The organism is Nodularia harveyana UHCC-0300, assembly GCF_034931085.1.
In the GTDB taxonomy this organism is placed as follows: Bacteria; Cyanobacteriota; Cyanobacteriia; order Cyanobacteriales; family Nostocaceae; genus Nodularia; species Nodularia harveyana.
Genome location: NZ_JAYGHG010000028.1, coordinates 1 through 57,133, shown reverse-complemented (window position 1 = coordinate 57,133; position 57,133 = coordinate 1). Strand labels below are relative to the sequence as shown.

Sequence of the window (57,133 nt, the reverse complement as noted above, 5' to 3'; positions counted from 1 at the left end):
GCCACTGATGAACATTGGAATGTGCGATATGCAGCCATCCAAGCATTAGCCAGCAATTACAAGGATGACCCCGAAACCAAAACCTTCCTCCAACAATGCGCCACTGATGAACATTGGAATGTGCGATTTACAGCCATCCAAGCATTAGCCAGGAATTACAAGGATGACCCCGAAACCAAAACCTTCCTCCAACAACACGCCACTGATGAACATTGGAATGTGCGATATGCAGCCATCAAAGCATTAGCCATCAATTACAAGGATGACCCCGAAACCAAAACCATCCTCCAACAATGCGCCTCTGATAATAATAATGATATGCGACGTGCAGCCATCCAAGTATTAGCCATGCATTACAAGGATGACCCCGAAACCAAAACCATCCTCCAACAATGCGCCTCTGATAATGATAATGATGTGCGACATATAGCCATCCAAGGATTAGCCATCAATTACAAGGATGACCCCGAAACCAAAACCATCCTCCAACAACGCGCCTCTGATGATAGTGCAGGTGTGCGACGTGCAGCCATCCAAGCATTAGCCAAACATTATAAAAATCAGCCTGAGTTATTTGATATTTATTACAATTGTGCTGTCAATGACCCTTGTGAGAGTGGAGATATATTGAACGAAAACCCTCGGCGCATTGCACTGGAGATAATTATCAAGCAATATCCTCAGTATCCCCAAACTTTACCACTGTTGCGCGACAAAGCAGCAAATGACCCAGATGAGGAAGTGCGGGAATATGCTCAGAATATTTTAAAGTGGTGGGGAGAAGAAAAAGAATGAAATATACAGTTATTATTCAATGGTCAGAAGAAGACCAGTGCTATGTAGTTTTGCTACCTGAATTTACTAATGTAATGCAGCCTTGCACTCACGGAGATACCTATGAAGAAGCTTGTCAAAATACTCAAAAAGTTTTAGAAATGCTGATTTCGACAGCTTTGGAAAATGGTGAATCTCTACCAGAACCAAAAACTCTAGAACAGTCATCACAAGTAGCATAAATTCAGATCCCCTACTTCTTCAATTTGGGGATCTTTGGGTTCATAACTTCTTGAGAATTTCTATAGGACTACTATTTGATTTTTGAACAGACACGTAGCGTAACGCACCAAAGCCTTAATAATGGTGCGTTACGGATTTCATCCTAACGCACCCTACAATACTTAATTTTTTTCATAAATCAAACCGGATTTCTATATATAACTCAGGACTTACGCAAAATTATGAGAAAACGAACCACAAAGGACACAAAGGACACGAAGTCAAGAGAGTTTTTGCATAAGTCCTAATAACTATTTCATTTGAGGAATAACTTTTCTGATACCACTTTTACCAACACTATCACCTTGGTAACGCGGGATAACATGAATACTAGTGTGCATCACATTTTGACCGCCGGCGCGATTAATATTCATCCCCACATTAAAACCATCTGGGGCAAATTCTCTCTGAAGAATTTCTTGGACTTTATTCACCATAAACCAGCAAGCAGACTGTTCTTTCAATGGTAAATCAAAATAATTACTCAGATGACGTTTAGGAATGACTAAAGTATGTCCTTTACTTATAGGGTAGCCGTCGAACATAGCATAGGCTGTGGCTGATTCTGTTAATATTCTGAGATGTTTATGAGGATTACAAAAGATACAATGATTAGATGAGTTACGCTGCTGATTATAATGAATATATTCATATATTTCTCGCATTTCGTCTAAGTATAATGAATGAAATGGCAGTTTTGCTAGACATTGATATGTAGGTTTTTTATGGACGTAATGTTCTCGAAATCCTTCTCTTTTAATATCTCTTCTGACAGCATAATAGGCTTTACCACCTGGCTTTAAAAGATGGGATATTTCCATGAGAATATTAGCTTGTTCTTCTGGGAATAAAACATTTAAAACATAAAAGCAAATTATTGTGTCAAATTTTACTTGAGGATATTCGGGAAAATAATGAGGGTCATAGCCTGTAATATCCAATCCTTTTTGACTGAGGATTTTAACATCATTTCCAAAGCCACAACCAAAATCGAGTATTTTGCCTGAAAGTAGGTTTTGATTTAATAAAAACTGTGCTGGAAATGATAAATAGTTTCTTTCTATGGCGGTGAAATGGCTGAATATATTTTTTTGCTGTTTCATGGAATCTGGAGATGCACGCTATCCTGTCTTAGCACAGTTGATACTGAAATCGCCTTAAGTAAAATCGCGGTTATAAATTTAGTCTAAAAGTAGGTTGGGTTAAGCACAGCGCAACCCAACGAAGCACGCCAAATATTGGGTAAAGTTGGGTTTCCCAAAACCTCAACCCAACCTACATTTACTAAACTCCTCACTACAAAGCTTATATGTGTTTAGAAAGTTCATTGTTTATATTAAGAAACGTATAGGTACGCACAGACAACAAAGGCTAAATTAAAATAAAGAAGTCTGATTTTTTTCTGGCTGAATAATACAATAATAATCGTAACTGGTTATACAGATATATGATTTCTAGTACTGTTTACCTCATCTTTGCGAGCAAGTGAGTACAACTTAATATATTGCAAAATAACTTGCCTATTTCGCTGGAAACTCTGACAGGTAAAGTTTTTTGTAGTGAGTACAAAAATTCTGTCACCTCTACCCTAAAAATACTAGAACCCCCATGATTAAATACTAGTACCCTTACCCCAGGTAATTTTTAAGTTTCCTTGAGGTCAGGGTTTGGGATGTTTGAGTACAAGTGTAATAAATTCAATAAATCCAATCGGCTGTTAATGTATTCTCCTGTTGGGAGTCATCTGATATAAGCAGAAAAATAGCATATGGCTCTTTTAACCAAACACTACCAATGCAACAGTCATTAAACAGAAACAAAAATCATCATGGTGCAATTAAACCCAGTTCTAGAAATACATCTCTGTTGAAAAATATACTTTCTGGTGGTTTTTTAGAACCGTTATTAAGTGATTTTCAAATTATTTTTGAACGTGATCCAGCAGCACGTAATTGGCTAGAGGTGGTGTTTTGCTACCCAGGGTTACACGCGCTCTGTTTATATCGTGTCGCTCACTGGTTACACTGTCGGGGTGTGGGTTTTATCCCGCGTCTGATTTCTCACTGGGGACGGTTTTTCACAGGAATTGAAATTCACCCAGGTGCAGAGATTGGTAAAGGTGTGTTTATTGACCACGGTATGGGTGTGGTGATTGGTGAAACTGCCATTGTGGGAAATTATACACTAATTTATCAGGGTGTGACTCTTGGCGGTACTGGTAAGGAAAGTGGTAAGCGCCATCCAACTCTGGGAAAAAATGTTGTGGTGGGTGCGGGTGCGAAGGTTTTGGGAAATATTCAGATTAGCGATCGCGCCCGGATTGGCGCAGGTTCTATTGTCTTGCGTAATGTTCCCGCAGATGCAACTGTCGTCGGGATTCCTGGTAGAATTATTTCTCCTAAGGAAAAAACCCCACGGGAGCATCCCCTAGATCATGGAAAGCTTCCCGATGACCAAGCAACTGTGATTAGTTCTTTACTCTCCCGCATCGAGAAACTAGAACAACAACTGCAAACCCAGGATCAAGAACTGTTGACCAAGAATCATTCATCATGACGACCTCTGATAGTTCTGACCCCCTTGGCGCGCAAATTTTGCAGATTCCGTTGTGCGATCGCTGGCGCATTTCCCAGCGTTTACAAGAATTAAAGATTTCCTGCTGGTGTCACAACGATGGTTCCCTAAGAGTCAAGGTCAACAACTTACTAGAAGCCATCCTCATCCGCAGTACAGTTATGCAATTTCTCGCCTCTCGTCACGAATTAATAGATTGGCTAGAACGCTGCTGGAATACCCAAAATTCCTAAACCCCCAGATTTACCTCTGGGTCAAACATCCTCTAAAATCCAAAATCTAAAATTGTATGACCACCTGTAAAAGTGAAAGAAAATTTATCAATTTTTTACATCAGGAACTAGAACTAACAAATGCTGATATTGCTGTAGCCCTAAGACATCGTAAATTTGATAACGGTCCTTTACCCATGCTACTTTGGCAATATGGAATAGTGAACTTACAGCAACTAGAGCAGATTTTAGATTGGCTAGATGAGCATCACTAACAGATTTACTGCTGAACTTTTACTACGTTAGCTGGCTGACATTATACTAGTAAATTTAGAGTAATTATACTAGCAAAAGACTATATTGTATAGGTTTATTAGCATATTTGCTATTTTGCTATATTTAGGATTAACTAATAGTTATATATACTAATCGCTATTATAAAATACCTGATTTAGCAATAGTAAAAATAATTCTAAAATTATACCTATATTTGGTTCTCCTGCATACAGATATGATGTTCGTATGTAGCTAAGATTTAATAATCATGAAGATGAACTATTAAAGCTGAGAGTTTATAGCATTTACCATTGATCATCTGGCTACGCCACGGAAGCTATCAGCATTTATCTGAGGCATTTACCATTTGTGGGTAAATTAACTCCCAAAACCGAAAACATATTAAGAATGATTCCTAAAAGTGATGTTTGAGATGAATGAAATCTTAATTAATGACACTACATTACGTGATGGTGAACAAGCGGCGGGTGTTGCGTTTACCTTTGAGGAAAAAATTGCGATCGCTCAATTTCTCGATGCAATTGGCGTACCAGAATTAGAAGTGGGAATCCCCGCAATGGGAGAAGCCGAAACCCACGCCATCTTAGCAATTGCCGATTTAGGTTTGCAAGCCAGACTCCTGGGCTGGAACCGAGCAGTAATTTCAGATATCAAAGCTTCCATCACCTGCGGTTTAAAGCGAGTACATATCGCCATTCCCGTTTCTGGAATCCACATCGCCGCTAAATTTCATGGCCAATGGCGGGTAAGTCTGCAAAGACTCAAAGACTGTATTAACTTTGCCCTAGATCAAGGTCTTTGGGTTGCAGTAGGCGGTGAAGATTCTTCCAGAGCCGACCCCAACTTTCTCTTAGATGTAGCACTTAATGCTCAAGAGTGGGGCGCATCGCGGTTTCGTTTCTGCGATACCGTCGGCGTTCTCGACCCCTTCAGCACCTACGCCAAAGTTAAACCCCTAGTTTCAGCTTTGTCCATTCCCGTAGAAATTCACACTCACAATGACTTTGGTTTAGCCACTGCTAACGCCTTAGCTGGTATCAAAGCAGGAGCCACATCGGTAAATACCACTGTGAATGGTGTCGGGGAAAGAGCCGGAAATGCCGCCTTAGAAGAAGTGGTAATGTCCATCAAGCGCATCTATGGCATCAATTTAGGTATTGATACTCGCCGTTTGCTGGAACTTTCCCAACTGGTCGCTTCAGCCTCCAATTGTCATGTTCCACCTTGGAAAGCAATTGTTGGTGAAAATACCTTTGCTCACGAGTCGGGAATCCATGCTCACGGCGTACTACAAAACCCCCTCACCTACGAACCATTTGCACCGGAAGAAGTGGGTTGGGAGCGGCGTTTAGTTGTAGGTAAACATTCTGGAAGACATTTGGTCACCAGTTTGTTACAGCAAAATAATATTTTTCTCAACTCCGAGGAAACCCAGTCTGTTTTGGATGCAGTCCGTCAGGAATCAATTCAGCAGAAACGCAATCTCACTGTAGAAGAACTTGTGAACTTGGTCAAAGAACAGAGGTACTCCCATGCAACCTGATGAATTAGAGCTACATTTACCGCCAGTTTTTGAAATTGGGCAAAAAGTCAGACTTCGCAAACTGATCAAAAATGATGGGACTTTCCCCGGTAAAGAAATCGGTCAGGTTTTAGCTAACAAAGGAGATATTGGCTACATAGCAAGTATAGGCACTTATTTACAAAGTTCCTATATCTATGCAGTGCATTTTTTAGAGACAGGGTTCGTTGTCGGTTGTCGGAAAAGAGAAATAGAAGTGGTGGAGGAGAACTCATGAAAGTAATGTTGCGGATGAATGATGCGGGAACTTTGGTAGCTTACGTTGCTAAAAAAGACCTGGAAGAAGATGTTGTTAAACAAGCAGATAGTAATGATGGTGTAGTTCTGACTTTAGCAAATGGTTGGGAATTAGAATTTAAAGAATTACCTGATGCTGCAAGTTTACCCCTAACTGTGGAAGCTAAGAGATTGTCTTAAAAATAAATGTAGTCCAGGCGATTAGAAATCGCGGCTACACAGGTCTGTGTAGTCGTAACTGATTGTCGCCTGAATTGCTACATAGGACTCATATTTGATTTATGAAACACACGTAGTGGACTGACACAGCTAAAATAGTGCATTATGTTTCTCTTGTGGAACAGGCAAGATGCCTGTTCTGGGGTGACCAGTAGCCCACCCCACAATTTATGCTTATGCACAAAATTAGGCTTGTCAGTCCACTACTGGCTGAATTACGAATTACGAACTACGAATTACGAATTAATCAACGATCGCCTTTTCTAAAGCTGCGGCAAAACCGATGTCTTCAATTTCATCAGAAGTGGTAACATCAGCTATATCAAACTTTGCGCCGGCGTTGGTTAATTCGTCATCTATTGTGCGGAGAAACTGAGTAGCACTGGCATCATCACCAATTTGAAAGAATAGCACGGCTAATTCTTCGTCACGGTCTATTTGACGACTGGCGAGGATAATCTGTTCATACACAGATTTACGGTCATCTGGCTCACCATCTGTAACCACAATAATTGTCTCACCGTTGGGTGTTAAACCTTGGCTGCGACGACTGAAAAAGTCATCAAAAGCGGCTTTCAGTACACCTGCTAAGTTGGTGCTTCCCGCAGGGTTATTTTCTTGGAATATCTGCTTAACTTTACTAGAAGTTACGCCGCTATACATTTTGTGTCTACCGGAGAAGACATAAACGTTGATACCATCTGGGTCTAACTGCTCACACTTATAAGCTAAGGCTAAGGTATTCTCTTGCATAACTTCCCATCTGGTTTTACCAGGAAGTTCGCTAGGGCTTTCCATGCTGCCAGATTTATCTATGATTAGTGTGTATTGTCTGCCCATAATTTCTGTCATTTGTTTATCTTGTATGGTTATTAGGACTTACGTAAAAACGCTGGGAAACCCTCTTAACTTAGTGTGCTTTTCCATAAGTCCTGCTTAAAACAAGTATTTTAACTAACTTTGTAAAATTCCTCATCTCTCATCTAGATATGAGGTGGTAATTCCAGAGGTATATTGCCTAACAGTCCCTTACGAAAATCCGTGAGCAGATGTCTGGATGTGCGTTCTACGTCGCCTTTGTAACGATGTTCGGCTAAGGCGTGTAAATAGCTTTCGCCGGTGTAAAGTACGGGGTCAAGTTGGTAGCGGGTATATAAGGGTGAAGGTGGTAATAAATTTGGGGCGGTTTCTTGGAGTTCGTTGACTAAATCTATGAAAGCTGATGCTACTAGCTGATTATCATAGGATGCTTGACCAATATCGTCACAAATTGCCAGTTTAATTGCGGCTTCTTGGTTTCCCATTCTTAAGGGGATAACTCCTGGAGCATCTAGTAGTTCTAAGTGTTCGGAAATTCTCACCCAACGCAAGGAGCGTGTGACTCCCGGACGGGCGGCGCTTTCTACGACTCGCTTTCCTAAAAGACGATTAATTAGGGCAGATTTACCGACGTTGGGAAATCCAATGACTACGGCTCGCACTGGACGGGGTAACATTCCCCGATCGCGTCTTCTTTCATTGAGTTTGACTCCTGCTGCTTGGGCGGCTTTGGCGATCGCCGTCACTCCCTGACCTTGTTTGGCGTTGGTAGAATAAGCTACTTCACCCTGTTGCTTAAACCAATCTACCCAGAGCGATCGCACTTGGGGGAAAATCATATCTAATCGGTTTAATACCAACACACGAGATTTTTCACCCACCCATTCATCTATTTGGGGGTGGTGTGTGGCTAAAGGAATCCGCCCGTCTCTGACTTCTAATACCACATCAACCCGGTTTAGCTGTTCTTTCAGCTTCTTTTCCGCTTTAGCAATGTGACCTGGATACCATTGGATCAGGTTTAATTTATAGTTTTGAGTTAAAGACATAGTTAATTATTAATAACCACTAATTATAACATGATTATCCCTGTGATTTCTGATGTAATATTAGCCGATTACCATCGGGGTCATAGGCGTAAATTTCTCTCCCGTGTTTAGCTGTAGAGATTTCGCCGGGGGGTGGATAGCCTAAGTTAGCTATGTGTGCGATCGCATCTTCTAAATTACTCACTTCTAAGCATAAACTGATCTGACTCTGGGCTGAGTTGGCAAATTCTGCTGTATGTTTTTTGTGAGGTTGAAAAATCCCTAATCGTACACCGGGAAGTTGAAATTCTGCATAGACGTTAGGTGTCAGAGAGGATGGTTGATCATTAAGTAGTTGAGTATAGAAGTGGACTAAATTAGCAAAATTCACAGATGCTATAGTCACTAGTGCTTCGGTATATGAGAAAACCATATTTATGCAATTACCATTCTGAAAAAGGATGTTTGACTAAGTAGCTGTTGAAATATCTATGATCGTGGGATACTTCTTCACCAATCCAGGGAGGTAATTCAATTTGTTGCTCAGGATCAGTAAGTTCGACTTCTGCGATAATTAATCCTTCATTTAAACCATGAAATTCGTCTATTTCCCAAATTAAATCCCCCCACTTTATTTTGTATCTAGTTTTGGTAATAAAAGGCCGTTGACACAATGTATTCAGCATTTCCTCAGCATCTTCTACAGGAATGAGATATTCAAATTCTAATCGGGAACATTCAACACTCGGTCCTTTAATGGTTAAATAACCTTGTTTTCCCACTATCCGCACCCGGACAGTAGTTTGATCTTTTGTCGCAATATAGCCTTGACAATATATAGTTCCTGATGCTGATTCGCGCCAACTATCTTCTTTAAGTAAATATTTCCGCTCTATTTCTTGAGGCATTTTATTAAATTATGCTGTCGTTTTGGTAAAGATTAAGAATATTATCTAATAGTCTGGTTTTTTTGAGAAAAAATCAGGACTTACGCAACAATTGCCGAAAATCTTGATTTATCGTTCGCGTAGCGTGCGCGAAGCGCATACCGCCAAGAACGCCAAGAAAATGTAGATTATGCGTAAGTCCTAAAAATATAAAAACTTTTCTATTCTCAATTATCCAATAAAAGTATAATACAAAACAACAGGCCATAAACTGGTAAATGACCTGAAATAAAAGTTTTGTGCGATCGCATGGCAAAATTCTGGTTAGTGGTACAGAATAGAGGATTAGCGATCGCACTGCTTAGTTTCTCTCATGAATATTGCAGTAATTATTACCATGAGAGAATATTCGAGTTAATTAGTCCAGATTTAGTAATCGCAGGCGATACGTCCCGATCCACGGTCGAAGTTAAGTCCACTATCATACATATAGGTAAAAAAAGGTGAGGTTTCAGCAATATTAGTCATCTGAGAAATAGCCAGAGATGACATATCAGCCTTCAAACCTACGAACAGTTTAGGGGTGAAGCGGTTCATAATGTTAGTTTGGTAAGTTGATGGTAATTTCTACAAGCACAGGAAGTTTACGAAGAGAAGATTCCACAAAGCTTTGATTATATTCTAGCAAAATTATGAGTTATGGAACATCATTAAATGCCACATTAACAAAGCATTACAGAAGAGGTTAGGGAGACGGAAGTAACTAAACTGATTAATACTGAAACTGACAATATTAGTTAATTCCTATTTTCAGTCCCCGATATCTACCTAGAGGATCTTATCCCATAACCTATTTTTCATTCTGTGAGGAAAAAACAAAAATTAAACCTAAATAAGTGCTATAAATGCTCAATTTGTGCGATCGCCTGGATGATTTCTTGATAATACTGCATATTTCCATCTTGATAATAGATATCAGCAGACTTTTGGAAATCAGTAATAGCACCTTGATAGTCTTGAAGGCGACGGCGGATATCGGCCCTTAACATATATGCAGAAGCCCAATAGGGCTGGAGTTGTAAAGCGCGGTTCAAGTCAACTAAGGCGGCGCTTAACTGTCCTACGAGAGAAAGGCTGCGTCCCCGGTTATACCAATCTTCAGGCACACTAGAATCTATAGCCAGGGCTTGATTATAATCGGCGATTGCGCCTTGATAATCTTGGAGGGCATAGCGAACAGTGGCGCGATCGCTATAAAATATTGCAGATTGGGGATTGCGTTTTAATGCTTGGGTGTAATTTTCCACTGCGCCATCATAGTCTTTGAGAGAATAGCACAAAGCCGCCCGATTGTAATAAGCTTCGATCAAATCCGGATTGATTTCTAAGGCTTGATTATAATCTGCCATCGCCTGATTTTCATGACCCAAAAAACGATGGGCGTTACCACGATTGCAGTAGGCTGGAGAAAAGCTAGGTAACAGTTGTATTACTTTCGTATTATCTGCTACGGCGGCGGCGAAGTCTTGTAAAATTTCGTAAGCAATACCTCGGCCATAATAAGCTGATGCAAAATCAGGATTAATCTCTAATGCCATAGTATAATCCTGCACAGCGCCTTGATAATCTCCCTGACTACGGCGAGTTGTAGCGCGATCGCAGTAGCCCTCAGCAAAATCAGGATAAAGTTGTAATAATCGACTACTATCTTCAATTGCGCCTTCATAGTCTCCTAACAGGCGACGCACATTTCCCCGCCAGCCGTATACTAGAGCGAAGGTCGGGTTTATTTGTAATGCCTGACTGTAATCTGCAATGGCTTGGTGATAATCACCTAAAGTTGCGTGTACTAAACCCCGTTCTGAGTATGCTTGCACATCATCAGGGTTGAGTGTCAAGGCTTGGCTAAAGTCAGCAATGGCTTGGGTAAAATTTTGTAGGCGAGCATAAACCAAACCCCGATTATAGTAAGCTTCAGGAAAGTTGGGGGAAATTTTCACAGCCTGATTATAGTCTGCGATCGCACTCTGATGATCTCCGAGGGCAGAGTAGACATTGCCACGATTATGGTATGCTGCGGCTAAATTGGGATCTAATTCTAGGGCGCGGTCATGTTCTGCGATCGCTTTTTGATACTCGCCTAAAATATAATAGATATTACCCCGACTGCTGTATGCTGAGGATAAGTAGGGATGCCATTGTAAGGCTTGATTAAAATCGGCGATCGCACCTTGATGATCACCACGATGACAACGGGCTACACCGCGATTATGTAAAGCCCTAGCCAAATCGCAATTAATCTGAGTCGCTAAGTGAGGACTATTTTCGATTGCTTGATGATAATCGGCGATCGCTTGGTCATACTTTTCTAAAGCCAGGTAACTATTACCGCGACTATGGTAAGATTCTGCAAAATTGGGCTTGATATTTATAGCTTGATTAAAATCGGTGATCGCGCCTTCATAATCTCCTAAAAAGTAACGCGCCTTCCCCCGGTTGTAATATGCTTCTGCAAACTGGGGATTGATTTGTATAGCTTGATCAAAATTGGCGATCGCCCCATAATAATCCTTCAGGTCAGCAGTGAGAATAATACCCAGATTATAGTAAGCTTCGGCGTAATCTGGATGTAGCTGAATCACCTCAGTATAATTTGCAATGGCTTCTGGATAGTCCCCCTGCAAATGTTTCTTTAATCCCTCTTGGAACAATTCATCAGCATTCATCTAATTTGTGTAGATTATGATACGCCCCTAAACCATTGTAAGCTGGACTTACTCTCATATCAATTGATTCGTGCTGATTTGCTCTGACTCGCCCCTGGAGGATCACACAACTAATCATTTATGCGATGAACATACCCTTAGTCTGAAAGACTCATGACTAGCAAAGAAGTATTAAGGAATGTTGCGTCAGAAATCCAACTCTTCAATGACATTGATCAGAAGGAAACATTTTTATTTGTTCTGGGTGCGTTATTTTCACGATTAATTAGCTTAAGAAAAGCCGCAGAAATTATGGAAATTGAGCTTGATACATTTGTTGAGTTATTAGATTTGATGGGTTTAGAGTTTTCCTATCTCATATCTCAGGATGTCACAATTGAGAGGAATTGGTAAAATCTGTGCAGGTTGTTTTTAACTCTTCTCCATTAATTTTTCTATCCCGGCTAGGATTTTTGGATATCTTTCTGGATTATCCTGATGAATTCTACTTACCCTCTTTTGTTGCTCAGGAAATTAGCGCTAAACCTGATGAAGCTTTTCAGGAAGTAATAGGGTTGATTAATTCCGGTAATATTGTAGTCAAAGAAATTCAATTAAGTTTCTTATACGACTTTTGCAGTCACTTTACTTCACGACAGTAAGAGATGTCAAATGGGTTCCATATATGTATAACTGGGAAAAAGAGGCGTAAGTAATGAAGAACTATGACTGGATTGTTGTGGGGGCTGGAATTACGGGTGCGGCGATCGCCTACGAACTGGCGAAAACTGGTTTGACTGTACTTTTGTTAGAGCAACAGGAAACACCGGACAATGCAACTCGCTATAGTTATGGTGGGCTGGCTTACTGGTCTGGGACTACTCCACTAACGCGCCAACTATGTGAAGAGGCGATCGCCCTTTACCAGAACTTAGATTTGGAGTTAGACGCTGACACTGAATTTAGGGAACTAGATTTATTACTCACGATTGAATCTGACAGCGACCCACAAGCAACGGCTGAATCGTATTCTCATTTTGCAATTCCACCTCGGTTACTCAATATTAAAGAAGCTTGTGAGTTGGAACCTTTGCTAAATCCAGAGGCGATCGCCGGGGGTTTGACTGTGAAGCATGGTCATATCAACCCAGCAAAGACGACCCAAGGATATATTCAAGCCTTCCTGCGTGCCGGGGGTACAATGCACATAGCCCAAGTGATAGATTTGCCGGCTATCTCATCTGCTAACGCCGGAAAGTTAAGGGGAGTGAGAACAAGTAATGAAACTTACCACAGTGAAAATATATTGATTTGCGCGGGTGGATTTAGCAGACAGCTACTAAAATGCGCGGATATTCCGATCAAACTTTACTTTACTCATGCTGAGGTCATTGAAACCCCACCTGTTGATTTGAATCTACGCACTTTAATCATGCCAGCAAATCTGCAACGGTTTCACTTAGAAGCAGAATCTACTAAAGTTGATGAATTATGGCAACACCATAATGAACCAGTTGCACCAATTTTAGATGTGGGTGCGGTTCAGTTTCAAGATGGTAGTTTACGTTTGGGTCAAATTAGCCGTGTGCTTACAGATCCTTGTGCCAATATCAATGCTGAGGAGAGTGAAAAATGGTTGAGAACCAATATTCAGCAAGTATTACCGAAATTGGGTAATTTACCCGGAAATTGGCATCATTGCTTGGTGGCTTTTAGTGGCGATCGCCTACCTTTGATTGGTAATATTCCAGGATATGATGGTATTCACATTTTCTCTGGATTCAGTAACCCCCTGGTGATAGTACCGCCTTTGGCTAGGCGCTTTGCTAAATTTGTGGCTGGTGGGGAAGATGAGATTATTACTCAGTTATCGCCTGGGCGTTAGGTTTGATGTTTCTCACCCAACGTAACGTAGAGAGGATTAATGGAGGGAATCATCAAACAGATGAAGTCTTAAAATTGATTATTAAAGGTAAATTTCAGGATATACAGGTGATGAATTTCAAGCATTTAATAATTCTAAGTATAGTTACTATTGTTACAGTAGGTTGTACAACAGATATAACGTCAAATCAAACAGATACTCCAACCCCAACTACCGTGACTAGTCCAGTTGCTGAGGCTGGAAGTTTTCAGGATGCGGAACATTCAACTCAAGGAAGAGTTAGTGTAATTACTGAAGAGGGTAAAAGCTATCTGGAGTTCGATCAAAATTTTAAAACTGATAATGGACCTGACTTATTTGTGATTTTGCATCGTTCCGAAATACCACCAGTCTCTGATATTCAAGAAAAAGATTATGTCAGTATTGCCGCGCTGGAAAACATAAATGGTACTCAACGTTACGCTTTACCTGATGATCTGAATTTGCCAGATTTCAAGTCTGTGGCGATATGGTGTCGCCAATTTAATACTACTTTTGGCTATGCCGTTTTATAAAGGTTCAATCTAAAAAGTAGGATGAATACAGCATATTTCATTATTACTCTTTATTGGACAAGGAATGACGGGAACAAGAGATTTATTAGAAATTCCTTTGAGTTGGCAAGAAAACTTGATTTATCAGTGTGATTTTACTAGTCAAACTTGTCCGATACAAAGTCAAGAAATACTAAATTAAGATGAAGCTGCATAGAATATTCCAGAATAGTTGAACGCATCTGTGCAGCCTGACATTAAATTGAAATGAACCGAAAACTGTGAATTTAAGAGCTTTACGGAATTTCAATGATAAATTCTGAACCTCCTTCAGAACAAGGATGGTAAGTTAAAGTGCCTTGGTGAATTTCTGTAATGATTTGATAGCTGGTAAATAAACCTAATCCTACTCCTTTACCGGGATTTTTTGTGGTGAAAAATGGTTCAAATAAATGAGATTGATCCACAGGATCAATTCCTATACCATTATCTTTAATACTAATTCTAATTTGCTGTTTCTCTGTGGTTGATATTGTAAGCCAGATGGTCGGTATAAATGGACTTTCAATTACTGAATTTAATTTTGATTGTAGTGCCTGAATAGCGTTTTGTAAAATATTTAGTAGAGCTTGATTTAATAGATTTCCTTGCCCGATAAGTTTAGGGATTTTTTCATAGTTTTTGATCACGGAAATCTCCACTGAGTTGTTATTTGAAGTAAGTTTATAATTTAGGATAGTCAGGAGACTTTCGATACTTTCTTGAATATTTAGTGGTTTAATACCTGATTCATCAATACGGGAAAAAATATGCATAGCATCGATAACTGAACGAATGCGTTCGGTTCCTTTATGCAAAGAGTTAATGATTTGGCGAAAATCTGTAATTAAAAAGTCTAATTCAATATATTCAATGAATTTTTTAATATCTGGGGTTGCATCTGGAAATGCTTTTTGGTAAAGTTGAGCGAGAGTAATTAAGTTTTCGCTATATTCGGATATAGGGTTGAGATTCCCAGCAATAAAATTCAGAGGATTATTAATTTCATGAGAAATTCCTGCTGTAATTTGAGAGGCATTAAGTAGTTTTTCTTTTTGAATAAGTGTAGCCTCTTTTTTTTGCAGTTCTAGCAACATAGTTTGAATTTCGTGATTGCGATCGCGTAAATTTTGTTGTAATTCTTGCACCTTTAACTGAGTTTTGACTCTCACTAATATCTCTTCTAAATGAAATGGTTTAGTAATGTAGTCAATGCCTCCGGCTTCAAAGGCTTGGATTTTATCATTAACTTCGTTACCAGCACTCAAAAAAATTACGGGAATTTGAGCAGTATGGGGATCTTTTTTCAGGTATTGGCAAACTTCATATCCTCCCATACCTGGCATATTGATATCTAAAAGTATCAAGTCAGGTGGCAGTGTTTTCGCAGAGGTTAATGCTGCTTGTCCATTAATAGATTTGCGGACTTGATAATTATGTTTAGATAAAAAGTCGGATAAAAACCGAATGTTGTCTAGTTTATCGTCAACAATCAGAATGTCAGCGATAAATAATTCATTTTTTACATACATATTCATCATTTTTCCGAAAAATTAACTGTTTGTGTGAGTTCTATTATTTTGTCAAACTGATAGTTTTCAATTAATTGAGTTAACCTGGCAATTAACCCAGTGTGTTCAGTAGGAATTTGAGTAAGGAGATGGAGACTACTGCTATCATTTCCTTGCGCGGCCGCCAGGTGTAATTGGCTAATCCAACTGGCTGGCATAATAGCTAAAGATGCGGTATCAAGAACGTAATCTACTGGAGGTGAACTCTGACTTACAGGGGTTTTTTCGTATATATATTCTACTTCTAGATGCTTTCCTAAAGTTTCGACAATTTCTTCCCAACGAAATGGTTTGCTGACAAAATCATCACAACCTGCATCGAAACATTCTTGTTTCTGCTCTATAAAGGCGCTTGCTGTGATCGCAATGATTTTTGTCGGGGGGAAATTTTTACCATTTTGAGTTTTTAATTTCTCAGACATATCACGAATTGTTCGCGCGGCTTGATAACCATTAATAACCGGCATCCGCATATCCATAAAGATGAGGTGAGGTTGCCATTCTTGCCAAAGTGCGATCGCCTGTTCCCCGTTTTCTGCTTCCTGTACTACAAAACCAAACCGAGTCAAGATGTTACTCAGTAGTAACCGATTAGCAGGATTATCTTCAGCAATTAAAATGCGATAATTATTTTTTCCAGGGTTAATACTGATGGCATTAAGAATAGGAGCGGATAATTTAGCAATGGCATCAGCTTCAGGGAAATCAGCCTGGATATAAAATTTAAAACAACTGCCTCGATTTACTTCACTTTCTACTGTAATTTCACCTCCCATTAATTGCACAAATTTTTGGCTAATGCGTAATCCTAAACCCGTTCCTTCTTTGGATTGCTGCCCAGATCGTGTTTGCTGAAATGCCTGAAATAAATTGCCGATTTCTTCTGGGCTAATCCCAGTTCCAGAATCTTCAATTTCAAAGAATAATTGGTATGGTTTGGGTAATCCTAAAGGAGTTGCTATTTCTCGATCTAATTTTTGATAGCTAGCTCGCAGAGTTACCTGTCCTTTTTCAGTAAATTTGATGGCATTATTTAACAAATTAATCAGTATTTGTCGCAGCTTGTTTTCATCAGTTTTGATGTATTGGGGTAAAGTTTCACAATCAACAATTAGTTCTAAGCCTTTAGCGACGGCTTTTAGTTGCAGCATAGCTGCCAAACTATGCAGTAGGTTATGCAGATCAAATTCGACTTCACATATAGTCATCCTTCCGGCTTCAATCTTAGACATCTCTAGGACATCGTTAATTAACCCCAACAGATGTTCTCCACTTTGGTTAATGATTTCTGTGTATCTTTGATGTTCTGAAGTCAAGGTATGATCTCGTTGCATCAATTGGGTAAAACCCAAAATGGCGTTAAGTGGAGTCCGTAATTCATGACTCATATTGGCCAGAAACTCACTTTTGGCGAGACTACCAGCATCAGCAGCCTCTTTTGCTATTTTGAGTTCTTCTGTTTGTGCCTGGGTTTGGGCAAATAATTCTGCCTGTTGCACTGCTACCCCTAGTTGGCTACTAATTTGGGCAACAATCTGGATTTCTGAGTTTTGCCATTGTCGCGGGTTACTATTTTGATAAACTGCTAACAAGCCCCAAAGTTGATGACCAGAAAAAATCGGGCAAATAATATAAGCTCGTGCTTGTAACTGCTCTAGCAGATTGATATAACAGGTATCAAATCCTGCTTGGTAGATATCATTAACACAGCAATAGCTATGTTTTTGTTGATATATCCCGCCGGCGTTGTCTTGCAAATAGGTATCACGGATTAATAGTTCTGAGTCAGCCAGTTGAGTCATTACACACTTGTTTTGATCTATGGCTATTTCTGTGATTTTGCTATTTGTGGCTGGTGGTGAAATTATAGGTTCCCAAGGTACGGATACAGATTCGGCGACTAATTCGCCACTCCAATCTGGTTGAAAGCGATAAATTAAGACGCGATCGCACTCTACAGCTTGGCATAACTCGGCGGTGGTAGCCTGGAAAATAGATTCTAGATTCAGACTTTGCCGCATTTGCTGAATGATATGGCTGGTGGTTTTTTCTCGCTCCGCCATTACTCTGATTGCTGCTTCTGTGGCAATTCGTTCTTGAATTTCGATTTCTAGGGTGTGATTAAGTTCTACAAGTGTGGCGGTGCGTTCTTCAACTCGAAATTCTAGCTGTTCATAAGCGCGGTTTTTTTCTTCTTCTGCCCATTTGCGTTGTAGTTCTACCGAAGCCCGGTTAGCAAAAACTTGCAACAGTGTTTTGGTGCGATCGCTTGTTTCTAAGGGTTTGACATCAACAATACACAGGTTACCAATTACTTGATCATTGACATCTATTAGGGGAACCCCTATGTAACTTTCTGCACCCAACTGCTTTAGCAATGAGTTGTCGGGAAAAACATCCTGTAACCCACTGGCATAAGCACAAAGTATATTCTGCTGAATCACATTTTGGCAGGGAGTATTAATTAATTCATATTCAAAGTTTTCTCCCAGATGATCTACAGACCAAAAATTAATACTTTTGACTTTTTGCAATGAGTTATCAACAGTTTGAAAAATGAAGGCATAACTAACATCTAGTGCTATGGAGAGATTCTGCACTAGGGCGGGAAAAAAATCATTCCCAGTAACAGAAGCTGTACCTGCAACAATCATTTCTAGGGTTTCTTCGGTACGTTTTCGTTTTTCTATTTCCTGTTCTAATTCTCCATTGATGATTTCTAAGTATTCCGGCGATCGCATTGCCAAAAATTGCGGCAAAAGTTCTACCAATTGTAATGCAGTATAACAAGAAACTAAAGCCGTGATTGCCCTGACTATACCTGACAACCAGTAATCTGGATGCCACAGTGTCCAAATATCAAGCAGATGTCCTGTGCCACAGAGAACAATAAATGCGCCGAATAAAACAAACACCTTGGAGAAGGGAATATCATTGCGCTTATTAACAAAATATATCAGCATGATGGGGATCGAATAATAGGCGATCGCAATCAAAGCATCACTCACTAAATGTAAAGCCACAAGAGGCTTTTGCCACAGATAGCAATGTCCATGAGGTATGTAATTCTGAGAAAATAACAAGTTGTGTAATAACTCTGATGTTGATCGCATACTTCAAATATTAATATTCACAAATCACCAAACTATTTACTCTCTATTTTTACATAAACCTGTGGATAAAAAATCAGCTATACATTCATCGAGAAGCAAAAAGATTAGTCTAAAGAAGTATAAGTATATATATTGACAGCAGTATCTACTAAAAGGAGTATATTTTTGCTTAGGTACTAATTTGGTGGTAATGAAATTATCACACTAAAAATGAAGACTTGCTAGCACTGATAGAATTTTAAGTCGGTAACTTAACTCTCCGAGATAGAAACTTATTTTTCAAATCCGAAAATTTGGTTAATAGCAGTATTAAATATTACTCAATTCGCTCAGTATATCAGTGTACTGCTTGTGGTTTGGTATAATTATCAATCCTGAGAATCCTTAGTCCCAAAAGGCAGGAAAGAAGTTGTTATTAGTTCTCAAGGTTGGCAAAGGTTACAGTTCGCAGAATACTTATCGGCACTGCGGGACAATGGCGGTAACTTATACACTTTAGAGAAATTAAGCGATCGCTATCTTTACCGTAACTCATAGAAATATTAGTCACCATAGTCAATCAACACATTAAAGTGTATTTTGTAAAGAAATATTACGAAAATTACTAGTCTTCCGTAAAGAACAAACATAAATTTGTGGCTTAATCAGTAGCTAAAAAAATTATTTTTCAGCTTGCAACTAACACTTGATTTTGGATATCTGCGATTTTTTAAGTAATAGTAGTTATTACAAAATCTGATACATCCGCTACTTACGGAGAAAAAAATTATGCCCTTAGTTTCGACATTTGAATTACTTGTTAAGCAAATTGCTCCCACTGATAACCTTGAAAGTCTACCAGTAGATATTGCAGAAAAACTCAAAAAAGTTGCTCGTAGAGTTGTTCAAGGTTATTTTTTAACCATTGCTAATACTACTAATTCTGTTGCTCCCTTGAGAATAGAATTTACAGCAACAACACCAAAATTAAATATCAAAGATACCGTGATAGTAGTTGATATTCAAGGAAATAAATTTGGTGATTTAAAACCAACACAAGATCCTAGAAAATTCATTGTTGATCTCAAGATTCCTGCTCAAGATACAGCGTTAGTTACCTTACTACCCGATCTGAATAATTTAGATATCTTAAAAGGAGTAAAAGATTTAGAGATTCGTGGGTATGTGAAAATCTCTAGAAGGGCTTTGAGAGGACCAACTTATGATCTGCTAGTTACTCCTGATCAACGAGGAACTTTCTTACCCAATAATCTCAACGATAAACTTCCTGATTTTGATCAAATAGCCTATGCTCTCCCTACTGCTAATGGTGGTAGTTTCCTCAGTTTAAAACCTCTATTCTTTCCTGGAGATTTTGTAACTGCTCAAGTAGGAGACAACTCTAGTTTAACGAATAATCAACAAGAGTTAATGGACTTAATATGTGAGCGTCTTGATAACCTAGATTAGTTTCTGAGAGAAGAGCAATTTTTGTAGCGACTCTCTTGATTTTCAAGTGATCGCTACAAAATTCTAATTCATGTTTCTGTCTTACCTCACCTGCCGAAAGAGAGTTGGATTTTTCTAAGAGGCTCTTTGAAAAGTATTATATGAAACCCATAATCTCCAAAAACCTAACCCCCCTACCCCCCTTCACTACAAGGGAATGGGGTTTTCAAAGCCTCTCTCCTTGCAGGGGAGAGGTTTGGAGAGGGGTCAATTTATACATTAAAAACTTTTCAAACATCCTCTAACTTCCTCAACGGAGAAACAGCATATTAATTCTTAGCCAGAATCACAATAATATTGCGTTATTTAATTTGAAGCAGTTACTTACAAAAATATAAATATTATGAAATTAAAAATGAAATGGCAACCAATTTCTCACAGTTGGGTTGCGCTACATCCCCAACCCAAAGGAGTCATTCAATTTATTGGTGGAGCTTTCTTCGGAACATTTTTACCCATGCTGTTTTATCAACATTTATTGAAAACTTTATTCGACCAGCGTTATACGATAGTTATACTTCCGTTTAACTTCACGTTTGATCATTATGAAGAAGCTGGATTTTTAATTAGAGAACAATATGAAATCATCCCGGAACTTGTCAGGATGTCCCAATTGTTAGGTTATAATCATAATATTTATCTAAATGATACTAATTTTTTATGGCTGGGACATAGTATTGGCTGTAAGTATATTTCTCTTTTAGAAGGATTTACTGCTCTACCTATTGAGTCAGAAGAACTAGAAAGATTTATTCGTGAATTGGTGTTAAAAACATCAAATACATCAAATCATCAAAAGAATGATTATAAAATCAAAAGTATAGTTACAGATTTAGAGATATTAATTAATGACATTCAGCAAAAAAAGGGAAAAACTATTGAACGGGTTAAATACTACCTCAAGCAAGATATTGATTCTCAAAAATTCCGATCAGATGATTCACAAGTGAAAATTTCCAGTATCTTCATTAAAGGACAATCATCTATATTCTTAGCTCCTGTAAAGACAGGTATTGATAGTGCTATTAAACCTAAATTTTTAGCTGAATTGATTAATATTATCGGTTTTGATGTCAAACCAACGCCTCAAGAAACCTATACTTTAATTAAGGATAGTAATTTATTTAATTTACTGGCTATACTGCGCTTGAAATCAGATGATATTGCTCGTGGTACTTGTGATTGGTTTATTAATACTTTGAAAAAACCACCGCAAGATTTTTGGGAGGAATTACCAGGTGGACATTTACGCCCACTCGGTATACAAATAGGGAATTTCGTGATTAATTTTCCGGATACATTATCAATTCCGGTCATTGAACCAATTCCTAAGCGCACTGCCGGATTTGAATCTCATATCATTAAACTGCTCAAAGATGTATCAGAAATACGCTGAAATACCTGTAGCGGGTGGATTCTCTTCTAGCCAAAGATCGATATCACCCAATACCTGTTGAGGAATTTCCCAAGGAAACAAATGTGCAGTTTGGGGATAACAACGCCATTCATGATTTTTGAGGTGTCGCGCTGTTTCTAAACTGGATTCGGCTGTGATGTGGCGATCCTGTTCTCCCGCTAATACCAGAGTAGGGCAGTGAATTTGCTGTAAATCGGGGAGTCGATTGTAACCAGACTTGAGGGCATTATACAGGGCGCGAGTTGCTGGAGCAGAGGTTTGTAAATAGGCCTGTGCTGCTTCCTGGGCAATGTATTTGTAAGCAGTGGGGGTGTGTTGTTGAATTAAATAACGAAAGAGCGATCGCTTGGCAAAAGTATCTATATTCCATTGCCAACTGGGTTGCAGATAATTTAAAATCCCCGCAATGCCTGTATAAAGATTATCCTGCCAAGTAATGGGGGGATGATTCCCACGAGGTCTAGCTGCCGTGGCTACCAAAATCAGACCAGTTACCCGTTGCGGGAGTCGCAAGGCCATTTCCATAGCTAAAATTCCCCCCAGCGACCATCCCAATATCAGACATTTTTCGATTTGATAGCGGTCTAGCAGCGCCTCTAAGTCGGTTAAATGGTCGGACATCTCAAAATTTCCCCGGCAGCGACTTTTACCGTATCCCCGCAAATCTGGGGCAAAAGTTTGATAGCGCTGGGATAAGTGATTGGTAAAAACCGAAAGATTCCGACCAGAACCAGGATGACCATGCAAGCCTAGAATCGGGAAGCCTTCACCTTGGATATAGACGTTGAGATTTATCGGTGTGGGGCTTGCCCTGAGCGTAGTCGTGGGGGGAATATAGCTCATGCTTTTAGTTACTGGCTATGTTCTCAGTATATCCGCCGGCGTAGGTAATAACGCACACCTCTTTGTATTTGCTATGAAGGCCACAGGCTACACCAGCGACTTTAAAGGCGGGGTTAAAAATATTGTGGCGATGACCCCGTAAGGGTACACCATCATCAATAATTAACTGCATGATAATTTTTTCGGCTGTGCTGGAACCATAACTGATGTTTTCACCGGCAGTAAATTGCCATTTTCCATAGCGGTTCATGCGTGTAAATGGGGTGCTACCATCACTACCATTATGACCAGTAGTGCCTTTTTCACTTTGGTCTGTGACGTGATCTTTAGCTGCTAAAGACATTCCCTCAGATATATTTAATGCTGCCACAGGATCTGCTGATCGGAGAAATGCGATCGCCTCCTCAACCGCTTTGACCCCTTCTTGAGTTTGCAAATAAAAATTATCAGCTATCTTTACCTTTGTGCCTTCAAATTGCCCTTTCCAATCTTCCAGAATCGGAATGTATGCCGCAGGATTAATGCGGACTTTGTTCATTTCGGCTAAAACTTGTTTTTCCACTTCCAAAGAATATTCTTATGTGTTACATTCTCTATACCTGTTTTAAAAAATTCAGTCAAGCAATTACTCACTTTCATCAAAAATACGTTATATTTAGCTCCACAATACAGATAACTGTTCTCTGAAATACTGACAATAAATTTTGAGGCGATCGCAATGATCACACAACGACTCGCTCAAGTATTCCACATTTTATTTACACATCACGGAGCAACAAAACTCTTGTGCCGTCTAGGATCGGATAAGTACGTTAACTGATTAACTGCGATCGGCTGATCGCAAAAGAGTGAAGAATATCACATTCTTAGTGTCTCCGGCATACCACCGCTTAACATCTCCCAGAGAGAGATATTATCTGTGGGTTTCTTCTGTGTAGCTGCAATTTCTAGTCACCAAGGCTAGTTTTTTGACTTAAATTCTGTAAAATCGAAATTTAAACTACAAAATAAAAATTATATGATTCGTTGGTTTAATTTAGTTCCCATGCTGTTGATTGTACTACTAATAAGCTGCTCTATGGAAACAACAGCACAGCCTAACGCACCCACATCCAGCAGTCAAACCACAGCACTCACTGGTCAAATGCTCCCGATTTCTGCTGAAGCCATTGTGCCTAATGGTACTAAAATTCAATTGGAAGTGGCAATAACACCCCAACAGCAAGCACAGGGTTTGATGTCTCGTCCAGCATTACCAGATAATCGCGGGATGTTATTTCAGTTCCCCGCAGCCCGACAAGTGAGCTTTTGGATGAAAAATGTCCCTGTCCCTCTGGATATGGTGTTTTTGCAAAATGGGGTAATTCAATATATTGAAAATTCTGCACCTCCCTGTACCAGTGAACCTTGTCCAACTTATGGGCCGAATGACCCAATTGACATGGTAATTGAACTGCGTTCTGGACGAGCTGCTGAATTAAATTTGCAGACTGGAGATAAAGTTAAAATTGAGTTTTTCGGTCAAGAAAATCTTCCCTCATAAATAATCCCCTACCTTCTACTCTCACCTACGGCAAATCCTGAATTCAGATCATTGTGTAAAAAAAATATTCCAAGAGTATAAAAAATATCCATAGGCTATGTTTTTATGTCTTCAATCATAGTAAAATTTACTCTTTTAAGGTATAATCACATTCCTACACTGGTAATGCCAAAACTGAGTAGATAATTGGGGCTGGTAACGGAAAATATTCAAGTTTTATCTGTCAAATCTCTCTGTTTAATCACTTTAAGCCAAATTTTTTCAAGTATTTATCCGGTAATCACCAGTTACCAATGAAATATTAGCTGCGGGCTACTTAGAAAAGGGACATCATTATATGACAATACATTCAATTAAAGGAGGTGAGTTACAGATGGCACCATCAACATATTCACGACTGATTAATTTTCTTCAGGAAGATTTATCCATCTCTACTGCATCCCTTGCAGTGGCTTTGCGACATCGGGAACAAGATCCCGGCCCATTACCGATGATTCTTTGGCAGTATGGGCTAATTACTCTAGAACAATTAGAACAAATTTATGACTGGTTGGAAACGGCGTGATATCTATTCTGTAAGTTTAACCAACAGGCTACTGATGAGATAAGTTTTTGGTGAAAATATTTGTTCTACTTAGTATAAGTATGAGTTACAGGAGAATTGAAGTATGTCACGTCCATTCTGCCTTGTACCGAGGCTGATAGATCAGAGAATTGACTGTTACCATTTTTACTTATTTCAATACATATTCAGAGAGCGAGTTAAATATTTAACTCGCTCTTTATAATTTAATCAGATACAAGACTTACGCATTGAGAACATAATGGGGCGTGCGTAAGTAATAGAATTGTTAAACAAAGTTAGATTTATGCAGCTTTTGGGAATTATTATAAGTGGATAAGAAAGTTTATTTAGATTTACGGAGTATAGCATCACGATGAAACTGCAATCATTGAAAAAGGTTGTAATAGCAGGTTCCATGCCTGCTGTGGGTATAGCGATCGCATTAGGTACTACTTTTTCTTTGCATCAACCTAGCTACGCCCAAGCACAAGGTTTTTACTGCGATCGCTCAACTGGTGTACCTGTGACAGTATACCAAAACTCTCAAGGCATTAGTGAGCCTTGGATTAAGTGGACTTCTAATTATTTCCGATCCTCTGGTTACAATTCTGTAGCGCGCTGTCAGGAAGTAAGTGGAAGATTGGAAACCTATCGACGTAACAAACAGCTTAAGCTCATCACCGTCGGGAGAATGAATGGACAAAATGTAGTTTGCACCGCTAGTCAAGTCAATGGACGTTGTGAAGGGTTAATATTTACCCTCAAACCTGGTCAAGATGCAGTAAAAACACTGACTAATTTCTTAGCATGGCGTGAGGGACAAGCTGGCTTAACATCGCTGAGTGAGAGTGGTGCAGCACCTTATATAGATGTAAGTGGAAGGCTAGGAGAAGATGTAGGTAGCACAATGACACAACCTACTACTCCTACACCTACGAATGTTCAGCCGACACCATCTCAACCTAATTCAGAACGTAGTAGAGAGTTCAACTAAATGACCCCCTGCGGGTGGCATAGAGTGAGTAATTGGCTACAAGTGGGACTGATGAGTAGTTTAGCGATCGCCCCATTTTATCTTTTTGATGGGTGCAATGCTATTGCCCAAAAAGTCCCTACCTACTTAACAGCCCAAACCGAGATGGGAAATATCCAAAGATTGGCACAACAAACTACCGTGCGAATCCTCACCCCCAATGCTTCTGGTTCTGGTGTAATTGTCCAGCGTCAAGGACAAAGTTATACAGTTTTGACTAACTGGCACGTTGTCGCTTTTAGTGACCAACATACAATTATCACACCTGACGGTCAGCGTTATACTCCCGTATCGCGCCAACTTAAACAACTGGGTAATACTGATTTAGCTATTACTCAGTTTCGCAGTAATTCCTCCTATCAAGTGGCAAACATCAGTTATCAACCTGTATTAATGGGAGAACCCGTATTTGCGGCTGGTTTTCCCATGTATCAGGAACAGAGTTTAGCCACAACTTTTGACCAAGGTATCAGGATATTTAGATTTACTAGTGGTGAGGTGTCAGTACTACCACCAAAATCATTGGCACAGGGTTATCGCTTAGGCTACACCAATGATATTGCTGTAGGTATGAGTGGTGGTCCGATTTTTAATGCCAATGGTTTACTAATTGGGATTAATGGACGGGTAAAAAACCGTGATCCAGATTTTGGGGTTTATGCCTTTGAAGATGGCACAGAACCATCACCGGGATTGTTAGCACAAATAGTTAATTCTAGTTGGGGAATTCCCATTAGTAGCTATTTGCAATTTCAGAATTTACCCCAATCCCAGCAACCTGTTTTATCACCAAAAACAACGGAAAATAATATCCAGTTAAATCCTCCCGTTCCTATCCTACAGAAACCGGAAAGTACAGCCTATCCATTTATCTTGCCAAAACAATCAGTAGGGGAGATTAGGTCTACTTTATCGGAGTAGTTTCTAGTCTGACTTGTATAAAATGTAGTTTTCAGTTTAAAGGAGTTATTTATGAGTTTCGGTTTTTCTCGGTTTAATTCTCTTCCTGGTTTTATTACAGGAACAGCAGTAGTAGCAGCAATCGTAATTAGTCAACCAGCATCTGCTAAAACTGCTAGAGAAGTGGCTCAAATTGCTGTACCGACAACAGTAAGAATTGACAGTTCCGCAGGTACAAATGCTGGTGGTTCTGGGGTGATAATTGCCAAAAATGGTAATACTTATACGGTGTTAACTGCTAATCATGTAGTTGCTAGTCAAGCCCAGGAATACACAATTTATACCAGCAAAAAGAAAACTCATGCTGTTACTTCAGTGCAGAATCTACAAAAAACTGAAACCAGTCCAGATTTAGCAATAGTTAAATTTGAAAGTTCAGAAGAATATCCTATTGCACCAATTACTAATTCTGATGAAGCTGGAATTGGTACAGGTGTATATATTTCTGGTTATCCGATGTCAATTGAAGACAGTAATGAACGGGAATATGAGTTTACAAACGGACAAGTTACCAGTCGTCCTGATAGCAAACCTCAAGGTTATACCATGCGTTATGATGCTTTGACTCGCAGGGGTATGAGTGGTGGTCCAGTGTTTGATGTGAGTGGTCGTGTGGTAGGAATTCACGGACAAGGAGACCGCGACGGTGTGGTAAAAAATGAGTCCGCTTCCGGTGGACAAACAGAAATTAAAACTGGTTTTAACGCAGCAATTCCTATTAATACTTTCAAAGAACTAATTTCTCAAACTGGGGTGAAAGTTGCTGTCAAAGAAGATAATTCTGAAGTTGCAAATGTGGAAGCTACTCAACCCACAAAGTCTGAGGTGAAAAGCTGGGAACAGGAATTTGCGGCTGGGATAGTTGACAAGATTATCGACACGTTTCTCCCTCGTTTTCCTCGTTTGCCCTTTTAGTTTTTAGAGGCAATTGCATTGATTTTTTAAGATGTAATTGCCTTTCTTATGTAACCATAGCTCTGGTTCAGCAATAGCTAAGGGTTCTTTTAGTTTTACAAGACAAGAAGAAAAGCTTCATATTACACTCTGAGAATATCCGATTTCTAGTTATATCAACAGATGTAGCGCCGTTCGCGGAGCGTACTGGAAGCATCAGCATTCGTAGAAGAAAAATATGGACACCTATGTTGGCGAATGCTTCATCTTTCCCGATAACTCTACGCGAACGGGTTCCCCTTACCGTATGGGTGAGACAGATTGATATTCTCAATCAGCAACGCCGAATTTTTCAATCAGTCCTGATTAAATACTTTAGCTGCTGCGGCTACACCACTACCTGGGGTAAAGTTTTCGTGACCAAGTGCAGGGAGAATAACTTCTAAGGCTGCTATACAGCTAAGAATATCCCGATCGCAGACAAAACCCAAGTGACCAATTCGGAAAATTTTGTTTTTCAGATGGTCTTGACCGCCGGCTAAAGCAATATCAAACCGTTTGTTCATCAATGAGCGAATTTTATCAGCTTCCATTCCTGGTGTGGCGACAGCCGTAATTGCTGGACTAGCGCAATCATCTGACCCAAATAAAGGTAAATTCAAACCTTTAACAGCCGCACGGGTAGCATTTTTGAGCCGTTGATGGCGAGTAAATATTGACTCCAAGCCTTCTGCTTTCATCATGTTTAATGTGGTGTGTAAAGCCACAATTAAGTTGACGGGTGGTGTAAAGGGAGTAGTGTTTTTAGCTGCGGTTTTGCGGTATTTACCTAAATCTAAATAATATTTGGGTAATTTTGCAGTTTTGTAAGCTTCCCAAGCTTTGGGGCTAACAGAAACAAATCCTAAGCCGGGAGGAATCATGTAGCCTTTTTGGGAACCAGACGCAACTACATCTAAGCCCCACTTATCTATGGGTAAGTTAAATGCACCTAAGCTAGTGACTGCATCGACGATAATTAAAGCTTCACCATGTTCTTTAACTAGGCGGTTGATGGTTTCTAAGTCATTCAACACACCGGTTGAGGTTTCGCTGTGGGTAATAATTACGGCTTTGATTTGCTTTTCGGTATCCTTTTGCAATTTTTCGGCAAATAGGGACGTGTCTAAAGGTTTACCCCATTCGGCGGTAATGGCTTCAACGTTCAAACCATAAGCTTCACCAATTTCTACCCAGCGTTCTCCAAATTTACCATTGGAACCTACTAAAATGCGATCGCCTGGAGAGAGAAAATTAATAATTCCCGCTTCCACAGCACCAGTACCGCTAACATTCAGCATCAACACATCATTTTCCGTTTGGTGCAACCATTTCAGGTTGGCTGTCACCTCAGCCATGATGTTGCTAAACTCATTAGTCCGGTGTCCTATGGGATGCTTGGCTAAGGCCAGTAAAGCAGCTTCTGGTACTGGTGTGGGACCAGGAATCATCAGCATTAGTTTATTGTCCATTTGTTTTTCCTCAAGTCAAATAAAAGTTAAATTGGGGCAGCGAATTTTAGATTTATCGGCATATCCAAAACAGTTTGCTAGATTTTTTTATCCGTAGCAAATTCTGCAAAAAAGTTGAATTTTCAACTCTGGCTAGCTTGACTTTTGTAACAAATTATGTATAGTGAAAATCATCTAAAACTCTGCTTTCCAGTTATACCATTTTATGATCTGTGTTTAATTTCCAGAGAATGATCAAAGAGTAAAGGATGCCAAATGGGTTCTATCGAAGATAAAACTTTTATCTCTAGCGTAAAAATACTACCTATTCCCACCTGACTTTCAACTTTCAGATGCGCTTGATGTTTTTGGGCGATCGCCTGTGCAATAGCTAACCCCAACCCTGTACCTCCAGTTTTACGAGAGCGATCGCCATCAACACGGTAAAAGCGATCAAAAATTCGCTTTTGATCAGCAAGCTCAATCCCAATCCCCGTATCTTTCACCGCAATTACAGCAGTATAATCACCCTTGACTAAGCTAACAGTTACATATCCCCCTCTGGGTGTATACTGAATAGCATTAGCAATCAAATTTGACACTAAACGGTAAAGTTGCGATTCATTACCTAGAGTGTAAACCTCGCAAGTGGGAATTTGGCTCTTTAAATTAATATCAGCAGCAGTAGCCAGTTCTAAAAATTCTTCAGTCAAATCGCTCACCAAATCATTTAAGCAACAGGGCTGAAAAGGTTTTGCACCTGAATTTTGCTCCAGACTGGTTAACAAGAGTAAGTCAGCGATTAAATGGCTCAACCTTCGTCCTTGTCGCTCAACAGTATGAAGCATGATTTGTATATCTTGTTGATTTGATTGCGGTATACGGAGGATAGCTTCCACAGTCGCCAACAGACTAGCCAGGGGCGATCGCAATTCGTGGGCAGCATTAGCAGTAAACTGTTGCTGTTGCTGATAAGACTGGTAAATCGGCTGCATTGCTAAACCTGAAAGCCACCAACTGGAAGTAGCAACCAAGCTCAGGGCAATAGGCAACCCAATCGCCATAATCCATTGAATCCGCCTGATTTCTGCATCAAAATGTTCTAAAGTGCGGCCAATTTGCAAATAGCCCCAAGATGAATCAGCATTAGCTTCATTAGCTAAAGAATGGCTATTGGCACTATGCAAAATCGTGGTGAATTGGTGATAGCGAATGCCCTTAGCCGTGCGAAAAGTTTGCCATGAACTGCGGTTGAGAGTTGGCGGCAGAGATAGCGGTTGATTGGGTGAAAAAGCCAGAAGTTTCCCTTGATGATTGAACAGACGAATATAATATGTGGTGCGATCGCTGATGCCGATAGTGTGCCGTTGAATCAGCGTTGGCGTAGCCTTGCAAGGTTGTCCACTTACACAAAGATCAGGAAAAATTTGTTGCAAAACCGCAGTCGGTTCTTCCGAAGGCGGTAACAGTGGTTCGACGCTATCGTGTAAAGTTCCAGCAATTGATTCAATTTCGCGCTCCATTCCTGCCCACTTTGTTTGTACCATTGCGCGATACATCCCCAAGCCAGAAACACTCAAAATCACGCCCATAACTCCGGCATACCAGAGGGCTAACCGTAGACGACTGCGCCGAAAAAGTGAGTAGCTATTCATAGCCGAGAATCAACTTGAGAATTAAAGCGATAGCCAGCACCGGGAACAGTTTCAATCGGGCAGGGACAGCCATGATTTGCTAACTTGCGACGTAGTAAGCGCATTTGCGCTGCAACTACATTACTAATCGGTTCTTCATCCATGTCCCAAAGTTGATGACGCAACTTACTACCGGGAATGATGCGATTGGGGTTCTGCATCAAATACATGAGCAACTGAAATTCTTTGGTAGTTAAGGGAATGACTAGAGGCGTAGATCCATCGGAATTTACTCGTAGGACATTATTGGCTGTATCCAGAGTAAAACCTGCAACAGTCAGGTTAGACGGTTGTAGTTGAGGCGATCGCCTTTGAAGTGCGCGCAACCGTGCCAGCAATTCTTCCATGACAAACGGTTTGACTAAATAATCATCAGCCCCCGCATCCAGCCCTGCCACGCGATTTTCAGGCTGACCCAAAGCAGTCAGCATCAGCACTGGTAAGGGATTTTGGTGTAGTCTGAGCCTCTGACATAACTCCAATCCCGACATTTCGGGCAGCAGCCAATCAACAATAGCAACTGTGTAGTCTGTCCACTGGCTTTCAAGACACAGCCAGGCCTCAGTACCATCTGTCATCCAATCCACCACATATCTTTCGCTAATCAGAACTTGCTTGATTGCCAGTCCCAAATCTGCTTCATCTTCCACCAGTAAAATTCGCATCGCTCCAGGGAAATCAACCACGAGCTTGATCTTACAAAAACATCTGCAATTTCACCTGGATTTCATCTGCCCTTTGGCAAACTATGGAGAACTTTTGTTTAACCCCCTATCCATTGTGAGGAGTGAGCATGAAACCTTTGATGCTAGTAAGTTCCATTTTGGCAGCCAGTTTGATTATCAGTGCGCCCACAGTTGTGTTTGCTCATGTCGGACATGGTGATGAATTTCAAGCAACAGGTGGCATTGATCGGGTGAAAGTCAATGCTCAAACCGATCAACTGTTAGGTATTGTGGTGACACCGATTGCCTCCTCTGCGGATGGTGGATCTGCCGTGATGATTCCGGTGACGGCATTGGTTGATGCTGATGGCAAGCAGCTAGTCTTTGTGCAGTATGAGAATTTTTATGAGCCAGTGGAAGTTATCACAGGTGAGACTAAAGGCGAATTAATCGCTATTACCAAAGGATTGTCAGTTGGGGAAAAACTTGTTACCCAAGGTAGTTTGTCGCTCTATGCCGAATCGCGTAAAACTCAAACCGCCGATGCAAACCCCAGTCCAGATGCGATCGCCACTCCTAAAACTGATACAGCCCATGCTCAAGCAGATGCTAAAGGAATACCTCATAGCCATGATGCCAGTGGTAATCTCGTCTCACAGGCTGGTGAAACAACTCAGCAAGCAAGTGGCGGATTGCCGATGGGTATTGTAGCAGGAGTTGGTGGTGGAGTTGTGCTTGTGGGCGGAGCGATCGCTGTTGTCGCAGGTAAGGGCAAAAAGAAAAGCGACTTATCTGAATAAGAAAGGAGATTTTAGTTGCAATGTTAAACTCCATTCTCAATCAGATTCTCAAAAACTCCATTGCCCAGCGTTGGTTTATAGTTATCTGTGCGATTTTAGTGACTGTGTGGGGAGTGTTCACTGTTACACAGATGCCACTGGATGTGTTTCCTGAATTTGCGCCCCCCCAAGTGGATATTCACACCGAAGCGACTGGACTAGCGCCAGAGGAAGTGGAATCACAAATTACTGTGCCGATTGAAAGCTCGGTGAATGGTTTGCCGGGGGTGACTACGGTGCGTTCTTCCTCTAAAGTCGGACTGTCTATGGTGCAGGTGGTATTTGACCAGGAAGCGGACATTTATAAAGCTCGGCAATCGGTGACAGAACGACTCCAGCAGGTGACAAATCAGTTACCTGAAGGGGTGCATCCACCGGAAATTTCACCGTTAGCATCGCCCTTGGGTACGATTTTACAGTATGCCTTTACTGTAAATGGGCAGGGGAAAACCTCGCTGATGGATTTGCGCCGTCTGGTGGATAGCACCCTGAGCAATCAAATTTTATCTGTGCCGGGAGTTACCCAAGTTACCGTTTACGGTGGGGATGAACGACAGGAACAGGTGCTAGTTGATCCAGAAAAATTGCGATCGCTCAATGTTTCCCTGACTGAAGTTACCAATGCTGCTAAGGGTGCAAATTCTAACGCCCCTGGTGGATTCCTCATTGGTGGTGGTCAAGAACTGTTGGTACGCGGTATTGGGCAGGTAAAATCAATTGCAGACTTGCAACAATCTGTGGTGAAGGTGCAAGATGGGAAACCGATTTTGCTCAAAGACGTAGCGGAAGTAAAAACGGGTGCAGCACTGAAGCGGGGGGACGCTAGTTTTAATGGTCAGCCGGCTGTGGTGATGATGATTAACAAACAGCCTGATGTTGATACTCCCACGGTGACAAAAGCGGTAGAAGCGATGCTGCAATCTTTACAGGACACATTTCCCTCTGATGTGCAAGTGGCGCGAACATTCCGACAATCTAACTTTATTGATACTGCCATTGCCAATGTCAGCAGTTCCCTGATTCAAGGCATCATCATCGTGTCGGTGATTATGCTGTTATTTCTGATGAATTGGCGCACCGCCGTAATTACTCTCAGTGCAATTCCTCTGTCGCTGTTGATTGGCTTAATGTTCATGAAAGCTTTTGGCTTGGGCATTAACACTATGACCTTGGGCGGTTTAGTTGTAGCCATTGGCTCAGTTGTGGATGACTCAATCGTGGACATGGAAAACTGCTATCGGGGACTGCGAACCAATCAGGCGCAGGGGAACCCGAAGCATCCCTTCGAGGTGGTGTATGACACATCAGTGGAAGTGCGGTTAGCCGTGATTTTTTCCACGGTGATCATCGTAGTCGTTTTCGCACCAATTTTTAGTTTGACGGGTGTTGAGGGTAATATTTTTGCACCGATGGGTTTTGCGTATTTGCTTTCTATCTGTGCGTCTACTTTGGTAGCCATGACCCTTTCACCTGCCCTGTGTGCCATTCTGCTGGCAAATCAAACCCTACCCCAAGAAGGTACATTTATTTCCCGTTGGGCAGAACGGTTATATAGTCCATTGTTAAATCTGTCGCTGCGATCGCCCCAAATTATTCTAGGTGTAGCACTTGCAGCCTTGGTTGCTGCTTTTGCGGTCGTTCCCTCCCTGGGACGGGTGTTTCTGCCGGAATTTCAGGAGAAATCGTTGGTTAATTCAATGGTTTTATTTCCGGGTGTTTCCCTTGATATGACCAATCGGGCTGGTATAGCACTGTCTACTGCGCTTAAAGATAATCCTTTATATGAGTGGGTGCAGATACGGGCAGGACGCACTCCAGGAGATGCAGATGGGGCGGGGGTGAGCATGGCTCATGTGGACGTAGAATTGAGCGATCGCGCCCTCGAAGACAGGGAAGCCAGTATTAAACAATTGCGGCAAGAGTTCAATAAACTGCCTGGTGTGGCATCTAACATTGGTGGATTTATTTCTCACCGCATGGATGAAGTGCTGTCAGGGGTGAGAAGTGCGATCGCTGTGAAAATCTTTGGACCAGACTTAACAGAACTACGAAAGATTGGCGAACAAGTACGAGATGTGATTCAGCCCATTGCAGGGGTTGTAGATTTGCAGCTTGAACCCCAATTACCCATTCGTCAGGTACAAATTCAATATGATCGCGCTGCTGCTGCAACCTATGGATTGAGTATGGAGCAGTTGTCAAATGTGGTGGAAACTGCTTTAAATGGTCGTGTGGTGTCGCAAGTGGCAGAAAATCAGCAACTTATTGATATTTCTATCTCTTTGACGGAGAAAGCCCGCAATAGTTTAGATGCCATTCGCGCTATTCCCATCACTACCCCAACTGGGCAAACTATCCAATTGGGTGTGGTTGCTAAAGTAGAGTACGGTATGGGAGCAAATGTTGTAAATCGGGAAGATGTATCACGGCTGATTGTTGTTTCGGCAAATGTGGCCGAGCGTGATTTGGGCAGTGTCGTCGGCGATATTCAATCCGAAATTCAACAGAAAATCAAACTCCCCAATGGCTACTTCATCCAGTACGGTGGACAGTTTGAATCGGAGCAGCGTGCTACTAATAACCTACTGGTATTTAGTATCTTGGCAGCGATCGCCATTGCGGTGTTGATGTTCTTCTCCGTTAAATCGCTCTCCGCGACAATCGCTATCATGCTCAATCTACCTTTGGCTTTGGTGGGTGGTATTATCTCCATTGCTTTGAGTGGCGGTGTGATGTCGATTGCTTCTTTGATTGGATTTATTACCCTATTTGGCGTTGCTGTCCGCAATGGTTTGTTGTTGGTAGACAACTATAACAATAAGTTTGCTCAGGGAATGCCCCTCAAAGATGTGATTGTTAAAGGTTCACTAGAACGAGTTAATGCTATTCTGATGACCGCACTTACTTCCGCACTAGGGATGCTGCCTTTGGCGATCGCTAGTGGGGCTGGAAATGAAATTCTGCAACCCTTGGCAATTGTAGTTTTGGGAGGTTTATTTACTTCTACGGCTTTGACTTTATTAGTTATTCCTGCTCTTTACGCCAAATTTGGTAAACAATTGATGCCTCAACAGAAACCCGTTTTAATTAACCAAAAATGGTCAAATTAATAACAATGAGTAAAATACCTTGTTTCTGGTTTTACAAGACGCGATCGCTCGCGTCTATACAAGAGAATTTAAGCAAAGAGATTGGTAATGGCTACGGCTGGATCTGGTTGCTTAACTAAAGATTCTCCGATTAATACAGCTGCTGCGCCGGCTTGTTTTACTGTTTGCAAATCTGCTGGCGTATGTAACCCAGATTCACTAACAACTAAAAGATTCCGTGCTTGTAATTCACTTCCTCTTGCTGCTAATAAATTGCAGGTAGTTTGCAAGTCAACAGAAAAATCTTCTAAGTTGCGATTATTGATTCCTACTAAAAATTCACCATCTAAAGCTAATACTCTGTCAAGTTCTGCTAAATCATGAACTTCAATTAAAGCCGACATCTTCAGGGCTTTGGTAATTTTGAGAAAGTATTGTAAATCTTGGTCACTGAGAATCGCTGCAATTAACAAAACCGCATCCGCACCTTGAATCCGAGCCAAGTACATTTGATAAGGATAGATAATAAAATCCTTACATAAAAGGGGTAAATCTACGGTAGCTCGGACTTGAGCCAAGTTCTCAAAACTACCTTGAAAAAACTTACTATCTGTCAATACTGAAAGACAACTAGCACCACCTTGTTGATATGCAGATGCGATCGCCACCGGATCAAAATCTTCTCGTAAAACGCCCTTACTAGGGGAAGCCTTTTTAACTTCAGCAATTAACGCCGGCTTGGTTTTTCCTTGTCTGAGAGCGGCAATAAAATCACGAGTTGGCGGGGCGGAAAGTGCCTGTTTTTGCAATTGTGCCAAAGGTCGCCTTTCCCGCATTTGGTCAATTTCAATTTCCTTATGCCAGACAATTTCTTCCAAAATATTATCTGGTTCTATATCTGGTAAAGCAGACTTATAACGTAAAAAAGAAACATTAATTGTGGTGTTGGTAGAACGGCGGCGAATTTTCATAATTTGGGAGTAAGTAGGGAGTGGGGAGTAGGGAGTGGGGAGTGGGGAGTGGGAATTAGGAACAAATTTTACCCCTACTTCTTTTCCCCATTACTCCTTAAACTAAGGCTCGTTTATAGGCTTCATCTAACACTTCGGAAAGTGTGGGATGGGCGTGGACTAAATGAGCGAGGTCTTGCACCTTTTGACGATTAGCGATCGCAGCTGATGCTTCATGAATTAAGTCGGCGGCGTGCATTCCGAAGATATGAACACCTAAAACCTCACCAGTATCTTTGCGATACACCACCTTAGCCATACCGTCAGATTCATTTTCTGCCAAAGCTTTGGAATTACCTTTAAAGTAACTTTTACTGGTAGCGATTTCAAAGCCTTCAGCTTGTGCTAGTTCCTTAGCGGCGACTTCTGTCAAACCCACATAACTAACTTCTGGGTGAGTAAATGCAGCTGCGGGAATGCTGCGATAGTCTATCACCCGATTTATCCCCACAATATTATCTACCGCCACAATTCCTTGGGCTGAAGCCGCGTGTGCTAACATCATTTTGCCAGTAGCGTCACCAATAGCCCAGACATGGGGTACTGCTTCGCCACCTGACAAAACTGCCATGCGATCGTCTACAGGGATATAATTCCGGCGGTCTAATTCAATCCCTAAAGTTTCCAAACCCAAGTTTTTCGTGGCGGGGATGCGTCCTGTAGCTACTAAACAAGCATCCACTTCAATTACATCAACATCTTCTTTGGTTTGGAAATCTGCCAATTCAATTACCACCGGCGAACCGGGAATAATTCTTTTCGCGTATATACCTACCTTAGTTTCAATATCACGAGGAGTAATTAACACCCGTTCTGCCAGTTTAGCAATATCGCGGTCAAACCCTGGCATCAATTGATCTAGGGCTTCAATCATCGTGATTTCACAGCCCAAAGCCGAGTAAACATCAGAAAATTCTAAACCAATGTAGCCACTACCAATAATCGCTACCCATTCTGGCAGAGATGCTAATTTTACACCTTGATCGCTGGTAAAAACGGTTTTGCCGTCTACTTCAATGCCTGGAGGTACAAAAGGTACTGAACCAGGGGAAAGAATGATATCTTTAGCTGTAACGGTTTTTTCAGTACCATTACTGCTAATCGTCACCTTTTGAGTTCCCGCAATTTTGCCCCAACCCCGAATAATATCAACGCCCAGGCGTTTGAGGCTGTTGGTTAAATCCCCTTGAATTTTTGATACTAAATTGCCAGCATGATCGGCGATCGCTTGGCGATCAAATGCTACATTATCAACTTGAATCCCCAAAGACTTCAAATGGTGAGCATCACGCAACTCACGCACCCGACCAGAAGCTGCTAGCAAAGCCTTAGAAGGTATACAGCCACGGTTAACACAGGTTCCTCCCATGTCCCCAGCCTCAATAATCGCTGTTTTCAAACCACAGCTAACGGCGTGTAGGGCTGCTCCATGTCCACCTACACCTGCGCCGATAATCACTAAATCGTAATCAAATCCATAACTCACGTTAGTTTCCCCGTCTGCTTCGCCTATTTATTCTCAACTTCACCAGCAATATCCGCAACCCCTAAAAGTTTGGGAATTACTCATGAAAATTACTATTATGCTCTAACTTAGCAGGGGACAATGTAGATTTTATTCATTCCAAACCCCACTATATTAAAGTCAGTTGATTGCAACACTTACCATATTGAGATATTTAATTCAAGTTTAGCCCGAATTTCACCGTATAATCTGATACTACTAAACTGGGATATTTACAATCAAAAAAATATATAGGACTTACCCAGTACCTCTCTCAAACCCTCTTAACTTTGTGTCCTTTGCGTCCTTTGTGGTTTATTTTCTCATAATTTTACGTAAGTCCTGATCTAATTACCCCCCAGTCGTATCCATAATTAGCTAATGGTTAATAGGACTTACGCAAAAATTGCCGAAAGGCTTAATTTATGTAACCGCCAAGTCGCCAAGAACGCCAAGAAGTCATAGAGTCTGCGTAAGTCCTAGTTAAGAGGATGTTTGAAAAGTATTAGATGAAACCAATAATCTCCAAAAACCTAACCCCCCTTCCCCCCTTCCCTACCAGGGAATAGGGGTTTCAAAGCCTCTCTCCGTGTCGGGGAGAGGTTTGGAGAGGGGTTTATTTATACATTAAAAACTTTTGAAACATCCTCTAAATTACTATTGTTTACAATTGATAAATTGCCATTAGTATTTAATATCAGCACTTAATCTTCCTTATGCATATCTTCTCAACCCAAAAACTCCGACTCACATTAAGTTTTGCAGCTTTATTGCTAGTCAGTTCAACTAGTATGAGTTTATATACGCAGTCAAAAAATAAACCACAACTTGCCGAAAATCAGACAGAAAATAATTCTCCCATCAAATCGCAGATATCCCTAGCCACAATTTTACCAAATCCTTTAACGGTTAACCAGATATCTGAGCAAAATATCAGCCAAATAAACACCTCTAAATCTCAGCAAAATCAAGCATCAATCCCGGTAAGTTATCCAGTTGTTGATGAGTGGGAAAAATATAAATTTAGTATTGAAGGTAGTCAAGTTTTAAGCCCAGGAAAACTACCAACATCTAACGTTAATTTTCAGCAAAGAGATTTATTAAGCGTTTTAGTTAACACCAGAAAATATTTTGAAGATCATGCTGCTGAAGACCCAAACATTTTTCGTAAAGGAATTCTCGATACCCAAGGAGTGACCGTAGAAGATATTGTGGGAACCTTAGATTTTATGATTACTATCCTCACTGAGGACATCAACAATAATCGCGTCACCCGGTTAAAAGATCCTGAATTTATTAATCAGAATTTTCGAGTTATTAAATGGACTGCTTATAATCCTACAAACCAGCAGCAAAATCAGATCAGACTCACAAAATATGCTGTTTTTGAGCATACAGGTTCCCGAACTAAAACCTCTACTTATAATATCCCCCTTTACAGTTTAGAAGCAGACGAAATTGATGATAAATTCTACACCAGATATACAAAACAGGATGTTTTATCAGGTATTTATGAGCCTGGTGGAAAAGAACATGGTAGAGTTAAGCCCCTCGCTTATTTAACTCGCGCTGGCTTAGAAGAAGCCTTAATGCAGGGAACAATCCTGATTAATTTTACCGATGGAACTCAAGCATTTTTCAATGTAGATAGAAACAACGGTATTTCTTATGTACCGGGATTAAAACCCACAGCCCAAAAGCGTTACTGGTACTTTCGACAAGTGGACGCTATTAAAGGTTATGGACATAATATAGACGCGAAAATTTCCATTCAACCAGGAGTCACATTTGCTGGAGATATTCTTAATATTGGCTTAGGTAGAATAGTCGTGATGGAACATACTAGAAATGGGCGGAAACAGTTGCAAATGGGAGTGATAGCGGATACAGGCGGAGCATTTTTACCAAATCTGCATCAACTTGATTTCTTAGCCGGAACTTTTAAGAATCGCCAAGAGTTTACCCAGTACATCCGCCAATTACCTGAGTATGCTACAGCCTATTTTCTCGTGAAAAAGTAAGGAATGCGGATTTAATAAATACAGAACCTCACCCTCAAAGCCTCTCTTTACTAAAGAGCAGGGATACTGTCAAGCAACTGACAAGTGGGGTGAGGTCAAAAGCAGAATTTACCTGTTATTTAATTTATCTCTCTAAAATAACAGGACTTACGCAAAAACTCTCTCCAATCCTGATTCCTCTGTGTCCTCTGCGTCTCTGTGGTTAGTTATTCCGTAATTTGTGCGTAAGTCCTAAGTAATTTATATATATTCATCTGTAGTCAATTGATACTCCAATTTTTTACGTAAAGATTGTGTGTAGGTAATCAATTTTGTAGTATAATTTTGGTGTGTGATTTTAGCTAGTAAGTCAACAGAGTATTAAGATGCTTAAGTAAAATAAATAAAGTTCAAAAATCAAAATTTATGAATTTTTCTATATATCCTATGTCAATTCACACAGACTGATTTACTGCTACCAGAGAGAAAAGTTATGTTAGATAAACTCATCAAATATTTTGTATATGCCACAAAAGGATATATTACAAAAACACAATTAATTAAGTTTTTGTATTTAGCTGATCTTTACTCTGTTAAGTGGACAGGAAAGCAACTCACTGATCTAGATTGGTGTTATTATCAATTCGGACCTTGGAATGAAGGTATAGATGCTGCTTTAAATCAAATGAATGGGAAAGAGATTATTCAAGATTATCAGGAAAGTGTCACATACATTAGACCTGTTAATGAAACCGCTCAGGTAGATGATTTGCAACTACCTATAAGTCTTAAATTGGTTTTGAATAATATTCGTAGAGAGTGGGCTGGTGCAGATAAGCTCAACCAGTTACTAGAGTATGTGTATCAAACTGCTCCCATGCAAGAGGTGAAAAATACACATCATCCAGAAGAAAAAGTTAAACTTAACTTACAAACAGAAAGAGAAAAATTAGTCAGTGAATTAGGGTTGTAAAGTGGCGGGACAAAGACCTAGACAAGGTTGGATCTATTTCATAAATTCCTACAGGGTATCTCTTAGTTGCAAATTAGGTCATGTCCATATTTATAATTTAGATGAGCCAGGTGAAGTTGAATGTCAAAGTTGCAGTAAAAATATTAATTCCAGCAGGGTTTTGAGAGGGACACATCCTTATATCATCTGGACAAGTGATAAATTTCAAGATGAATCAGGATATATAGCAACTTTTTCTGTTATTCCTCTAACTTCACAAACAACATTTAATGGTTTACCAACCACATATCCTGTTAACCCTACAAGTAGAAATTCTCTGACTAAAAAATCCTACGCTTTAGTTCATCAAATATATACTGTTGATGCTAATTGCTTCAAAGATGTATCAGGTAATTGGCTAAATCGAATTGGACAATTGGAGAAATCGGATAAAAATGCGATAGAAGAAGGATTAAAGTATTATTTAAATATTCAAGATAATCCTAGTGAAGACTGGTTTGCTCAAAATGCGTCTCCAGAACTTTTGAAAAAAGTCTTTGATTATTTAGATGAAGATACAAAGAATTTAACAATAGAAAAATTAATCAACAGTTTAGACTCATGATTTTATTTCTCCTTTATGGTCATAACAGCTATTTTAACTCTAATTTAGCGAAAATATTTGGATTTTCTAAACTCGTCACTTGAATCATAGACCCTGATAATATTGGCTGTTCTGGAGTCCATTTATAAATACCATCATTAGTTGTTTGATCTGCAATTACCTGAGCTTGTTTTGATTTAGATTTAAATTCAATTTTAATTTTACCAACTAAATTATCTCTCCACAAAATCAGATAAGGAATATTTGCTTTGATTGGGATATTATTTACAGGTTGACTGATAAAAATTTTTGCTTGTTTTTGGGAATTGCCTTTTTGACGAAATCCTAGATAATGCGGTAAATTGCTGGCAAATGGATTAGATTTCATATTAACAGGTTGCGGTACAATCAATGCTCCAGTACGGGGATTAGTAATTAATGTAGAACTTCCACCATCAATCGTGATAATATCGCCGTTTATTCCTATTTTTCGGAGTAAGTCTGCTGCTTTATCTAACGTAGCCTGATTAACAGTTAATATTATAATTAATTCATCTCCAGGAACACCATCTTTGTTTAAAGTGCCAATAACATGATATTTGTTCGCCAGATTTTTACCTAAAACTTTAGCAGGATGGTCGCTGTATTTGTAAGTTACAAGCGCATTTTTGACGTTTTGTTTATTCAGTGGATAACCCGATTCCGGCTCATAATCGGTAATGTAAGCATTTTTATGATTCCAAACTAGTGCTTTTAGTTTTATATTTTTATAGTAATTGTTTACTGCTTGTCTAGAAGGCCCGTATGGGCTACTACCTGCTGTAATAATTTGACCATTCAGTTTTACTGGAAAAGCTAGTTGGGTGCTTGATTTATATTCTTCAAAAAAAGCACAGTTAATTAAAGAAAATACTTTTTTACCATAAAGTAGATTATATTCATTCCAGATATTCTTAAAGGGTTTATTTTGAAAATAAGGGCTGTAGTTATCAGCTTTATTTTGATAATACTTACCTTGTTTAATTCCCATATTATCTATCTCACCAACAATTTGATCTATCTGAACCTTTCGCAAATCTATTACTTGAAGATAGGCTTGATTGCCATTTGGCAGGGAAGTTTTGTATAATCCTGCTCCTTCAATAACATCAAGGGGATAATATGTATTTGGTGGCGTAAAGGCTTCAGACTTATGAATAATTATATGAATACTCAAAAATAATATACATATCAATAAAAATTTCTTGATCATGCTACAAGACTCCTAGTTTTACTTGGAAGTTACTCTTGCCTAAACTCAAATATAGAGCGGCTCTTATTTAAATTATGCTTGATGGTAGCACTGGGGATAGGTGATTGCTTTGTGAAGTCGGTAAATGGGATTTACTCTTAATTACCTTACACTGTATTACAGGGTTATAGAATCCATTTGATATCTATGCCTGAGCTAACCGCTTAAGCATGAGTCGAATAAAACATAGATTGAGCTTGGCAGTTGCATGACTGAGTGTACGCTCAAAGTTTTTAACCAAACTCTTACATCGTTCCATCCAAGCAGATGCAATAACTTTATCTCAATCGACTATTGACCCTAAGTATTTGTTTTCAGGATAAAATAAGGTGAAGTGAGAGAAAAACAAGTTTCTGTTTTGTAGTTATTATCTAAAACCTAACGAGCGTGGAGGGATTTGAACCCCCGACCTACAGAACCGGAATCTGTTGCTCTATCCACTGAGCCACACGCCCTAACTTTAGCTAATTATATCATAGTTTTAAAAATAATCAGCAGGGTTTACGGGAGTACCACGGCGACGCACTTCAAAGTGGAGGTGAGGCCCGGTAGATAAACCCGTGGAACCGACAGATGCGATCGCCTGTCCTCGTTCTACCGATTGTCCTTCAGATACATATAACTCGCTGGCGTGTGCATATAACGTAGTCTTGTTTTTACCATGATCGATAATCACAGTTCTGCCATAACCGCCAAACCAACCTGCAAAAATCACGTTTCCAGCATCGGCGGCTCTAATTTTACTACCATAACTAGCAGCAAAATCTAACCCGGAATGAAAGCGCCGATATCCCAAAATCGGATGTATTCGCCAACCAAAGGCGCTGCTGGGGGGTGCGTTGCTGGGAAAAGCTAATATCCCCGTTCCCCGAATGAAGATGTTAGTGCGGCTGTTGGCTTTGGCTTGGGCGGCTGCAACTTTCTGTTGAATCAAGGTTTCTAAGTTTTGCGAGTCTTGATCTAGCTGGTTTTGTGCGGCTTCTAAGGCGAGGCGATCGCCATTTAAACGTGCAATTAATTCGGATTGTGATTCCGCCTGAACTTGATAATCGGCTTTTTGTAAGAGTAACTGCTGACGAATCAAAGCAATTTCGTTTTTTTGCTGTTCTACTGCCGTTTTTTGTTGATTGATTAAGTCTGATTGGACGTTGAGTTGGGCTAAAATCTTGTGGTCAGCCTGATAGACTAACTTCAGTTGACGACGACGGCGGAGAAAGTCGCTGATATTTTGGCTTTGGAGTAAAACCGCTAATCCTTGGGAAGCTGGCGATCGCTGAAGATATCGTAATCTAGCCACTGTAGCGGCGCGAATTTCGGCATAATTAGCTTCTGTCACCACTAAATCTGCTTCCAATGCTTCCAGATTTTCTGTAGCTACGCGCAACCTTAACTCACTATCTTGAATATAACTATTTGTAGTTTGCAGATTTTGTTTTAAACCACTCAACCGATTTTGTGCGGCTTCTTGCAAATCCGTCAGGCGATCGCGCTGCTGAATTCTCTGATCACGCTTTTGCTTAACTTCTTGCTGCTGTTCTCTCAGACTATCAATTGTTGGTGTAGTATTTGCAAATCCTGGTAGCCATGCTAAACCAATGCACAAAACACAGCAGAATACAAGACATAACCAAAATGATTTTCTGTGGGGAAAAAATAGCGATTTCATGCTGTTGATTTAGCCGAAAAATTGCAACCATCAACAGCATTATTCCCCAAACTCAGCAAATTTTAACATGATTAAATCAGTAAACAAGCCATGAGGTAGAGAATTTAGAGGATGTTTGAAAAGTTTTTAATGTATAAATTGATCCCTCTCCAAACCTCTCCCCTGCAAGGAGAGAGGCTTTGAAAACCCCATTCCCTTGTAGGGAAGGGGGGAAGGGGGGTTAGGTTTTTGGAGATTATGGGTTTCATATAATACTTTTCAAACAGCCTCTTAGACCCAATTATGTCTCTTAACTGATAACTGATAACTGTTAACTGTTAACTGTTAAAACTGACTTTTCCAACTTGCCAAATCAGCCAAAGAGCGATCGCGGTAACGTCCATAACGCTCCGGCTTACTCTTAATTTTCACGCCTAAATCCGGCATAATCCCAAAATTCGGCGGCATTGGTTGAAAATGCTTTGGTGAAGCTGAACTAATAAACTCCAATAACGCCCCCATCATCGTCGTCGGTGGTGCTGTTAATGGTTCCTTACCCAAAGCTATCCGGGCTGCATTCGTTCCCGCTAACCAACCATCTGCTGCGGCTGCGGTGTAACCTTCCGTACCAATCAACTGTCCCGCCGCTAACAAAGTGGGACGCTGCTTAAATTGCAAAGTCGAGTGCATTAATTGGGGCGCATTAATAAAAGTGTTGCGGTGCATGACTCCTAACCGCACAAATTCAGCATTTTCTAAACCAGGAATCAGCCGGAAAACTCGTTTTTGTTCACCCCAGCGCAGATTTGTTTGGAATCCTACCATGTTCCAAAGTTGACCAGCTTTATCTTCTTGCCGTAATTGTACCACTGCATAGGGACGTTCTCCGGTGCGACTATCAGATAATCCCACTGGTTTCAGGGGACCATAACGCATGGTGTCTTCTCCCCGCAGGGATTGTTCTTCAATGGGTAAACAAGCTTCAAAAAATTTCGCGGTTTCCCGTTCAAAGTCCTTGATTTCCGTTTGTTCAGCTTGCCGCAGTTCTGACCAAAAGTGCAGATATTGCTCTTTATTCATGGGACAATTCAGGTAAGCGGCTTCACCCTTGTCATAGCGGGAGGCCATAAAAGCCACATCATGGTTGATCGATTCTCCCACCACAATGGGACTAGCAGCATCAAAAAAGCTGAGGTATTCCATCCCCGTCAAGCGATGCAAATCTGCGGCTAAATCAGGACTGGTTAAGGGACCTGTGGCTAAAACTACGATTCCTTCGGGAATGGCTGTGACTTCACCCCGGCGAAATTCAATTAAAGGATGCTGAGATACAGTTTCTGTCAAGTCTTCGCTAAATTTACCTCTGTCTACAGCTAGCGCCCCACCAGCCGGGACTGCGTGTTCATCGGCTTTGGAGATGACTAGGGAATTGAGTTGGCGTAGTTCTTCGTGTAATAATCCGGTAGCGCGATCGCTGGACATAGCCCCAAAGGAATTACTACATACCAATTCCGCTACGTGTTCTGTATGATGGGCTGGGCTAAAGCGTTTTGGGCGCATTTCGTGGAGAATTACCGGCACTCCAGCCTGGGCTATTTGCCAAGCTGCTTCTGTCCCAGCTAATCCACCTCCAATTACTTGTATCGGTTGTTTATCCATATCAGCTTAGTTACCCAATTTAAATTTGCTGGCAGTGCATATTAATCATCATAAATGATGAGCTTTATCAGATATTTTGTGTAAACTTTGATAATATACCAAAAAATTATTTAGAGGAAATACTAATGAGCCGCTCGAAAATAGTTGCTATTCTTACAGGTGCAATTTCTATTCTCTTGGCGATCGCCTACCTAGTTTTAGTGCAATTGCTAGACTACCGGGATATGAAACCAGCCCCCATAAGTCAATTAACACCACAGCAAATGGAAGTATCTATATATACTCATCCTCTAAAATATCTCTGCTGAAAGATTATATTAGCAGAATTAATTGAGAGACATGAGCATTTCTGTCTCTACTATTTTTTCCATGTATCGATAACTTTAGTGAGTCAGAAAAATTTCTGAAAAATTGGCAGACATCTAATTATACCAATTGTTAAATTAATTACTGAATGGTCATTCACAGGGAGTCTATTGATGACAGAGCCGAATCAGGAAGATCAAAACAAATTTATTTACCCTCGTAGTCGTTACTATGGCAAATTTCAGCCAAAGAATTTAGCATTTAATGCTAACCTTCAGGAATTTGAGCAAAAAGTTGGCTACATCTCCTGTTTAGAAACATCTGGAAAACTGACTCCCCAAGAAGCCTATCAAAGAATTAAAACTCTTTGGAAACAGTTGAAACATAGCAAAAAAGAACTGAGAATTAGCAACGAATTAGAACCACCGACTACGCCCTAAAATTACTTATATTTAGGTGTAAATGGCTTAAATTCATCCGATGTCAGTGACACCATCATATTTTCCGATTCTATTTCAATAATCCAACGGGTGGTAGCTAGACTGTCAGAGTTTGATTCCATTCCACACACTACGCCTACTTTGCCAATTACGTATGCTGGACTTAGGATGACAACCTGATCCCCGATTTGAACAGCTTTTGTTGTATACAATATCCTTCCTCTAAATTTTGCCCATGCAGAATTAAATTATTTTAGCTAAAGTTTGCTGACTTTATAACCTTTTCTTAACTAAATTTGGCCGTAATTATGTATTAGCTCTCTCCTTAGTGACTTCTCCCTAGTCCTGGTTTCTGTTTTTTCACCTCTAGGTTGCTATTTTTCGGTAGGATTCCCATATATTCAACTGAGCTACACCATAGAAGAAAGTAATATTATGGCAACCTCCCCAATTTCTGCCCCAGAATCCTCTAACTGGCATCTACTGCTGCAACAACTAATGGATAGTCAATCATTGACTCGGATTCAAGCTGCGGAATTGATGCAAGGGTGGTTAACGGAAGCCGTACCGCCGGAATTATCAGGGGCAATTTTAACAGCGCTGAACTTTAAAGGCATTTCCGCCGAAGAGTTGACGGGGATGGCGGAAGTCTTACAAGCCCAATCAAAACTGGGAACTAAACAAGAATTTACCCCAGGGATAATTCCTCTGATTGATACCTGTGGGACTGGTGGCGACGGTTCTTCAACCTTTAACATTTCCACTGCTGTAGCTTTTGTAGCTGCTGCCTACGGTGTACCGGTGGCTAAACATGGCAATCGTTCCGCTTCTAGTCTTACAGGTAGCGCGGATGTATTGGAAGCATTGGGGGTGAATCTCAATGCTGAGAGTGAAAAGGTGCAAGCTGCTGTAAAAGAGGTGGGAATCACTTTCTTATTTGCTCCTGGGTGGCATCCTGCACTGAAAGCTGTGGCTGGTTTGCGTCGAACTCTCAAGGTGCGGACAGTATTTAATTTACTGGGGCCATTAGTGAATCCCTTATATCCCCAGGGGCAAGTAGTGGGGCTATTTACTCCCAAACTTTTAACAACCGTTGCTCAGGCGTTAAATAATTTAGGTAAGGAAAAAGCAATTGTTTTACATGGGCGAGAAAGACTGGATGAAGCGGGGTTAGGGGATATCACTGACTTGGCAGTGTTATCAGAGGGTGAAGTGCAGTTAACTACTGTAAATCCCCAGGAAGTAGGTGTAACTGCTGCTCCCATTACGGCGCTGCGGGGTGGAAATGTCCAAGAAAATGCGGTGATTCTCAAGGCTGTGCTACAAGGTAAGGGAACTCCAGCACAACAGGATGCTGTGGCTTTAAATGCTTCCTTGGCTTTGCAAGTGGCGGGCGTAATTCCCTGGTTAAATCATGCTCAAGGTGTGAGTGTGTCTAGGGAAATTCTTCAGAGTGGTTCGGCTTGGGAAAAACTGGAACAGCTGGTCGAGTTTCTACAACCGAGTTAATTTGGGAGTGTGATTGTGGGCTAAATTCCACGACATCGCGTCTAATGGTGACATCATATTTACCAAAGAAGTCGTGACCTAATAATCCAGTTTCTAACTCCGGTCCGGCGATCGCCACTGCGACTTTATTTACCGTCAGCCCAGAAATTGTCATAGAATCAACATAGCCAATGGGAAATTCTACTTTTCTGGCACTAGCAGTATTTGCCTTAACTGTTCCCACTTGTAATACTCCCAAGGTATTAGCCATTTCCTCGGTAATCACCGTACCGCTTGCCCCTGTATCTACAATCATCTCAAATTTCTGTTGGTTGTTGAAGGTAACTTCCACAATTGGCGTTCCTCCGACCCGGCGTTTGATGGGGACAATAAATACTTCAGCTTCTGGGGTAAGAAAGGCTGATCTCGTGGGCTGGGTTGTGACTGGGGAATGTTTTTGAGTTTTGGGTGGAGTAACGGATGGCTGGATTTGAGCTTGGGGAACAGCCACGATGATATTTCGTGAGGGAGTTGGGGGAGGAGAGGCTTTTTGTTGAGCTGATTTCAGATGACTGCGGTATTCATAAATTTTGGCTTGGGCCGTGGTAAACTCCAAGCTCTGAGGCGGTACTTTCTCCATGAAAGCGATCGCATCTTGGTACTGACTCATAACCAACTTCCAATCATCTGACGATTGAGCAGATTGACTAATGCTCCAAGCCCCTATAGCTTTATCTAGACCCATTTCAAAGAAATTGATCTCCGGTTCTGGGGGAGGGAGTCTTTTGGCAGCTTCCTGAGATAGCGGTGCGACTGGTTTAATGGTCGGCGATCCTGCTAAATTATTAGAGACTAAGGAATTCTGATTATTAATAATCCCAGAAGTATCTTGGCTTGTCTCCGATAGGCTACCCTCAGAACCAGTTCTTTGCTCACAAGCAACACCCAAAACCGCGAGAGTGCTGGAAAGAAAAATCAGGGTGGCACGAGATAAAAACGACTGAAGCATAATTAACTTCAATTCCACATAGCTAAGGGACTGGAAATCTGACAATTAGAGGGAGTTTGATATGAATTAATCAATATTTGCAGTATTAGCTAAATTGAGGACACAATACTGCTTACTATTAACTATTGACTACTGACAGCGAAATCCATAAATTTCAACTATCACGACAATCACTCTTCCAGTATACCGAAACTTCAGATTTGCTACACTGCGTGGGGGTTGATCCCAGGATTGTCTCTTTTGAAACCATATTTACCCTCTACTTACCATATTTAACCCTATCCTTTTCTTTTAATTACTTATGCCTCTATCTGACAGAATACCGGCTCTACTTGTCTTGGCTGATGGAACTGCTTATCGCGGTTGGTCTTTTGGTGCCACGGAAACCAAAATCGGGGAAGTGGTATTTAACACTGGTATGACTGGATATCAAGAAGTACTGACTGACCCTAGTTATTGCGGTCAGATTGTGATTTTTACCTATCCGGAATTAGGGAATACGGGGATCAATCTTGAAGATGAAGAATCGGCACGGCCTCTGTGTGCTGGTGCGATCGCCCGTAACATTTGTCATCGTCCCAGTAACTGGCGTTCCACACAATCCCTCCCAGATTACCTCAATCAGCACCAAATACCTGGAATCTACGGTATTGATACCCGCGCCCTCACCCGGAAAATCCGCACAGTAGGAGCCATGAATGGTGGTATTTCTACATCAATTCTGGATGAAGGGGAATTGTTAGAACAGGTACTAGCAGCACCAAATATGGCGGGTTTAAACTTGGCACGTCAAGTTAGCACCCCCAAGGTCTATGAATGGACAGAAGCGACAATTCCTGCTTGGGAATTCAACACCGAATCTGTGGTCGATCAGGAACAACCCTTTACTGTGGTCGCCCTGGATTTTGGTGTCAAACGAAATATTTTGCGCCGCCTAGCCAGTCACGGTTGCCGCGTTATAGTTGTGCCAATAGATACCCCAGCCGAGGAAATTCTCAAATATAACCCAGATGGGATATTTCTTTCCAATGGACCAGGTGATCCCGCCGCCGTTACTGAAGGTATTACCACTGCAAAAGCATTGCTGGAAAGTGAAAAACCCATATTCGGCATTTGTATGGGACATCAAATTTTAGGTCATGCCCTGGGAGCAGAAACTTATAAGCTAAAATTTGGACATCGTGGTTTAAATCAGCCCGCCGGACTACAGCAAAAGATCGAAATTACCAGCCAAAACCACAGTTTCGCCATTGACCCAGAGTCATTAACGGCGGGAGTTTTAGAGGTTAGCCACTTGAACCTCAATGATCAGACAGTGGCTGGTTTACGCCATAAATCTCTGCCGATATTCTCTGTTCAGTATCACCCAGAAGCTAGTCCTGGACCTCATGATGCTGACTACTTGTTTGAGCAATTTGTCCAAGCCATGCGAACAGCACGGTAAAAGGAGAATCACTACAAATTGATTTATATCCTGAGATTTCAGCATATTGTAGACAAATTGTGCTAAAACCATCTATACTTGAGCGTTCGCTTTCACCATGAGGAGGGAATTATTGCTGAACCACTGAATCTAACCGTGAGTCTGAGAGGCACACGCGAAGCCCGGGATAACTGTCAGCTATTCCGCCTCACAGGTTTGTTAGACGCATTTTCTGAGCCGACATTTCGCAAGGTACTGGGCAATAAAATTGAAGAAGGTCCGAAGCATATTATCTTGGATCTCTCACAAATTGACTTTGTTGATAGCTCCGGTTTGGGCGCTTTGGTGCAGCTAGCTAAACAAGCTCAAACTGCCGGCGGTACTTTACAAATTGTCACCAATGCCCGCGTTACTCAAACGGTCAAGCTTGTTCGCTTAGAAAAGTTTCTAGCCCTGCAAACTTCAGTTGATGCGGCTTTAGAAAATATCAAGTAGTCTTGATCCCTTGATCTAAAGAAGTTGCATCAGCAAAGCGTAATTATATCTGGGTAGCTTAATTTTAAGAAACGCTGACCAATAACCTCTCTCCTGGTGAGAGAGGTTTAACAATTAATTAATTTAAAAGACTTAATTCTATGGCATTATGGCGGCAATGATTCCAAAAATAGATTGCTGCTCCAGATAAATCAGCCATCAAAAAGGTTAAAATTATTAAGTAATATTTGAAAGTCTCAATTATGTCCGGTGTATCAACATGGCTGGTTTCAGAAATGATCAATAAGTTTAATTTTTCTGAATATGCCTGCCAACCATAGCCCCTTAAGGAATGATGATTTTGTGACATCACAGAAACAAGAGCTATCAGATGGACAGGATGAAACCTTTAAACCGGATTCGCCTTGGCATCAGTCAGTGTTGGCAACCACCGGGACATTACCTCTACAGATTTCTGAGTCACAAATACAACAAATTTCGCCTTTGGCTTTAGCCTATATAGGTGATGCAATTTATGAATTGTATGTTAGGATGTTCTATCTGTTGCCTATGCAGCAGACAAAAACCTATCACTGTTTGGTGGTAGCACAAGTAAGAGCCGAAACACAAGCGCTACATTTGCGATCGCTGACTCCGCATCTGAGACCGGCCGAATTAGAAATTGTCCGTCGAGGCCGTAATGCCGCTTCAGGACGACCTAAGCGGGTTGACCCCAAAATTTATCAACAGGCAACAAGTTTAGAAGCTTTAATTGGCTACCTTTATCTCACAGATTCCCAGCGCTTAACCGAATTGTTGCAGAAACTCCATCTAAACAAACAGTGAGTGAATCCATCTCCGGATAGGACACTCAGCACTTGGACTTCAATAAATTCAAATAATCTCAACGTCCACCCCATAAAATTTATCCAAAATTGATATGACAAGTAAACCCAGGAAAATCGAGACTCCTAGTGATTCTAATCGTGTCCAACCAGTTAAGCTGAAGGGTAAACGGGTAATTTCTAATTCCATTCGCAGTCCCCGTGTGGGCGATAGAGACAAAAAACCTGTTTCCAGAAACACCAGTTCACATCGCTTTGATTCCTACGCACCTCCAGCCGCAAAACCACCAGAAGACAGTGATCTGATCTACGGTCGTCATCCAGTTTTAACTGCCTTGTCAGGTGAACGGGGACTGAACCGCATCTGGATTACCACCCGTCTGCGTTATGACCACCGCTTTCATCACTTACTCCTACAAGCGAAGGAACATGGCACGGTGATTGATGAAGTCGAGCCAAAACGCTTAGACCAAATCACTAACGGCGCTAATCACCAAGGGATCGCGGCACAAGTAGCCCCCCACGACTACATGGAATTGTCGGATTTAATTACACAGGCAAAATCTGTGACTGATCCCGTAATTGTAGTAGCTGAGGGAATTACTGATCCCCACAACTTGGGAGCAATTATTCGCACTGCTGAAGCCATAGGCGCTCAAGGATTGGTAATTCCCCAAAGAAGAGCATCAGGAATCACTTCTACAGTAATGAAAGTGGCAGCAGGTGCTTTAGAAAACTTTTCGGTAGCGAGAGTTGTTAACCTCAGTCGCTCTTTAGAAGAATTGAAAGAAGCTGGCTTTTGGATTTATGGTACTGCGGCTACTGGTAGCGAACCGGTGCAAACAGTTAAATTTAGTGGCCCTATTGTTCTGGTTATTGGTTCCGAAGGCGAAGGGCTAAGTATGCTCACCCAACGTTCCTGTGATGTATTGGTTTCAATACCCCTGATGGGCAAAACTCCTAGTCTCAACGCCTCAGTTGCCGCAGGTATGGCGCTTTATGAAATCTATAGGCAACGCTCATTAAACACTTTGTACCTAGATAAAATACACAAACCTCTTTAAAAAAAACCAGTAAAAGAGTATAAAGAAATGTAAAAGAAAAAACAACAGCATATTCTTTCCTTTAACATTCAGTACCACATTGATAAATCGGCTACAACCATGCAAACGATTTGGAATAACCTGAAGGAATCATTAATTAACACTTTTCACAACCTGGGTTTAGCCTGGTGGGTGGAAATTGTGACGCAGAATCCCCGTTGTACTTATTACTTCGGGCCTTTTTTAAGTTCTGCTGATGCCAAAGTTGCGATGAAAGGCTACGTGGAAGATTTGGAGGTGGAAGGGGCGCAAGAAATACTTGTGAATGTCAAACGCTGTAAACCAGGTACTTTAACTATGGCTGAAGACTTGGGGGAAAGATTTGACCGTAAAGTAAAGCCTGCCTTTAGCGGTCAGATATAATTTACATTCAAAGGCTTCATAGTTCTCAGGCTGGTCTTGGGAACTATGCTTTATAGGCAGCTATGGGGAATAACGTTTCTCACAGTAGTTAAGTATTTGAGTTATGTTAAATAATTTCGTGCTGAACGACCAAATATACAGGGGTTTTGACATTAATAACTGACTTGCTGTGATTTGTGTCTTTTGGTATATGACTTAGTATGATGAAAATTTAAAATAGAGTTATGGCAAGAATCCTAATTATTATTTATAACCACAGATAAACAGATAATCTAAATGCATTCTCAAAGAGGGAATGGATATCACTAAGTTTATTGGTGATTTTTCTACAATAGAGTGAAAAATTCGCTGGTTATGAATTAATATCAATTATGTTTGTCATTGCCTGAAGTGAGAGGAAAATTCAATGACTACAACACTTTTAGAGGTTAATTCTATTCAGGCTTTGTTAGGTGAAGAGGCAGAATATCTACTGACATACAAAGCTAAGGTTTCTCAAGATTTACTACATTTACCAGGAACAGATTTTATAGATCGGGTGTGGTTAAATAGCGATCGCTCTCCCCAAGTCTTACGTAATCTCCAGCAACTTTATTCTCATGGGCGGCTAGGGAATACTGGCTATTTGTCGATTTTACCAGTAGACCAAGGAGTTGAACACTCGGCTGGGGCATCTTTTGCGCCTAATCCAATTTATTTTGATCCAGAAAATATTATCAAGTTGGCGATCGCCGGGGGCTGTAATGCCGTAGCGACGACTTTAGGTGTATTAGGTAGCGTTTCTCGTAAATATGCCCATAAAATCCCCCTAATCGCTAAAATCAACCACAACGAACTGCTCACTTTTCCTAATCAATATGACCAGATATTGTTTGGTGATGTGGAACAAGCTTGGAACTTGGGTGCTGTGGCTGTAGGTGCCACAATTTACTTTGGTTCCGAACAATCTGCTAGACAAATTCAGGAAATTAGCCAAGCCTTTAAACGCGCCCATGAATTGGGTTTAGTGACTATTCTCTGGTGCTATATGCGGAATGACACTTTCAAACAAGACCAAGATTATCATCTGGCTGCTGACCTTACCGGACAAGCTAATCATTTGGGTGTCACCATAGAAGCGGACATCATTAAACAAAAATTACCTCAATGTAACCGTGGCTATAATGCAGTAAGCAAAGCGACTAATCAGAGTTACGGCAAAACTGATGAACGAGTTTATACAGAATTAACCAGTGATCACCCCATTGATTTGACTCGTTATCAAGTCTTGAACTGCTACTGTGGACGTGCGGGACTAATTAATTCCGGTGGTGCATCTGGTAAAGATGACTTTGCTGAGGCGATTCGCACAGCAGTAATTAATAAGCGGGCTGGCGGAACTGGTTTAATTTCTGGGCGGAAAACTTTCCAGCGTCCCTTTGAGGAAGGTGTGAAACTGTTTCATGCAATTCAGGATGTCTACTTGTCGCCAGAAGTAACTATCGCGTAGGGAAGCATTAATTGTGACGGCACAACCTTATTCGCCTACTCTGCTATTTTCCCACTGTAGAAAATATACTTGTCCCGATTCATCTCCGACAATGATAATTAAATCGCCACTTCTGAGATATCCTCTAAAAAACAAGTCTTGGTAGGGATTGTGAGATATCCTAAGAGAAGTGAGAGAATTGCCAAATAAATTAAGCATGAAGCTGGCAGCAAGAGTAAGTCAGGTAACACCTTCTTTAACCTTAGCGATCGCAGCTAAAGCTAAGGCCATGAAGGCTGAAGGAATAGACGTTTGTAGTTTTAGCGCTGGAGAACCGGATTTTGACACTCCAGCCCACATCAAAGCCGCAGCAGCACAAGCTTTGGAATCAGGCAAGACCAAGTATGGCCCAGCAGCTGGAGAACCAAAGTTACGGGATGCGATCGCCCGCAAGCTGAAAACTGATAACGGTCTTGATTATCAATCAGAGAATGTGATTGTCACCAATGGCGGTAAACATTCTCTGTATAACTTGATGGTAGCCCTAATTGATCCCGGTGATGAGGTAATTATCCCGGCTCCTTATTGGCTGAGTTACCCGGAAATGGTAACTTTAGTGGGTGGGAAACCAGTAATTGTGACCACAGATGTCACCACAAATTATAAAGTTACCCCAGAGCAATTGCGTCAAGCAATTACCCCCAAAACCAAGTTATTTATCCTCAACTCCCCATCTAATCCCACTGGGATGGTATACACGCCGGAGGAAATTAAAGCCCTGGCGCAAGTAGTAGTGGATGCAGATATCTTTGTGGTCTCTGATGAGATTTACGAAAAGATCCTCTACGACGGTGCGACACATATCAGCATTGGTTCCCTGGGTGAGGAAATTTTTAAGCGCACGTTAATTAGTAATGGGTTTGCTAAAGCCTACTCCATGACTGGTTGGCGACTGGGTTACTTGGCCGGGCCAGTGGAGATTATCAAAGCTGCTAGCACTATTCAAGGACATAGTACATCCAATGTATGTACCTTTGCTCAATATGGTGCGATCGCCGCTTTAGAAAGTTCTCAAGACTGTGTAAAAACAATGCTTCAGGCTTTCGCTAAACGGCGACAAGTGATGTTAGACAGACTCAACGCCATTCCGGGATTGAGTTGTGCTAAACCAGACGGCGCTTTTTATCTGTTTCCTGATATCAGTAAAACAGGTCTGAAGTCCCTGGACTTTTGCAACGCCCTCTTAGAAGCCCACCAAGTTGCAGTTATTCCAGGAATCGCCTTTGGTGCTGATCAAAACATTCGCTTGTCTTACGCCACTGATATGGCGACCATTAACAAGGGAATGGATAGATTGGAAAAATTTGTAAGTTCCCTAGTTTAATTTCGCAGAAAACCTCACCCCTAAGTTCTTACAGCAATTTTCAATTATATAAGGTAAATCTTAGCCCCCTCATCGCTTGCGGGGAGGGGGTTGGGGGTGGGGTTAAAGTACCTCATAACACTGGAAAGTGCTGTGTCTTCCGCTTTCAGGAAAGTCAATGCGGGGTGAGGTCAATAACTAGATTTACAGATTTGCTACAGTTGTTACGGGGAATTTCGCCCTATTGCAAGTCTTACTTGTTCCGGGGTTAAACCCAATAACTGAGAAACTTCCTCAATTGTTAGACCACGCGCCAACATTCGGGGTACAAGTTCGAGTTTAAGTCCTTCTCTACCTTCTTCTCTACCCTCAGCTTTGGCTTCTTGATAAACCCTAGTTTCTTCTAAATTGACTCCTAACATCGCCTCTACCTCTTCACGGCTTAAATTGGCAAACTTATAAACAGCGATTGTTGTAATTACATCTATTATGTCATCTTTAGGCAAAAAACTCAGTTCTTCTTGTTGCACCCGTTCGATTAAGCTTTTCGCCTGTTCCACCATTTGATCATCTGACGCAATGGTTAATTGCATCAAGCTAATACCTACAGGTTGCTGATCAAAATTACCTAACTCGTCTAAATAAATTCGTTGTACTTGCAAACTATCCAGTAGTGACCTGTGAATGGTTTTGTTTTCTGGTTCTAAACTGCGAGACTGGAAAATAATTACACCGTACCAATCATCATAAACCGATGGGTTTCGATACAGATACAGCACTTGCGTCTGTAATGAGGTACACTAGATTAAAATATAAATATTTTTAAATGAAGTCATACTCTGTCGATCTTAGAGAAAAAATAGTTGCAGCACATCTTGAGAAAAACATCTCAATTAGGAAAGTAGCTAA

The 57,133-nt window shown here is 40.8% G+C and carries 54 protein-coding genes, 1 tRNA gene and 2 pseudogenes; 35 read left to right on the top strand and 22 right to left on the bottom strand.

Annotated elements, in window-relative coordinates:
• Together VB620_RS15730 and VB620_RS15725 are read left to right on the top strand one after the other, a co-directional pair.
• The coding region (locus VB620_RS15730) for a HEAT repeat domain-containing protein (RefSeq protein ID WP_323197095.1) at window positions 1–795 on the top strand (795 nt) is incomplete at its 5' end.
• Window positions 792–1,016, top strand: coding sequence for a type II toxin-antitoxin system HicB family antitoxin (locus VB620_RS15725; RefSeq protein ID WP_323197094.1), 225 nt, complete (start codon window positions 792–794; stop codon window positions 1,014–1,016). The genes VB620_RS15730 and VB620_RS15725, both read left to right, overlap by 4 nt.
• A 291-nt stretch (window positions 1,017–1,307) precedes the next feature.
• Here the strand turns inward: VB620_RS15725 and VB620_RS15720 are convergent, their stop codons facing one another.
• A complete protein-coding gene (locus VB620_RS15720; protein ID WP_323197093.1) occupies window positions 1,308–2,159 on the bottom strand; it encodes an HIT domain-containing protein in 852 nt (283 codons plus the stop codon).
• Between the two features lie 691 nt (window positions 2,160–2,850).
• Between VB620_RS15720 and cysE the strand changes: the two genes are divergently transcribed.
• The 6 genes and pseudogenes from cysE to nifT all read left to right on the top strand — a co-directional run bounded on the left by cysE (window position 2,851) and on the right by nifT (window position 6,138).
• The gene (gene cysE / locus VB620_RS15715) at window positions 2,851–3,612 is read left to right on the top strand and encodes a serine O-acetyltransferase (protein ID WP_323197092.1); all 762 of its coding nucleotides are present in this window, start codon (window positions 2,851–2,853) and stop codon (window positions 3,610–3,612) included.
• The gene (locus tag VB620_RS15710; RefSeq protein ID WP_323197091.1) at window positions 3,609–3,863 is read left to right on the top strand and encodes an Asr1405/Asl0597 family protein; all 255 of its coding nucleotides are present in this window, start codon (window positions 3,609–3,611) and stop codon (window positions 3,861–3,863) included. Before cysE ends, VB620_RS15710 begins: the two co-directional genes overlap by 4 nt.
• A 56-nt stretch (window positions 3,864–3,919) precedes the next feature.
• Window positions 3,920–4,117, top strand: coding sequence for a DUF2949 domain-containing protein (locus VB620_RS15705; RefSeq protein WP_323197090.1), 198 nt, complete (start codon window positions 3,920–3,922; stop codon window positions 4,115–4,117).
• Window positions 4,118–4,551: 434 nt separating this feature from the next.
• Window positions 4,552–5,682 carry a homocitrate synthase gene (gene nifV / locus VB620_RS15700; protein WP_323197089.1) on the top strand — a complete coding sequence of 377 codons (1,131 nt, stop codon included), beginning with the start codon at window positions 4,552–4,554 and terminating at the stop codon, window positions 5,680–5,682.
• Window positions 5,672–5,960: pseudogene (locus tag VB620_RS15695) on the top strand (nitrogen fixation protein NifZ). Before nifV ends, VB620_RS15695 begins: the two are co-directional and overlap by 11 nt.
• Window positions 5,935–6,138: a putative nitrogen fixation protein NifT gene (gene nifT / locus VB620_RS15690; RefSeq protein ID WP_323197088.1), complete on the top strand. Its 204-nt coding sequence runs from the start codon at window positions 5,935–5,937 to the stop codon at window positions 6,136–6,138. Before VB620_RS15695 ends, nifT begins: the two are co-directional and overlap by 26 nt.
• A 282-nt stretch (window positions 6,139–6,420) precedes the next feature.
• On the opposite strand, the gene VB620_RS15685 is transcribed toward nifT, so the two are convergent.
• From VB620_RS15685 to VB620_RS15665, 5 genes are all read right to left on the bottom strand, one after another.
• Window positions 6,421–7,029 (bottom strand): VWA domain-containing protein, encoded by a 609-nt coding sequence (locus VB620_RS15685; RefSeq protein WP_323197087.1) that lies wholly within the window; start codon window positions 7,027–7,029, stop codon window positions 6,421–6,423.
• A gap of 131 nt (window positions 7,030–7,160) precedes the next feature.
• A complete protein-coding gene (ylqF, locus tag VB620_RS15680) occupies window positions 7,161–8,045 on the bottom strand; it encodes a ribosome biogenesis GTPase YlqF (protein ID WP_323197086.1) in 885 nt (294 codons plus the stop codon).
• Between the two features lie 34 nt (window positions 8,046–8,079).
• Complete coding sequence (locus tag VB620_RS15675) at window positions 8,080–8,457, bottom strand: VOC family protein (RefSeq protein WP_323197085.1); 378 nt, start codon at window positions 8,455–8,457, stop codon at window positions 8,080–8,082.
• Window positions 8,458–8,467: 10 nt separating this feature from the next.
• Window positions 8,468–8,932: a CYTH domain-containing protein gene (locus VB620_RS15670; protein ID WP_323197084.1), complete on the bottom strand. Its 465-nt coding sequence runs from the start codon at window positions 8,930–8,932 to the stop codon at window positions 8,468–8,470.
• An 878-nt stretch (window positions 8,933–9,810) separates the two neighbouring features.
• Window positions 9,811–11,637, bottom strand: a complete 1,827-nt coding sequence (locus tag VB620_RS15665) for a tetratricopeptide repeat protein (RefSeq protein ID WP_323197083.1) — start codon at window positions 11,635–11,637, stop codon at window positions 9,811–9,813.
• Window positions 11,638–11,790: 153 nt separating this feature from the next.
• Between VB620_RS15665 and VB620_RS15660 the strand changes: the two genes are divergently transcribed.
• The 5 genes and pseudogenes from VB620_RS15660 to VB620_RS15640 all read left to right on the top strand — a co-directional run.
• Entirely contained in the window at window positions 11,791–12,030 is a 240-nt protein-coding gene (locus VB620_RS15660) for a hypothetical protein (RefSeq protein ID WP_323197082.1), read from the top strand.
• Between the two features lie 5 nt (window positions 12,031–12,035).
• The gene (locus VB620_RS15655) at window positions 12,036–12,278 is read left to right on the top strand and encodes a hypothetical protein (RefSeq protein WP_323197081.1); all 243 of its coding nucleotides are present in this window, start codon (window positions 12,036–12,038) and stop codon (window positions 12,276–12,278) included.
• A 53-nt stretch (window positions 12,279–12,331) separates the two neighbouring features.
• Entirely contained in the window at window positions 12,332–13,501 is a 1,170-nt protein-coding gene (locus VB620_RS15650) for an NAD(P)/FAD-dependent oxidoreductase (protein WP_323197080.1), read from the top strand.
• A 110-nt stretch (window positions 13,502–13,611) separates the two neighbouring features.
• Window positions 13,612–14,055: a DM13 domain-containing protein gene (locus VB620_RS15645; protein ID WP_323197105.1), complete on the top strand. Its 444-nt coding sequence runs from the start codon at window positions 13,612–13,614 to the stop codon at window positions 14,053–14,055.
• A 34-nt stretch (window positions 14,056–14,089) separates the two neighbouring features.
• A pseudogene (locus VB620_RS15640) lies at window positions 14,090–14,236 on the top strand (DUF4079 domain-containing protein); the annotation flags it as partial.
• Between the two features lie 94 nt (window positions 14,237–14,330).
• Here VB620_RS15640 and VB620_RS15635 read toward each other — a convergent pair.
• From VB620_RS15635 to VB620_RS15625, 3 genes are all read right to left on the bottom strand, one after another.
• Window positions 14,331–15,605: a hybrid sensor histidine kinase/response regulator gene (locus tag VB620_RS15635; protein ID WP_323197079.1), complete on the bottom strand. Its 1,275-nt coding sequence runs from the start codon at window positions 15,603–15,605 to the stop codon at window positions 14,331–14,333.
• A gap of 5 nt (window positions 15,606–15,610) precedes the next feature.
• Window positions 15,611–18,757, bottom strand: a complete 3,147-nt coding sequence (locus VB620_RS15630; protein WP_323197078.1) for a GAF domain-containing protein — start codon at window positions 18,755–18,757, stop codon at window positions 15,611–15,613.
• Window positions 18,758–19,172: 415 nt separating this feature from the next.
• Window positions 19,173–19,310, bottom strand: a complete 138-nt coding sequence (locus tag VB620_RS15625; RefSeq protein WP_323197077.1) for a hypothetical protein — start codon at window positions 19,308–19,310, stop codon at window positions 19,173–19,175.
• A gap of 215 nt (window positions 19,311–19,525) precedes the next feature.
• On the opposite strand from VB620_RS15625, the gene VB620_RS15620 reads away from it, so the two are divergent.
• Both VB620_RS15620 and VB620_RS15615 read left to right on the top strand, forming a co-directional pair.
• Window positions 19,526–20,206 carry a hypothetical protein gene (locus tag VB620_RS15620; RefSeq protein ID WP_323197076.1) on the top strand — a complete coding sequence of 227 codons (681 nt, stop codon included), beginning with the start codon at window positions 19,526–19,528 and terminating at the stop codon, window positions 20,204–20,206.
• 382 nt (window positions 20,207–20,588) lie between these two features.
• Window positions 20,589–21,641 (top strand): DUF1350 family protein, encoded by a 1,053-nt coding sequence (locus VB620_RS15615; RefSeq protein ID WP_323197075.1) that lies wholly within the window; start codon window positions 20,589–20,591, stop codon window positions 21,639–21,641.
• On the opposite strand, the gene VB620_RS15610 is transcribed toward VB620_RS15615, so the two are convergent.
• Complete coding sequence (locus VB620_RS15610; protein ID WP_323197074.1) at window positions 21,627–22,505, bottom strand: alpha/beta fold hydrolase; 879 nt, start codon at window positions 22,503–22,505, stop codon at window positions 21,627–21,629. The two genes, VB620_RS15615 and VB620_RS15610, sit on opposite strands and share 15 nt — an antisense overlap.
• A 4-nt stretch (window positions 22,506–22,509) precedes the next feature.
• Window positions 22,510–23,043 (bottom strand): CAP domain-containing protein, encoded by a 534-nt coding sequence (locus VB620_RS15605; RefSeq protein ID WP_323197104.1) that lies wholly within the window; start codon window positions 23,041–23,043, stop codon window positions 22,510–22,512.
• Between the two features lie 480 nt (window positions 23,044–23,523).
• Here VB620_RS15605 and VB620_RS15600 point away from each other — a divergent pair, with 480 nt between their 5' ends.
• The 5 genes from VB620_RS15600 (at window position 23,524) to VB620_RS15580 (ending at window position 27,521) form a co-directional block, all read left to right on the top strand.
• Entirely contained in the window at window positions 23,524–24,048 is a 525-nt protein-coding gene (locus tag VB620_RS15600; RefSeq protein WP_323197073.1) for a DUF192 domain-containing protein, read from the top strand.
• A gap of 337 nt (window positions 24,049–24,385) precedes the next feature.
• Window positions 24,386–24,613, top strand: a complete 228-nt coding sequence (locus VB620_RS15595) for a DUF2949 domain-containing protein (protein WP_323197072.1) — start codon at window positions 24,386–24,388, stop codon at window positions 24,611–24,613.
• Between the two features lie 373 nt (window positions 24,614–24,986).
• A complete protein-coding gene (locus tag VB620_RS15590; protein ID WP_323197071.1) occupies window positions 24,987–25,607 on the top strand; it encodes a COP23 domain-containing protein in 621 nt (206 codons plus the stop codon).
• Between the two features lie 24 nt (window positions 25,608–25,631).
• Complete coding sequence (locus VB620_RS15585) at window positions 25,632–26,567, top strand: S1 family peptidase (RefSeq protein ID WP_323197070.1); 936 nt, start codon at window positions 25,632–25,634, stop codon at window positions 26,565–26,567.
• 51 nt (window positions 26,568–26,618) lie between these two features.
• Window positions 26,619–27,521, top strand: a complete 903-nt coding sequence (locus tag VB620_RS15580) for a S1 family peptidase (RefSeq protein ID WP_323197069.1) — start codon at window positions 26,619–26,621, stop codon at window positions 27,519–27,521.
• A 335-nt stretch (window positions 27,522–27,856) separates the two neighbouring features.
• Here the strand turns inward: VB620_RS15580 and VB620_RS15575 are convergent, their stop codons facing one another.
• The 3 genes from VB620_RS15575 to rppA form a co-directional block, all read right to left on the bottom strand.
• On the bottom strand, window positions 27,857–29,011 hold the full coding sequence (locus VB620_RS15575; RefSeq protein WP_323197068.1) for a pyridoxal-phosphate-dependent aminotransferase family protein: 1,155 nt from the start codon (window positions 29,009–29,011) through the stop codon (window positions 27,857–27,859).
• Between the two features lie 203 nt (window positions 29,012–29,214).
• Complete coding sequence (gene rppB, locus VB620_RS15570; RefSeq protein WP_323197067.1) at window positions 29,215–30,645, bottom strand: two-component system sensor histidine kinase RppB; 1,431 nt, start codon at window positions 30,643–30,645, stop codon at window positions 29,215–29,217.
• The gene (rppA, locus tag VB620_RS15565) at window positions 30,642–31,349 is read right to left on the bottom strand and encodes a two-component system response regulator RppA (protein WP_323197103.1); all 708 of its coding nucleotides are present in this window, start codon (window positions 31,347–31,349) and stop codon (window positions 30,642–30,644) included. The genes rppB and rppA overlap by 4 nt, the downstream gene beginning before the upstream one ends.
• A gap of 128 nt (window positions 31,350–31,477) precedes the next feature.
• Here rppA and VB620_RS15560 point away from each other — a divergent pair, with 128 nt between their 5' ends.
• Complete coding sequence (locus VB620_RS15560; RefSeq protein ID WP_323197066.1) at window positions 31,478–32,149, top strand: efflux RND transporter periplasmic adaptor subunit; 672 nt, start codon at window positions 31,478–31,480, stop codon at window positions 32,147–32,149.
• A 20-nt stretch (window positions 32,150–32,169) separates the two neighbouring features.
• Entirely contained in the window at window positions 32,170–35,298 is a 3,129-nt protein-coding gene (locus VB620_RS15555) for an efflux RND transporter permease subunit (protein ID WP_323197065.1), read from the top strand.
• A gap of 68 nt (window positions 35,299–35,366) precedes the next feature.
• Here the strand turns inward: VB620_RS15555 and trpC are convergent, their stop codons facing one another.
• Window positions 35,367–36,248, bottom strand: coding sequence for an indole-3-glycerol phosphate synthase TrpC (gene trpC, locus VB620_RS15550; RefSeq protein WP_323197064.1), 882 nt, complete (start codon window positions 36,246–36,248; stop codon window positions 35,367–35,369).
• Window positions 36,249–36,345: 97 nt separating this feature from the next.
• Window positions 36,346–37,773, bottom strand: coding sequence for a dihydrolipoyl dehydrogenase (gene lpdA / locus VB620_RS15545; RefSeq protein ID WP_323197063.1), 1,428 nt, complete (start codon window positions 37,771–37,773; stop codon window positions 36,346–36,348).
• A 734-nt stretch (window positions 37,774–38,507) separates the two neighbouring features.
• On the opposite strand from lpdA, the gene VB620_RS15540 reads away from it, so the two are divergent.
• From VB620_RS15540 to VB620_RS15530, 3 genes are all read left to right on the top strand, one after another.
• Window positions 38,508–39,812: a hypothetical protein gene (locus VB620_RS15540; RefSeq protein ID WP_323197062.1), complete on the top strand. Its 1,305-nt coding sequence runs from the start codon at window positions 38,508–38,510 to the stop codon at window positions 39,810–39,812.
• Between the two features lie 472 nt (window positions 39,813–40,284).
• The gene (locus VB620_RS15535; RefSeq protein ID WP_323197061.1) at window positions 40,285–40,764 is read left to right on the top strand and encodes a type II toxin-antitoxin system antitoxin SocA domain-containing protein; all 480 of its coding nucleotides are present in this window, start codon (window positions 40,285–40,287) and stop codon (window positions 40,762–40,764) included.
• Between the two features lies 1 nt (window position 40,765).
• Window positions 40,766–41,368: a type II toxin-antitoxin system PemK/MazF family toxin gene (locus VB620_RS15530; RefSeq protein WP_323197060.1), complete on the top strand. Its 603-nt coding sequence runs from the start codon at window positions 40,766–40,768 to the stop codon at window positions 41,366–41,368.
• A gap of 28 nt (window positions 41,369–41,396) precedes the next feature.
• Here VB620_RS15530 and VB620_RS15525 read toward each other — a convergent pair whose 3' ends face one another.
• The 4 genes from VB620_RS15525 to trmFO form a co-directional block, all read right to left on the bottom strand.
• Complete coding sequence (locus VB620_RS15525; RefSeq protein ID WP_323197059.1) at window positions 41,397–42,599, bottom strand: hypothetical protein; 1,203 nt, start codon at window positions 42,597–42,599, stop codon at window positions 41,397–41,399.
• A 421-nt stretch (window positions 42,600–43,020) separates the two neighbouring features.
• Window positions 43,021–43,093, bottom strand: a tRNA-Arg gene (locus VB620_RS15520).
• Window positions 43,094–43,119: 26 nt separating this feature from the next.
• Window positions 43,120–44,304 (bottom strand): murein hydrolase activator EnvC family protein, encoded by a 1,185-nt coding sequence (locus tag VB620_RS15515; RefSeq protein WP_323197058.1) that lies wholly within the window; start codon window positions 44,302–44,304, stop codon window positions 43,120–43,122.
• Window positions 44,305–44,628: 324 nt separating this feature from the next.
• Window positions 44,629–45,942, bottom strand: coding sequence for an FADH(2)-oxidizing methylenetetrahydrofolate--tRNA-(uracil(54)-C(5))-methyltransferase TrmFO (gene trmFO, locus VB620_RS15510; protein ID WP_323197057.1), 1,314 nt, complete (start codon window positions 45,940–45,942; stop codon window positions 44,629–44,631).
• A 125-nt stretch (window positions 45,943–46,067) separates the two neighbouring features.
• On the opposite strand from trmFO, the gene VB620_RS15505 reads away from it, so the two are divergent.
• From VB620_RS15505 to trpD, 3 genes are all read left to right on the top strand, one after another.
• Window positions 46,068–46,250 carry a hypothetical protein gene (locus tag VB620_RS15505; RefSeq protein WP_323197056.1) on the top strand — a complete coding sequence of 61 codons (183 nt, stop codon included), beginning with the start codon at window positions 46,068–46,070 and terminating at the stop codon, window positions 46,248–46,250.
• 171 nt (window positions 46,251–46,421) lie between these two features.
• A complete protein-coding gene (locus tag VB620_RS15500; protein ID WP_323197055.1) occupies window positions 46,422–46,688 on the top strand; it encodes a DUF7219 family protein in 267 nt (88 codons plus the stop codon).
• Between the two features lie 435 nt (window positions 46,689–47,123).
• The gene (gene trpD / locus VB620_RS15495; RefSeq protein ID WP_323197054.1) at window positions 47,124–48,197 is read left to right on the top strand and encodes an anthranilate phosphoribosyltransferase; all 1,074 of its coding nucleotides are present in this window, start codon (window positions 47,124–47,126) and stop codon (window positions 48,195–48,197) included.
• On the opposite strand, the gene VB620_RS15490 is transcribed toward trpD, so the two are convergent.
• Window positions 48,124–49,185, bottom strand: coding sequence for a retropepsin-like aspartic protease family protein (locus VB620_RS15490; protein WP_323197053.1), 1,062 nt, complete (start codon window positions 49,183–49,185; stop codon window positions 48,124–48,126). The two genes, trpD and VB620_RS15490, sit on opposite strands and share 74 nt — an antisense overlap.
• A 301-nt stretch (window positions 49,186–49,486) precedes the next feature.
• On the opposite strand from VB620_RS15490, the gene carA reads away from it, so the two are divergent.
• The 7 genes from carA to VB620_RS15455 all read left to right on the top strand — a co-directional run bounded on the left by carA (window position 49,487) and on the right by VB620_RS15455 (window position 56,245).
• Entirely contained in the window at window positions 49,487–50,629 is a 1,143-nt protein-coding gene (carA, locus tag VB620_RS15485; RefSeq protein WP_323197052.1) for a glutamine-hydrolyzing carbamoyl-phosphate synthase small subunit, read from the top strand.
• A 78-nt stretch (window positions 50,630–50,707) separates the two neighbouring features.
• Complete coding sequence (locus VB620_RS15480) at window positions 50,708–51,103, top strand: STAS domain-containing protein (RefSeq protein WP_323197051.1); 396 nt, start codon at window positions 50,708–50,710, stop codon at window positions 51,101–51,103.
• A 303-nt stretch (window positions 51,104–51,406) separates the two neighbouring features.
• Window positions 51,407–51,928: a Mini-ribonuclease 3 gene (locus VB620_RS15475; RefSeq protein WP_407674231.1), complete on the top strand. Its 522-nt coding sequence runs from the start codon at window positions 51,407–51,409 to the stop codon at window positions 51,926–51,928.
• Between the two features lie 94 nt (window positions 51,929–52,022).
• Window positions 52,023–52,991, top strand: coding sequence for a 23S rRNA (guanosine(2251)-2'-O)-methyltransferase RlmB (gene rlmB / locus VB620_RS15470; protein WP_323197049.1), 969 nt, complete (start codon window positions 52,023–52,025; stop codon window positions 52,989–52,991).
• A gap of 99 nt (window positions 52,992–53,090) precedes the next feature.
• Window positions 53,091–53,393: a DUF1816 domain-containing protein gene (locus VB620_RS15465; protein WP_323197048.1), complete on the top strand. Its 303-nt coding sequence runs from the start codon at window positions 53,091–53,093 to the stop codon at window positions 53,391–53,393.
• A 406-nt stretch (window positions 53,394–53,799) separates the two neighbouring features.
• Window positions 53,800–54,882, top strand: coding sequence for a class I fructose-bisphosphate aldolase (locus tag VB620_RS15460; protein ID WP_323197047.1), 1,083 nt, complete (start codon window positions 53,800–53,802; stop codon window positions 54,880–54,882).
• 196 nt (window positions 54,883–55,078) lie between these two features.
• Window positions 55,079–56,245 carry a pyridoxal phosphate-dependent aminotransferase gene (locus VB620_RS15455; RefSeq protein WP_323197046.1) on the top strand — a complete coding sequence of 389 codons (1,167 nt, stop codon included), beginning with the start codon at window positions 55,079–55,081 and terminating at the stop codon, window positions 56,243–56,245.
• Between the two features lie 203 nt (window positions 56,246–56,448).
• Here the strand turns inward: VB620_RS15455 and VB620_RS15450 are convergent, their stop codons facing one another.
• Entirely contained in the window at window positions 56,449–57,003 is a 555-nt protein-coding gene (locus tag VB620_RS15450; protein WP_407674230.1) for an Rpn family recombination-promoting nuclease/putative transposase, read from the bottom strand.
• Window positions 57,004–57,133: the final 130 nt, after the last annotated feature.

Excerpts from the sequence above, each read along its gene's own strand:
- VB620_RS15725 (WP_323197094.1), top strand. The coding sequence starts at position 792 with ATGAAATATACAGTTATTATTCAATGGTCAGAAGAAGACCAGTGCTAT.
- VB620_RS15720 (WP_323197093.1), bottom strand. The coding sequence starts at position 2,159 with ATGAAACAGCAAAAAAATATATTCAGCCATTTCACCGCCATAGAAAGA.
- cysE (WP_323197092.1), top strand. The coding sequence starts at position 2,851 with ATGCAACAGTCATTAAACAGAAACAAAAATCATCATGGTGCAATTAAA.
- VB620_RS15710 (WP_323197091.1), top strand. The coding sequence starts at position 3,609 with ATGACGACCTCTGATAGTTCTGACCCCCTTGGCGCGCAAATTTTGCAG.
- VB620_RS15705 (WP_323197090.1), top strand. The coding sequence starts at position 3,920 with ATGACCACCTGTAAAAGTGAAAGAAAATTTATCAATTTTTTACATCAG.
- nifV (WP_323197089.1), top strand. The coding sequence starts at position 4,552 with ATGAATGAAATCTTAATTAATGACACTACATTACGTGATGGTGAACAA.
- nifT (WP_323197088.1), top strand. The coding sequence starts at position 5,935 with ATGAAAGTAATGTTGCGGATGAATGATGCGGGAACTTTGGTAGCTTAC.
- VB620_RS15685 (WP_323197087.1), bottom strand. The coding sequence starts at position 7,029 with ATGACAGAAATTATGGGCAGACAATACACACTAATCATAGATAAATCT.
- ylqF (WP_323197086.1), bottom strand. The coding sequence starts at position 8,045 with ATGTCTTTAACTCAAAACTATAAATTAAACCTGATCCAATGGTATCCA.
- VB620_RS15675 (WP_323197085.1), bottom strand. The coding sequence starts at position 8,457 with ATGGTTTTCTCATATACCGAAGCACTAGTGACTATAGCATCTGTGAAT.
- VB620_RS15670 (WP_323197084.1), bottom strand. The coding sequence starts at position 8,932 with ATGCCTCAAGAAATAGAGCGGAAATATTTACTTAAAGAAGATAGTTGG.
- VB620_RS15665 (WP_323197083.1), bottom strand. The coding sequence starts at position 11,637 with ATGAATGCTGATGAATTGTTCCAAGAGGGATTAAAGAAACATTTGCAG.
- VB620_RS15660 (WP_323197082.1), top strand. The coding sequence starts at position 11,791 with ATGACTAGCAAAGAAGTATTAAGGAATGTTGCGTCAGAAATCCAACTC.
- VB620_RS15650 (WP_323197080.1), top strand. The coding sequence starts at position 12,332 with ATGAAGAACTATGACTGGATTGTTGTGGGGGCTGGAATTACGGGTGCG.
- VB620_RS15645 (WP_323197105.1), top strand. The coding sequence starts at position 13,612 with ATGAATTTCAAGCATTTAATAATTCTAAGTATAGTTACTATTGTTACA.
- VB620_RS15635 (WP_323197079.1), bottom strand. The coding sequence starts at position 15,605 with ATGTATGTAAAAAATGAATTATTTATCGCTGACATTCTGATTGTTGAC.
- VB620_RS15630 (WP_323197078.1), bottom strand. The coding sequence starts at position 18,757 with ATGCGATCAACATCAGAGTTATTACACAACTTGTTATTTTCTCAGAAT.
- VB620_RS15625 (WP_323197077.1), bottom strand. The coding sequence starts at position 19,310 with ATGGTGACTAATATTTCTATGAGTTACGGTAAAGATAGCGATCGCTTA.
- VB620_RS15620 (WP_323197076.1), top strand. The coding sequence starts at position 19,526 with ATGCCCTTAGTTTCGACATTTGAATTACTTGTTAAGCAAATTGCTCCC.
- VB620_RS15615 (WP_323197075.1), top strand. The coding sequence starts at position 20,589 with ATGAAATTAAAAATGAAATGGCAACCAATTTCTCACAGTTGGGTTGCG.
- VB620_RS15610 (WP_323197074.1), bottom strand. The coding sequence starts at position 22,505 with ATGAGCTATATTCCCCCCACGACTACGCTCAGGGCAAGCCCCACACCG.
- VB620_RS15605 (WP_323197104.1), bottom strand. The coding sequence starts at position 23,043 with ATGAACAAAGTCCGCATTAATCCTGCGGCATACATTCCGATTCTGGAA.
- VB620_RS15600 (WP_323197073.1), top strand. The coding sequence starts at position 23,524 with ATGATTCGTTGGTTTAATTTAGTTCCCATGCTGTTGATTGTACTACTA.
- VB620_RS15595 (WP_323197072.1), top strand. The coding sequence starts at position 24,386 with ATGACAATACATTCAATTAAAGGAGGTGAGTTACAGATGGCACCATCA.
- VB620_RS15590 (WP_323197071.1), top strand. The coding sequence starts at position 24,987 with ATGAAACTGCAATCATTGAAAAAGGTTGTAATAGCAGGTTCCATGCCT.
- VB620_RS15580 (WP_323197069.1), top strand. The coding sequence starts at position 26,619 with ATGAGTTTCGGTTTTTCTCGGTTTAATTCTCTTCCTGGTTTTATTACA.
- VB620_RS15575 (WP_323197068.1), bottom strand. The coding sequence starts at position 29,011 with ATGGACAATAAACTAATGCTGATGATTCCTGGTCCCACACCAGTACCA.
- rppB (WP_323197067.1), bottom strand. The coding sequence starts at position 30,645 with ATGAATAGCTACTCACTTTTTCGGCGCAGTCGTCTACGGTTAGCCCTC.
- rppA (WP_323197103.1), bottom strand. The coding sequence starts at position 31,349 with ATGCGAATTTTACTGGTGGAAGATGAAGCAGATTTGGGACTGGCAATC.
- VB620_RS15560 (WP_323197066.1), top strand. The coding sequence starts at position 31,478 with ATGAAACCTTTGATGCTAGTAAGTTCCATTTTGGCAGCCAGTTTGATT.
- VB620_RS15555 (WP_323197065.1), top strand. The coding sequence starts at position 32,170 with ATGTTAAACTCCATTCTCAATCAGATTCTCAAAAACTCCATTGCCCAG.
- trpC (WP_323197064.1), bottom strand. The coding sequence starts at position 36,248 with ATGAAAATTCGCCGCCGTTCTACCAACACCACAATTAATGTTTCTTTT.
- VB620_RS15540 (WP_323197062.1), top strand. The coding sequence starts at position 38,508 with ATGCATATCTTCTCAACCCAAAAACTCCGACTCACATTAAGTTTTGCA.
- VB620_RS15535 (WP_323197061.1), top strand. The coding sequence starts at position 40,285 with ATGTTAGATAAACTCATCAAATATTTTGTATATGCCACAAAAGGATAT.
- VB620_RS15525 (WP_323197059.1), bottom strand. The coding sequence starts at position 42,599 with ATGATCAAGAAATTTTTATTGATATGTATATTATTTTTGAGTATTCAT.
- VB620_RS15515 (WP_323197058.1), bottom strand. The coding sequence starts at position 44,304 with ATGAAATCGCTATTTTTTCCCCACAGAAAATCATTTTGGTTATGTCTT.
- trmFO (WP_323197057.1), bottom strand. The coding sequence starts at position 45,942 with ATGGATAAACAACCGATACAAGTAATTGGAGGTGGATTAGCTGGGACA.
- VB620_RS15505 (WP_323197056.1), top strand. The coding sequence starts at position 46,068 with ATGAGCCGCTCGAAAATAGTTGCTATTCTTACAGGTGCAATTTCTATT.
- VB620_RS15500 (WP_323197055.1), top strand. The coding sequence starts at position 46,422 with ATGACAGAGCCGAATCAGGAAGATCAAAACAAATTTATTTACCCTCGT.
- trpD (WP_323197054.1), top strand. The coding sequence starts at position 47,124 with ATGGCAACCTCCCCAATTTCTGCCCCAGAATCCTCTAACTGGCATCTA.
- VB620_RS15490 (WP_323197053.1), bottom strand. The coding sequence starts at position 49,185 with ATGCTTCAGTCGTTTTTATCTCGTGCCACCCTGATTTTTCTTTCCAGC.
- carA (WP_323197052.1), top strand. The coding sequence starts at position 49,487 with ATGCCTCTATCTGACAGAATACCGGCTCTACTTGTCTTGGCTGATGGA.
- VB620_RS15475 (WP_407674231.1), top strand. The coding sequence starts at position 51,407 with ATGCCTGCCAACCATAGCCCCTTAAGGAATGATGATTTTGTGACATCA.
- rlmB (WP_323197049.1), top strand. The coding sequence starts at position 52,023 with ATGACAAGTAAACCCAGGAAAATCGAGACTCCTAGTGATTCTAATCGT.
- VB620_RS15465 (WP_323197048.1), top strand. The coding sequence starts at position 53,091 with ATGCAAACGATTTGGAATAACCTGAAGGAATCATTAATTAACACTTTT.
- VB620_RS15460 (WP_323197047.1), top strand. The coding sequence starts at position 53,800 with ATGACTACAACACTTTTAGAGGTTAATTCTATTCAGGCTTTGTTAGGT.
- VB620_RS15455 (WP_323197046.1), top strand. The coding sequence starts at position 55,079 with ATGAAGCTGGCAGCAAGAGTAAGTCAGGTAACACCTTCTTTAACCTTA.